The sequence below is a fragment of the Sedimentitalea nanhaiensis DSM 24252 genome (assembly GCF_000473225.1).
GTDB classification, from domain to species: Bacteria; Pseudomonadota; Alphaproteobacteria; order Rhodobacterales; family Rhodobacteraceae; genus Sedimentitalea; species Sedimentitalea nanhaiensis.
Genome location: NZ_KI421509.1, coordinates 3649487 through 3705483, shown reverse-complemented (window position 1 = coordinate 3705483; position 55997 = coordinate 3649487). Strand labels below are relative to the sequence as shown.

The 55997-nt window shown below is 60.4% G+C and carries 63 protein-coding genes and 1 pseudogene (2 of these 64 running past the window's edge); 27 read left to right on the top strand and 37 right to left on the bottom strand.

What is annotated here, in order from left to right; all coding sequences use genetic code 11:
• Positions 1–113: the 5' end (the start) of a heme lyase CcmF/NrfE family subunit gene (locus tag NANH_RS0120295; protein WP_008282980.1), read on the bottom strand. It extends 1879 nt beyond the left edge of the window; the window shows 113 of its 1992 coding nt (coding positions 1–113); its start codon is at positions 111–113; its stop codon lies off the left edge, out of view.
• A gap of 618 nt (positions 114–731) precedes the next feature.
• On the opposite strand from NANH_RS0120295, the gene NANH_RS0120290 reads away from it, so the two are divergent.
• The 13 genes from NANH_RS0120290 to NANH_RS0120230 are packed head-to-tail and all read left to right on the top strand — an operon-like array spanning position 732 to position 11305.
• On the top strand, positions 732–1298 hold the full coding sequence (locus NANH_RS0120290) for an SCO family protein (protein ID WP_027263706.1): 567 nt from the start codon (positions 732–734) through the stop codon (positions 1296–1298).
• 5 nt (positions 1299–1303) lie between these two features.
• Positions 1304–1726, top strand: coding sequence for a disulfide bond formation protein B (locus NANH_RS0120285; protein ID WP_027263705.1), 423 nt, complete (start codon positions 1304–1306; stop codon positions 1724–1726).
• Entirely contained in the window at positions 1723–2382 is a 660-nt protein-coding gene (locus NANH_RS0120280) for a DsbA family protein (RefSeq protein ID WP_027263704.1), read from the top strand. Before NANH_RS0120285 ends, NANH_RS0120280 begins: the two co-directional genes overlap by 4 nt.
• A gap of 28 nt (positions 2383–2410) precedes the next feature.
• Positions 2411–2878 carry a copper chaperone PCu(A)C gene (locus NANH_RS0120275; protein WP_027263703.1) on the top strand — a complete coding sequence of 156 codons (468 nt, stop codon included), beginning with the start codon at positions 2411–2413 and terminating at the stop codon, positions 2876–2878.
• The gene (locus NANH_RS0120270) at positions 2878–3504 is read left to right on the top strand and encodes an SCO family protein (protein WP_027263702.1); all 627 of its coding nucleotides are present in this window, start codon (positions 2878–2880) and stop codon (positions 3502–3504) included. The genes NANH_RS0120275 and NANH_RS0120270 overlap by 1 nt, the downstream gene beginning before the upstream one ends.
• Positions 3501–4874 carry a M23 family metallopeptidase gene (locus tag NANH_RS0120265; protein ID WP_027263701.1) on the top strand — a complete coding sequence of 458 codons (1374 nt, stop codon included), beginning with the start codon at positions 3501–3503 and terminating at the stop codon, positions 4872–4874. Before NANH_RS0120270 ends, NANH_RS0120265 begins: the two co-directional genes overlap by 4 nt.
• A 3-nt stretch (positions 4875–4877) precedes the next feature.
• Entirely contained in the window at positions 4878–5336 is a 459-nt protein-coding gene (locus tag NANH_RS0120260; RefSeq protein ID WP_027263700.1) for a DUF411 domain-containing protein, read from the top strand.
• A 22-nt stretch (positions 5337–5358) separates the two neighbouring features.
• Positions 5359–6144, top strand: coding sequence for a ZIP family metal transporter (locus NANH_RS0120255; protein WP_027263699.1), 786 nt, complete (start codon positions 5359–5361; stop codon positions 6142–6144).
• Positions 6125–6619, top strand: a complete 495-nt coding sequence (gene lspA, locus NANH_RS0120250) for a signal peptidase II (protein WP_081710492.1) — start codon at positions 6125–6127, stop codon at positions 6617–6619. Before NANH_RS0120255 ends, lspA (NANH_RS0120250) begins: the two co-directional genes overlap by 20 nt.
• Before the next feature lie 20 nt (positions 6620–6639).
• Complete coding sequence (lnt, locus tag NANH_RS0120245) at positions 6640–8187, top strand: apolipoprotein N-acyltransferase (protein WP_407694966.1); 1548 nt, start codon at positions 6640–6642, stop codon at positions 8185–8187.
• Positions 8187–8354 (top strand): hypothetical protein, encoded by a 168-nt coding sequence (locus tag NANH_RS28990; RefSeq protein ID WP_008282832.1) that lies wholly within the window; start codon positions 8187–8189, stop codon positions 8352–8354. Before lnt ends, NANH_RS28990 begins: the two co-directional genes overlap by 1 nt.
• A 24-nt stretch (positions 8355–8378) precedes the next feature.
• Complete coding sequence (locus NANH_RS0120235) at positions 8379–10316, top strand: penicillin acylase family protein (protein WP_027263696.1); 1938 nt, start codon at positions 8379–8381, stop codon at positions 10314–10316.
• Entirely contained in the window at positions 10313–11305 is a 993-nt protein-coding gene (locus NANH_RS0120230) for a cytochrome c oxidase assembly protein (RefSeq protein ID WP_027263695.1), read from the top strand. The genes NANH_RS0120235 and NANH_RS0120230 overlap by 4 nt, the downstream gene beginning before the upstream one ends.
• A 243-nt stretch (positions 11306–11548) precedes the next feature.
• On the opposite strand, the gene mntR is transcribed toward NANH_RS0120230, so the two are convergent.
• The gene (gene mntR / locus NANH_RS0120225; protein ID WP_009820125.1) at positions 11549–12019 is read right to left on the bottom strand and encodes a manganese-binding transcriptional regulator MntR; all 471 of its coding nucleotides are present in this window, start codon (positions 12017–12019) and stop codon (positions 11549–11551) included.
• A 94-nt stretch (positions 12020–12113) separates the two neighbouring features.
• Between mntR and NANH_RS0120220 the strand changes: the two genes are divergently transcribed.
• From NANH_RS0120220 to phnE, 4 genes are read left to right on the top strand one after another with little or no spacing between them, the layout of a single operon-like run.
• Positions 12114–13994, top strand: coding sequence for a cytochrome c peroxidase (locus tag NANH_RS0120220; protein WP_027263694.1), 1881 nt, complete (start codon positions 12114–12116; stop codon positions 13992–13994).
• Complete coding sequence (locus tag NANH_RS0120215) at positions 13994–14869, top strand: phosphate/phosphite/phosphonate ABC transporter substrate-binding protein (RefSeq protein ID WP_027263693.1); 876 nt, start codon at positions 13994–13996, stop codon at positions 14867–14869. Before NANH_RS0120220 ends, NANH_RS0120215 begins: the two co-directional genes overlap by 1 nt.
• Positions 14866–15648, top strand: a complete 783-nt coding sequence (locus NANH_RS0120210) for a phosphonate ABC transporter ATP-binding protein (RefSeq protein WP_008282839.1) — start codon at positions 14866–14868, stop codon at positions 15646–15648. The genes NANH_RS0120215 and NANH_RS0120210 overlap by 4 nt, the downstream gene beginning before the upstream one ends.
• Positions 15648–16406 (top strand): phosphonate ABC transporter, permease protein PhnE, encoded by a 759-nt coding sequence (phnE, locus tag NANH_RS0120205; RefSeq protein ID WP_008282840.1) that lies wholly within the window; start codon positions 15648–15650, stop codon positions 16404–16406. Before NANH_RS0120210 ends, phnE begins: the two co-directional genes overlap by 1 nt.
• Positions 16407–16409: 3 nt before the next feature.
• Here the strand turns inward: phnE and NANH_RS0120200 are convergent, their stop codons facing one another.
• Both NANH_RS0120200 and NANH_RS0120195 read right to left on the bottom strand, forming a co-directional pair.
• Positions 16410–16886: a L,D-transpeptidase family protein gene (locus tag NANH_RS0120200; RefSeq protein ID WP_008282841.1), complete on the bottom strand. Its 477-nt coding sequence runs from the start codon at positions 16884–16886 to the stop codon at positions 16410–16412.
• Positions 16887–16985: 99 nt separating this feature from the next.
• A complete protein-coding gene (locus NANH_RS0120195; protein ID WP_437438393.1) occupies positions 16986–19382 on the bottom strand; it encodes a heavy metal translocating P-type ATPase in 2397 nt (798 codons plus the stop codon).
• Positions 19383–19551: 169 nt separating this feature from the next.
• Between NANH_RS0120195 and NANH_RS0120185 the strand changes: the two genes are divergently transcribed.
• The gene (locus NANH_RS0120185) at positions 19552–19821 is read left to right on the top strand and encodes a hypothetical protein (RefSeq protein ID WP_005613342.1); all 270 of its coding nucleotides are present in this window, start codon (positions 19552–19554) and stop codon (positions 19819–19821) included.
• Between the two features lie 39 nt (positions 19822–19860).
• On the opposite strand, the gene NANH_RS0120180 is transcribed toward NANH_RS0120185, so the two are convergent.
• Positions 19861–20526, bottom strand: coding sequence for a L,D-transpeptidase (locus NANH_RS0120180; RefSeq protein ID WP_027263689.1), 666 nt, complete (start codon positions 20524–20526; stop codon positions 19861–19863).
• 435 nt (positions 20527–20961) lie between these two features.
• Complete coding sequence (locus NANH_RS0120175; protein ID WP_425442834.1) at positions 20962–21309, bottom strand: ArsR/SmtB family transcription factor; 348 nt, start codon at positions 21307–21309, stop codon at positions 20962–20964.
• Positions 21310–21368: 59 nt separating this feature from the next.
• On the opposite strand from NANH_RS0120175, the gene NANH_RS0120170 reads away from it, so the two are divergent.
• The 5 genes from NANH_RS0120170 (at position 21369) to NANH_RS0120150 (ending at position 26026) form a co-directional block, all read left to right on the top strand.
• Positions 21369–22223 carry a cation transporter gene (locus NANH_RS0120170; RefSeq protein ID WP_027263688.1) on the top strand — a complete coding sequence of 285 codons (855 nt, stop codon included), beginning with the start codon at positions 21369–21371 and terminating at the stop codon, positions 22221–22223.
• Entirely contained in the window at positions 22220–22729 is a 510-nt protein-coding gene (gene lspA / locus NANH_RS0120165; RefSeq protein ID WP_036050142.1) for a signal peptidase II, read from the top strand. Before NANH_RS0120170 ends, lspA (NANH_RS0120165) begins: the two co-directional genes overlap by 4 nt.
• Positions 22730–22766: 37 nt before the next feature.
• Complete coding sequence (locus NANH_RS0120160; protein ID WP_232279250.1) at positions 22767–23288, top strand: TRAP transporter small permease subunit; 522 nt, start codon at positions 22767–22769, stop codon at positions 23286–23288.
• A complete protein-coding gene (locus NANH_RS0120155) occupies positions 23278–24651 on the top strand; it encodes a TRAP transporter large permease (RefSeq protein WP_027263686.1) in 1374 nt (457 codons plus the stop codon). The genes NANH_RS0120160 and NANH_RS0120155 overlap by 11 nt, the downstream gene beginning before the upstream one ends.
• Before the next feature lie 268 nt (positions 24652–24919).
• Positions 24920–26026 carry a cytochrome P450 gene (locus tag NANH_RS0120150; protein WP_232367732.1) on the top strand — a complete coding sequence of 369 codons (1107 nt, stop codon included), beginning with the start codon at positions 24920–24922 and terminating at the stop codon, positions 26024–26026.
• Here NANH_RS0120150 and NANH_RS26710 read toward each other — a convergent pair.
• From NANH_RS26710 to NANH_RS26690, 19 genes are all read right to left on the bottom strand, one after another.
• Positions 26010–26756 (bottom strand): cation diffusion facilitator family transporter, encoded by a 747-nt coding sequence (locus NANH_RS26710; protein ID WP_005613351.1) that lies wholly within the window; start codon positions 26754–26756, stop codon positions 26010–26012. The two genes, NANH_RS0120150 and NANH_RS26710, sit on opposite strands and share 17 nt — an antisense overlap.
• 10 nt (positions 26757–26766) lie before the next feature.
• Positions 26767–27393, bottom strand: a complete 627-nt coding sequence (locus NANH_RS26705) for a class I SAM-dependent methyltransferase (protein WP_245601480.1) — start codon at positions 27391–27393, stop codon at positions 26767–26769.
• 6 nt (positions 27394–27399) lie between these two features.
• Positions 27400–28134: a cytochrome c biogenesis CcdA family protein gene (locus tag NANH_RS0120135; RefSeq protein WP_027263685.1), complete on the bottom strand. Its 735-nt coding sequence runs from the start codon at positions 28132–28134 to the stop codon at positions 27400–27402.
• Positions 28128–28628, bottom strand: a complete 501-nt coding sequence (locus tag NANH_RS0120130; RefSeq protein ID WP_027263684.1) for a hypothetical protein — start codon at positions 28626–28628, stop codon at positions 28128–28130. The genes NANH_RS0120135 and NANH_RS0120130 overlap by 7 nt, the downstream gene beginning before the upstream one ends.
• A 20-nt stretch (positions 28629–28648) precedes the next feature.
• Positions 28649–29206, bottom strand: a complete 558-nt coding sequence (locus NANH_RS0120125) for a thioredoxin domain-containing protein (RefSeq protein WP_027263683.1) — start codon at positions 29204–29206, stop codon at positions 28649–28651.
• A 5-nt stretch (positions 29207–29211) separates the two neighbouring features.
• The gene (locus tag NANH_RS0120120; RefSeq protein ID WP_009824510.1) at positions 29212–29646 is read right to left on the bottom strand and encodes a copper chaperone PCu(A)C; all 435 of its coding nucleotides are present in this window, start codon (positions 29644–29646) and stop codon (positions 29212–29214) included.
• 17 nt (positions 29647–29663) lie between these two features.
• Positions 29664–30200: an SCO family protein gene (locus tag NANH_RS0120115; protein WP_009824509.1), complete on the bottom strand. Its 537-nt coding sequence runs from the start codon at positions 30198–30200 to the stop codon at positions 29664–29666.
• A gap of 94 nt (positions 30201–30294) precedes the next feature.
• A complete protein-coding gene (locus tag NANH_RS0120110) occupies positions 30295–31050 on the bottom strand; it encodes a DsbA family protein (RefSeq protein ID WP_027263681.1) in 756 nt (251 codons plus the stop codon).
• A gap of 52 nt (positions 31051–31102) precedes the next feature.
• On the bottom strand, positions 31103–31384 hold the full coding sequence (locus tag NANH_RS0120105; RefSeq protein ID WP_027263680.1) for a hypothetical protein: 282 nt from the start codon (positions 31382–31384) through the stop codon (positions 31103–31105).
• A gap of 313 nt (positions 31385–31697) precedes the next feature.
• A complete protein-coding gene (locus NANH_RS0120095; protein WP_027263678.1) occupies positions 31698–32222 on the bottom strand; it encodes a TlpA family protein disulfide reductase in 525 nt (174 codons plus the stop codon).
• Positions 32219–32788, bottom strand: a complete 570-nt coding sequence (locus NANH_RS0120090; protein WP_027263677.1) for a DsbE family thiol:disulfide interchange protein — start codon at positions 32786–32788, stop codon at positions 32219–32221. Before NANH_RS0120090 ends, NANH_RS0120095 begins: the two co-directional genes overlap by 4 nt.
• The gene (locus tag NANH_RS0120085; protein ID WP_027263676.1) at positions 32785–33270 is read right to left on the bottom strand and encodes a c-type cytochrome; all 486 of its coding nucleotides are present in this window, start codon (positions 33268–33270) and stop codon (positions 32785–32787) included. Before NANH_RS0120085 ends, NANH_RS0120090 begins: the two co-directional genes overlap by 4 nt.
• A complete protein-coding gene (locus NANH_RS29610) occupies positions 33267–33395 on the bottom strand; it encodes a hypothetical protein (protein ID WP_268951259.1) in 129 nt (42 codons plus the stop codon). Before NANH_RS29610 ends, NANH_RS0120085 begins: the two co-directional genes overlap by 4 nt.
• 4 nt (positions 33396–33399) lie before the next feature.
• A complete protein-coding gene (locus tag NANH_RS0120075) occupies positions 33400–33897 on the bottom strand; it encodes a DUF411 domain-containing protein (RefSeq protein WP_027263675.1) in 498 nt (165 codons plus the stop codon).
• An 11-nt stretch (positions 33898–33908) separates the two neighbouring features.
• A complete protein-coding gene (locus NANH_RS26700; RefSeq protein WP_027263674.1) occupies positions 33909–34841 on the bottom strand; it encodes a beta propeller repeat protein in 933 nt (310 codons plus the stop codon).
• 20 nt (positions 34842–34861) lie between these two features.
• Complete coding sequence (locus NANH_RS0120065; RefSeq protein WP_245601478.1) at positions 34862–36247, bottom strand: multicopper oxidase family protein; 1386 nt, start codon at positions 36245–36247, stop codon at positions 34862–34864.
• A gap of 207 nt (positions 36248–36454) precedes the next feature.
• Entirely contained in the window at positions 36455–36796 is a 342-nt protein-coding gene (locus NANH_RS0120060; protein ID WP_027263672.1) for a hypothetical protein, read from the bottom strand.
• 9 nt (positions 36797–36805) lie between these two features.
• Positions 36806–37243 (bottom strand): Cu(I)-responsive transcriptional regulator, encoded by a 438-nt coding sequence (gene cueR, locus NANH_RS0120055; RefSeq protein ID WP_005666896.1) that lies wholly within the window; start codon positions 37241–37243, stop codon positions 36806–36808.
• Between the two features lie 88 nt (positions 37244–37331).
• Positions 37332–39818: a vitamin K epoxide reductase family protein gene (locus NANH_RS26690; RefSeq protein WP_245601477.1), complete on the bottom strand. Its 2487-nt coding sequence runs from the start codon at positions 39816–39818 to the stop codon at positions 37332–37334.
• Between the two features lie 401 nt (positions 39819–40219).
• Between NANH_RS26690 and NANH_RS26680 the strand changes: the two genes are divergently transcribed.
• Positions 40220–42535 (top strand): heavy metal translocating P-type ATPase, encoded by a 2316-nt coding sequence (locus NANH_RS26680; protein ID WP_074920683.1) that lies wholly within the window; start codon positions 40220–40222, stop codon positions 42533–42535.
• A gap of 132 nt (positions 42536–42667) precedes the next feature.
• Here the strand turns inward: NANH_RS26680 and NANH_RS0120035 are convergent, their stop codons facing one another.
• Genes NANH_RS0120035 through NANH_RS0120010 form a run of 6 tightly spaced genes read right to left on the bottom strand, consistent with a single transcriptional unit; the run spans position 42668 to position 47105 of the window.
• Entirely contained in the window at positions 42668–43000 is a 333-nt protein-coding gene (locus NANH_RS0120035; protein ID WP_322786813.1) for a hypothetical protein, read from the bottom strand.
• 31 nt (positions 43001–43031) lie between these two features.
• Positions 43032–44483, bottom strand: coding sequence for a mercury(II) reductase (merA, locus tag NANH_RS0120030; protein ID WP_027263670.1), 1452 nt, complete (start codon positions 44481–44483; stop codon positions 43032–43034).
• A 59-nt stretch (positions 44484–44542) separates the two neighbouring features.
• Positions 44543–45892 carry a dihydrolipoyl dehydrogenase family protein gene (locus NANH_RS0120025; RefSeq protein WP_027263669.1) on the bottom strand — a complete coding sequence of 450 codons (1350 nt, stop codon included), beginning with the start codon at positions 45890–45892 and terminating at the stop codon, positions 44543–44545.
• Positions 45893–45931: 39 nt separating this feature from the next.
• Positions 45932–46342 (bottom strand): mercury resistance system transport protein MerF, encoded by a 411-nt coding sequence (gene merF / locus NANH_RS27570; protein ID WP_027263668.1) that lies wholly within the window; start codon positions 46340–46342, stop codon positions 45932–45934.
• Positions 46343–46379: 37 nt separating this feature from the next.
• Entirely contained in the window at positions 46380–46685 is a 306-nt protein-coding gene (locus NANH_RS0120015; protein ID WP_027263667.1) for a heavy-metal-associated domain-containing protein, read from the bottom strand.
• Between the two features lie 12 nt (positions 46686–46697).
• On the bottom strand, positions 46698–47105 hold the full coding sequence (locus NANH_RS0120010) for a mercuric transporter MerT family protein (RefSeq protein ID WP_027263666.1): 408 nt from the start codon (positions 47103–47105) through the stop codon (positions 46698–46700).
• 96 nt (positions 47106–47201) lie between these two features.
• Between NANH_RS0120010 and NANH_RS0120005 the strand changes: the two genes are divergently transcribed.
• A complete protein-coding gene (locus NANH_RS0120005; RefSeq protein WP_036051002.1) occupies positions 47202–47603 on the top strand; it encodes a MerR family transcriptional regulator in 402 nt (133 codons plus the stop codon).
• Positions 47604–47672: 69 nt separating this feature from the next.
• On the opposite strand, the gene NANH_RS26670 is transcribed toward NANH_RS0120005, so the two are convergent.
• On the bottom strand, positions 47673–48038 hold the full coding sequence (locus tag NANH_RS26670; protein WP_175543423.1) for a hypothetical protein: 366 nt from the start codon (positions 48036–48038) through the stop codon (positions 47673–47675).
• Positions 48039–48235: 197 nt separating this feature from the next.
• Between NANH_RS26670 and NANH_RS0119990 the strand changes: the two genes are divergently transcribed.
• Complete coding sequence (locus tag NANH_RS0119990) at positions 48236–49852, top strand: ISL3 family transposase (protein ID WP_073038202.1); 1617 nt, start codon at positions 48236–48238, stop codon at positions 49850–49852.
• Between the two features lie 27 nt (positions 49853–49879).
• Positions 49880–50062, top strand: a pseudogene (locus NANH_RS28100) (ABC transporter substrate-binding protein); the annotation flags it as partial.
• A 237-nt stretch (positions 50063–50299) separates the two neighbouring features.
• Here NANH_RS28100 and NANH_RS0119980 read toward each other — a convergent pair.
• From NANH_RS0119980 to NANH_RS26665, 5 genes are all read right to left on the bottom strand, one after another.
• Complete coding sequence (locus tag NANH_RS0119980; protein WP_027263663.1) at positions 50300–53383, bottom strand: efflux RND transporter permease subunit; 3084 nt, start codon at positions 53381–53383, stop codon at positions 50300–50302.
• A gap of 32 nt (positions 53384–53415) precedes the next feature.
• Complete coding sequence (locus NANH_RS0119975) at positions 53416–54564, bottom strand: efflux RND transporter periplasmic adaptor subunit (RefSeq protein ID WP_027263662.1); 1149 nt, start codon at positions 54562–54564, stop codon at positions 53416–53418.
• Entirely contained in the window at positions 54551–55105 is a 555-nt protein-coding gene (locus tag NANH_RS0119970) for a TetR/AcrR family transcriptional regulator (RefSeq protein WP_245601476.1), read from the bottom strand. The genes NANH_RS0119975 and NANH_RS0119970 overlap by 14 nt, the downstream gene beginning before the upstream one ends.
• Positions 55106–55247: 142 nt before the next feature.
• Entirely contained in the window at positions 55248–55844 is a 597-nt protein-coding gene (locus NANH_RS0119965) for a TetR/AcrR family transcriptional regulator (RefSeq protein WP_051372651.1), read from the bottom strand.
• 92 nt (positions 55845–55936) lie between these two features.
• Positions 55937–55997, bottom strand: the final stretch of a protein-coding gene (locus tag NANH_RS26665) for a winged helix-turn-helix transcriptional regulator (RefSeq protein WP_074920833.1). It continues 311 nt past the right edge of the window; 61 of the gene's 372 nt are visible here — the last part of the coding sequence; its start codon lies beyond the right edge, outside the window; the stop codon is at positions 55937–55939.

The window sequence follows — 55997 nt, the reverse complement described above, 5'->3', positions numbered from 1 at the left end:
CTTTCCATCCAAAGCACGCGTCCCGTGCTTGCTCCGACAATTGGCAAGATGCTTTGAACAATCGCGACGGCAAGCGCGAGGGTAAGGGCGAATTGTCCGATCTCAGGTGTCATTTTGCGTCCTCCTGAGTAGCGCTTCTGCATCCGAGCCGGACAAGGTTTCCGCATCGGGATAGTTCAGCATGTTCATCGTCCATTCTAGTGAGATCATATCGCGACATTCTCCACTTTCCGCCTGTGTTCGCTTCTGTGAATCGCAACCGAGTTGGGGTTGGGCGGAAAACCGAATGGGATGAAGTTCTTTGCGCGTGCATGCCGTGAGCAGGATCCGACAGTTGATTCGCGTCCTTTGTAGTTCCTGCAGTCGCTGTAGGTTCAAGCGTTATTTTAGACTGATACCTTAAAAAATGACCCATGCTTGCAGTGCATCTGCGTAGCAGCTTTGTATCTGCAGGCCCGGTTTCCGCAGGCGTCGGATTTAGCGGAAATTGCCGTTGCCTTCCCTTGATGGCCACCTGCAGGGTCAGACGAAGCAGCGAAACATTGAGTGACGGCAGGTTTTGAAGCGCTGAATAGAGAGCATTAGCTTCACAGGTGCGTGACGTGCTGCCGCAGGGCAAGAATCACGCTTGAACCTACAGTAGCTAGAGGGTGTAAGCGCTCTGAAAATATAGAATCAAATTCGGGCGGAGCGGCGTGAAGCTTTCAGGTCTTCAGAAAGTGCTATGGGTTTTGGCGGGCGTGGCGGCGCTCGTTTTCATCTGGCTGTTACTGTGGGCGGACTATGGCGCCGATATTACCCAAGCCGAGAATGAACCACCTTTCCTTGCGCAGTTCGAACTGACGGACCATCGCGGCATGGTCCAAACAGACGAAGATTTCGCAGGGCGCTGGATGCTGGTCTTCTTTGGTTTCACCAATTGCCCCGACGTCTGTCCTACAACACTGTCCGAAGTCGCGGCCGTGATGGAGGGCTTGGGCGACGAGGCGGCAAAGGTCCAGCCGATTTTTATAACGATTGATCCGGAGCGGGATACGCCGACAGCACTTGCCGGGTATGTGCCCCTGTTCGACGCAGGGATCATCGGGCTGACCGGCACGCCGGAGCAGATCGCCGCAACATCCGAGACCTTCCCAATTTTCTTTGAGAGGATCGAAGAGGCCAGCGCGCCGGATGGCTATACAATGGGGCACACATCGCACCTGTTCCTTTTTGATCCGCAGGCGGGCTTCGCCGATTCCTGGCCCTACGGCACACCCGCCGAAGAGATCCTTGCGGATCTGAGAGAGAGGATCTGATCGTCATGACCCGACTTTCCGGAGAAACGGCCCTTGTTCTTGCTTGGATCATTGCGCTTATCTCATCGCTTGCCGTGCTCTTTATTGGCGAGGTTCTTGGTCAAACGCCTTGCGTCCTTTGCTGGTTCCAGCGCGCCTTCATGTTCCCCCTGGCTGTCGTTCTTGGGCTCGGGCTGTGGTGGCAAGATCCCCGCGTGGGGCGCTATGGCGTTGCGCTGGCGCTTGGGGGGGCGGCGGTGGCGTTGTATCACATCGGCCTCTATGTCGGGCTGATCCCCGAGGCGATCCAGCCCTGCACGGCGACCGGCCCCTCTTGTACCGACGACAACCAGGTGGTCTTCGGCATTCCGATTCCGCTGATGGCGCTTGTCGCCTTCACGATGATCGGGGTGCTGTCGGCCATTTCACTGAAGGAAAAACAAACATGAATCGACGCGGTCTCGTTCTATCCGTTCTGGCTGTTGGTACCGCAGGTTTTGGCGGCTCGGCCTGGTATGCCACCCGCCCCCAACCCATTGCAGAGGCAGTCCCTGTCGCGCCTGACGTGAACGATGTGCTGATCCGGCCCTATTCCCCGATCCTCGGCCCCGAAACGGCACCTGTCACGATTGTCGAGTTTTTCGATCCAGCTTGCGAGGCCTGCCGCGCCTTCTATCCCGTGGTCAAGGATATCATGGCTGAGCACGGTGATGCGGTCCGTGTCGTCATTCGATACACTGCCTTTCACGGGGAAGCTTCGGTGGAAGCGATCCGTGTTCTCGAAGCTGCGCGGATGCAGGATGTGTTCGAACCCGTGCTGGAAGCTGTCTTGCGCGAGCAGCCACGATGGGCGTCCCATGGCACTCCGGCACCGGGTTTGATCCTTGAGATTGCCGCAAGCGGTGGTCTGGATGTCGAAGCTGCTCGGACACAGATGCTGGCCCCTGGTGTCGTGGCGGTGCTCAATCAGGACCGCGCTGATGTCGAAGCGGTAGGCGTGCGACAAACGCCCACGTTCTTCGTCAACGCCAAGCCATTAGACCCGTTCGGTGAGGCCGAACTGCGGCGACTGGTGGCTGCGGAAGTTGCGGCCAGCCAAAGTTGATGCTCGGCCAGATACAGGAGAATTCTTCATGACAAAACTAACTTACATCAATGGTTTGCCCCTTGTCTTGCTACTCTCGGGCATGTCGACTCCAGCATTTGCCGGTTCGGAGGATGTGGTCGTCGAAAACGCGTGGTCCCGTGCTTCAATCGGGGTCAACCGCCCTGGTGCCGCCTATATGACCGTGCGCAACACCGGTGAAGACACGATCACGCTGACCGGGCTTACAACACCACTGGCCGTGATGCCCCAGATCCATGAGACGAAAACCAACGCAGACGGCGTCAGTTCTATGGCGCCTGCTGACGAAATCACGATTGAACCGGGCCAAAGCGTAGCATTGGAACCGGGCGGACTGCACGCCATGCTCATGAAGCTGCAAAACCCGATGATCGAAGGCGAGACCTTCCCACTGACACTGACGTTCTCGGACGGTGGTGAAGTGACTGTTGAGGTCCCAATTCTGGGGATCGCCGCGCGCGGGCCGGAGAGCTGATGCAGCGTCGGCATGTGGTCCAATACGGTGCAGCCGGTGTAGGCGCTGTCGCTCTGATGCTCGGGGTCGGCTGGTGGCGGGTAGACGGTCCCGGCGCACCAAAACCGGCCGGCCAAAGGCCTCTCCCCCTGTCGGCGATGGATTTCCGACTGACCGATCACGAAGGCAATAAAGTGGGCCCAGAAACCCTGATTGGACGCCCGACCATGGTGTTTTTCGGGTTCACCTACTGCCCGGAAGTCTGCCCCACGACGTTATCGGATATCTCAGGTTGGCTTGAAGATCTCGGGGACGACGCCGCGCGGATGAACGTGGTCTTCATCACAGTCGATCCGGAGCGGGACACGGCCGAGGCCATGGCCGAATATGTCGGCTATTTTCATCCGGCCATTCGCGGCTGGACGGGACCGGAAGACCAGATTTCCCGCGCTGTAGAAGCATTTCGTGCCTCGTATGAGCGCGTTCCGACCGAAGGCGGCGACTATACAATGAACCATACGGCAAGCGTATTCCTGTTCGATGCCAAGGGTGAACTCGTCACCATGATTGACTATCACGAGCCAAGAGAATTCGCAGTGCCGAAGATCCGGCGTGCACTGACAGAAGACGTAGAGGGGGCAACATGAATATTAGAATTGTTTTGGCGAGCGCTGTGGTCGCAGGCGCTTTTTCGGTGACCGCCATCGCCATATCTGGCGTTCTTTCCAAAGAGCCAGTGCCTCCTGCGATTGCTGAAGCCACCCTCTGGACTCCCGATCCGCTCTCGATGCCTCAGATCGCCGACTACGATGTGACACCGCCCGCTGCATTTCACGCCGACAATGCTAGCCCAATGCGACCTCTGCCGCTCTTGCAATCCGTCTTCGCAGAAACCGCCTTGCCCGAGATTGAACCGCCTTTGATCACCTGGTCGCGTGAGATCGCGTCGGGCGAGACGCTGGATGCGGTCCTGGCGAACGCGGGTATCGCTGCGCCTGCGCGTGCCGAAATCGCGCTCGCGCTTGGTGCAGAATATGACCTGCGCCGATTGCGCCCGGGCCATGAGATCACTGTGATCTCAAAGATGGACGGAAATCCGAGCCGCGTGGAACTGGCGGTTGACGATGGGGTGCGGATCGAAACGGTCTTTGGTCAGGAACTTGTCACACGCGTGTTGGAGCCAGACCCTGAAATGGTGACGTTCGCGGGCGAGGCAGTGATCGAAAGCTCTGTCTTCGCGGCATTGGACAAGGCGGGCATCCCTGCTCGCTTTGCGGTCGACATGGCGCAGATGCTGGGCGGCACAGTGGATTTTCGACGCGAACTTTCCGGTGGCGAGACGATGCGTCTTCTTTGGCGCGAAGCGCGCGACGGAAACGAGAGGATCGGTCAGCCCGAACTCGCCTTTGCCGCACTGGACCTTGGTGAAACGGTCTACGAGATGGTCTGGCCGGATGACGGCAGCGGTAAAGCGACGATCTATGTCGATGGAGAGGTCCTGCGTGTCTTTGCCCAACCGGTGGAAGGAGCGCGACTGAGTTCCGTCTTTGGCCGGCGCACACACCCGGTCTATGGGAATGTGCGCATGCACACCGGCGTCGACTTTGCTGCGGCCCGCGGTACGCCTGTAAAAGCGACAGCGCCCGGACGCGTGAGCTTCATCGGACGTCGTGGTGGATATGGCCGGGTGGTGGAGATAGCGCATGGCTCCGACACCCTGACACGATACGCACATCTCAGCGAGGTGCCGGACACACTCGAACAAGGGCAGCGCGTGATGGCCGGAGACATGATCGGTCGCGTCGGTGCAACCGGCACCGCGACCGGCCCAAATCTGCATTATGAGGTTCTGGTCGATGGTCGCCCGACGGATCCTCTCTCAGACGACCGACTGGCAGAGGCGGCCGAGCGGGATGCGGATGACACGGCCGCACTTGAGCGATTGGCTGAGGCACGCACGCTACTGGCCGAGAGGCTCACCAGCGAATTTGTGCAAACAACAACCGAAAGGCTATAATCCATGAAACGACTGGCTCCCGCCCTTGCAGTCACGCTGGCCTTGTTTCCCGCGGCGCAAGTTGTCGCCGATGCGATCCAGATTGACGTCCGGAAGACAAACGGCTGCGGCTGTTGTCTGTCCTGGATGAAGCACCTCGAGGAAAGCGGATTCGCGCCGACAGGCGAGGACATGTTCGGGGGATCTCTTGTGCGCTTCAAACTCGACAATGGCGTGCCTCAGCGCATGGTCTCCTGCCATACGGCTTTGGTCGACGGCTACGTGATCGAAGGTCATGTACCGTCATCAGACATTCAGCGTTTGTTGGACGAGCGTCCAGATGCAGTGGGGCTGGCGGTGCCGGGAATGCCCTATGGCTCGCCGGGCATGGGACCGGAGGATGATCGTGAGGCTTATGACGTGTTCCTGATCCGCGGCGATGGATCGACCGAGATCTTTAGCAGCTATTCGGCCGCTGATTGACGTATCGGCGAGACCTCAGCGCTTGGAACCCTTCTCCTCAATTACCCTTGGCTTTCTTGGAAGCCTGGCCGCCGGATCGCTGACCGCGGTCGGGGCGATCCCCGTTCTTTTCGGGCGCATCCCCTCGCGGGCTACGCGCGATCTGCTGCTTGGCTTCGCAGCGGGTGTCATGCTCGCGGCCTCGTTTTTCTCGCTGATCATCCCGGCTCTCGACGCAGCTGAAGGACAGTTCGACAACGGTGCTCTGCCGGCGGCCATCGTTTGTGTCGCGATTCTGCTTGGCATGGGCGCGGTCGCTCTGATGAACGAACGGCTGCCGCATGAGCATTTCAAGACGGGGCGGGAAGGCCCAAACTCTGCTTCGCTGCGCCGCGTCTGGCTCTTCATCATTGCAATCACGATCCACAATTTCCCCGAAGGACTCGCCGTTGGTGTCGGGTTCGGGGCTGACGGTCTGTCTGGTGGCTTGCCGCTTGCGATTGGCATTGGGCTGCAAAACGCTCCCGAGGGTCTCGCCGTAGCGGTCTCATTGCTTGGTGAGGGGTATTCCAGGCGCCGTGCGTGGGGGATTGCCGCCCTGACAGGTCTTGTCGAGCCGGTAGGTGGGCTTCTTGGGGCTGGGATCATCAGCATCTCGCAGCCGCTGTTGCCATGGGGACTCGCCTTCGCCGCCGGGGCGATGCTCTACGTCATCAGCCACGAAATCATTCCCGAAACCCACCGTTCAGGCCATCAAAACAGGGCGACACTCGGTCTCGCGGTTGGCCTCGTGATCATGTTGTTCCTCGATGTATGGCTGGGAGGATGAGATGAAACTGACCCATTTCCAAGGTTTCATAGCGGCTGGAGTTGCTTTTCTTGTCGATCAGGTGACAAAAGCAATTGTCGTCGCCAACGCGGCAGATTTGAGCGCTGGAATTCCGGTCTTTCCCGGTTTCAATCTTATCTATCTGCGCAACGATGGCGTGACGTTCGGACTGCTTGGTGGAGCGCCATGGTGGAGCCTTACGGCGTTGGCCCTAGCTGTCTGCGGCTGGTTAACAGTCATGTTGGTACGCACTGCCAACCCGGTTGAGGCTATCGCCTATGGCGCGATTATCGGTGGCGCGCTCGGCAACGTCCTCGATCGCATCCGGTTTCGAGGTGTGACGGACTTCCTCGATTTCTATGCCGGATCCACACATTGGCCCGCCTTCAACATGGCGGATGTTTTCGTGGTCGGCGGCGTGGGCCTACTGCTCGTAGCCCCTTGGTTGAGCGCCAAGTTTCAGACTGGCACATGATGACGGGCTTGCGACCACTGATGGGTTGTGGCCGTTACGTTCCCCTGCGATCAGGGATTAGCTTTGCAGCGGGCGGTTTGACGGTTTTAGCCCTTCCACCATTCTCATGGCTCATCGTTGTTCCGGTCGCCTTCTCAGCACTCTTTCTCGTGCTCCGGCAGGTTCCGACAGCGCCTGCCTTCTTCATCGGCTGGGTCTTCGGAATGGGCCAGTTTGGGTTTGGAGTTTCCTGGATCGCCGAGAGCTTCTACGTCGATTCTGAACGTTTCGGTGCCCTTGCGATCCCGGCAGTCGCGGGACTGTCCGCCGGACTTGCGATTTTTCCGGCTATTGTGGCGATGTTATTTGCCACCATCATGCAGCGCCGTGCTGTCGGCGGCGTTATGGCAGGTCTTCTGCTTGCAACCTGCTGGGTTGCCGCAGAATGGCTGCGTGGTCATGTCCTGACGGGGTTTCCCTGGAACCTTGCCGCTTATGCCCTTGTCGAACATGCTGCCCTGCGCCAACCCGCCGCCTGGGTCGGAAGCTATGGGCTAAGTTTTCTCACGGTCTTTATCGGGCTGTTGCCCGGTGTGTTGATTGTGGCGGCACCGAACCGACGCGTGCCTGTTCTCGTGCTCTTTGCCGTTGCGGTGATGGGCCTCTGGGGTGGCGGCGCGTTGCGTTTAGGGACAAATTTGCCGACGACGGACATCGCTTTACGCATCGTCCAAGGCAATGTGCCGCAAGTCGAGAAATGGGCACCGGGAAGCCGCGAGCGAACGCTCGAAAAATATCTGGGCCTGTCTGCGCAACCTGGACGCTTCGACCTGCTGCTGTGGCCGGAAACGGCCTTTCCTGGTTTTCTGGACGAGGACGCCTTGGCGCGCAGGCGGTTATCGACGGTTTTGCCAGACGGCAGGATCCTTTTGACAGGTGTGCCTGACCGCGTAGAGGGCGATGGGGGAACCCGATATTTCAACACGGTTCAGGCCTATGACGGCAGCGGCGAAATTCTGACGGGGTATGCAAAACATCATCTTGTTCCGTTCGGGGAATATGTGCCCCTGAAAGGCTGGCTGCCCATTGAACGACTGACCGAAGGTTTGGGCGATTTCACACCAGGACCAGGGCCACGCACGCTGGCGATCCCGGGTGCGCCTCTGGTCGCGGTGGCGATCTGTTACGAAATCATTTTTCCGGGCCAGGTAGTCGATGACCTTTTTCGCCCCGACTGGATTTTCAACGCCACAAATGATGCCTGGTTCGGCACAAGCATCGGACCCGAGCAGCACCTCGCCTCCGCGCGCATGCGCGCGGTCGAAGAAGGGCTTCCTGTAGTCCGGGCGGCCAACACCGGGATTTCCGCGATCATCGACGCCAAGGGAGAGATCATCGCGCGCCTCGAGACCGGACAAACTGGAGTCATAGATGCCAGCCTGCCGACAGCGCTTGCGCCCACACCTTACGCACGTTTCGGTGATTGGACATCGCTGGCGCTCATCTGTGCGGTCTGGGCTCTAGCCTTTACCGTCGGATTGGTCAGACGACGTTTCAATTCAGAAAAATCAAAATCGGAGGAATCGTGATGCTGGTGCTCGCAGGCTTTGTCGGAGGGGCGCTCTGGGGTGGCTATCTGGCGCAACGGCGGAAAGGGAACCGCCTGGATATACTTCAATACGCGACAAGCTTCGGTATTGCTTTCGGCCTGCTCGCTTTTTTCGCCTCGGTGATCCTCTTGCGCATCACGTCTTGAGATTACTTTGGCACCGGCAACGAATTGAAACGACTATTCAACATATTACTGTACTTGCTCCTGGCGGTTTTTGCATCAGGACTGGCCGTATCCGGTGTCGTCTACTTTCTTTTGCGCGCCTCCGTCCCCGACTATGACGAGGACTTCAGAGTTGCGGGAATCGAAGGTCCAGTCGATATTCTGCGAGATGCTGCGGCCATACCGCACATTTCTGCAGACTCCGCTGCGGACGCCTATTTCGCGCTTGGTTTCGTTCACGCGCAGGACAGGCTTGGCCAGTTATTGAGGGCAAGGCGGGCAGTGCAAGCCTTGTTGCCACTTGACCAGACGATCGAAGTCGACCCTTCGACAGCCCAAGCGCTCGACGCATATGCCGCAGGTGTCAACGCGTGGCTTGGTCTGGTGTCCGAAGGCGGGCGCGGCAGAGGCTCACCCGATCTGTTGATCGCGGATGAGAGAATGATCGCAGCCTGGAGACCCGTCGATAGTCTCAGACTTGCCCAAGCGTTTCTGAACGATCTTCATCCCGAGAGACGCCAGAGTGACCTGTCCGGCTTGTCAGATCTACCGATCCCGTCGGATCGACCTCTTTTGCCCGAGCTGTTTGTGACCTCGCCCGAGGTCGGCCTCGATGCTTGGGCGTTGTCTGGCGACAGAACAGCTACCGGAGCACCAATTCTCGCCGCTGATATACGTGGCCTCTTATCGCTGCCTTCTGAATGGTACCTAGCGGATATTCAACTCCCGACTGGAGCCGCGATTGGGGCTACAATGCCGGGTGTGCCCTTCATTGTCGTCGGTCGCAGCGAACGCGTCGCTTGGGCGTTCCGATCTGTGTCACTGAAAACCCTTAAAGAGCCAGTGAGTTCCACCGCTGCGAAGGCCGGCAGTTTTCTGATGATGCTTGACCGTCTGGCGCGGTCCGCCGATGTGAACGATGCTATGGACGCAAGCATGAACCTGGCACCAGCCGGATTGGAGATTCTTGCGATCGACCGAGAAACCCTTGCTCGCTGGCCTGACAGGGAGGTCGAAACGCCTTTATCGTTTCGAGACGCCCGTCTGGCAGCTCTTGATGTGCGGCAACCGATATTCTCGGTCGAGGGCGCGATTGCGGCGCAGCGCGACACGGTCAGCACTGCCGCGCGGGCGCTTCTTCCTATAATGGCAAAAGAGCTCTGGTTCGTGGGTTCCGCAGGCGCTCTCGAAGAGAACCGCGCAGATGAGCTTCGCGGCGATATTCTGGGTCAACTTGCCCAATGGAATGGCGACATGGATCGCTTTTCACCGGAACCGCTCGTGTTCTGGGCCTGGGCGCGCGCGTTGCAAAAACGGATACTTCAGGATGAATTTCCATCCGCGACAACGGTCTGGGCCAGGCCAAATGCCGATATCCTATTTGCGGTGCTTTCAGATCGCGGAGGGAGCGCAATCTGGTGCGACATCCGCCCGTCCACCCGCATCGAGACCTGCCAGGATCAGGTTCGTGCGGCCCTGGATGATGCCATCGGCTGGCTTGTCGACCGCTACGGACCCGATCCGTCAGATTGGGTCTGGGGCGAAGCACACGCTTTGAATATGGGGTGGGCGCCAATCCGATCGAGTGGGATCATCAGCGATCTGCTGTCTCTCGAAGCCCCATCTTCGGGCGATCCATACACACTGATTGCAACGCTGTTCTCTTCTGACAATGACCGCCCCTTCGCGGCCAGCGCGGGCACCAATTTTCAGGCGGTCATGTCGTTTTCGGAAGAAGCCGGATCCTATTTCATCGCGCCAGCCGGTCAGTCCGGCCACCCGCTCTCACGTTTCTATGAAAACCTTTTTTTCATGTGGATGCAGGGCAAATATCTCACGATGTCCACTGATCTGTCCTTGGCCCGGGGTGGTGCTGTGGGAACATCCCGACTTTCACCGGTATCCGTCGATACGCCGACAATACAAAATGACAGGAGCCGATGATCACCTACTTCCTCCTTTTCGACCCGTTTGGATATGCGATTTCGCCAGTGTCCCTTGTTTCCGTCAGCTTGGCTGCATGGGTCTACATGTGCGGCCTCGTGCGATCCGCTCGCATTCGCGGGACGGTGTCTATGTGGCGGCAAGCCCTGTTTCTCGCAGGCTTGACCTGCATTCTCGCGGCCACAAATGCGCCTCTGGCTTCGTTGGGGCATAGCCTCTTTTCGGTGCACCAAGTGGAGCACCTTCTCCTCCGCCTTGCAGGACCACTACTCTTCGCGGTCTCTCAGCCGTGGCGATTATTGCAAGCCGGTTTGAACAGACGGTGGCGTCGATACCTCGACGCTCTTGGAAAATCTTTTGCATTTCGGTTCTTGGCACATCCGGTAACCGCCACTGCCGCGCTCATCACGTCGCTCTTTATCTGGCAGATTCCAGTGCTTTACGGACTTGCTCAGCGCATCGCGGCGATCGAGGTGTTCGCCCATTTTGCGATGGTGCTGGCAGGGATTTGGTATTTCGGCATGCTCTTCGACCCGAGAGATCCCCCTGAGGGCGCGAGGCGCGGCGCAAGGCTGATCTCCGGTTTCGCGGTGATCGTTTCAAACATTTTTCTGGGTTCCTTGACGACACTCAAAGAGGTGAGCCTCTATGCTTCCTACCAAACGGCGGGAACCGGGTTTCTCGATCCCCTGTCCGACGAAACCATGGGTGGCTACACGATCTGGGTCCCGTCCTCGATGCTGATGATCGCCGCGATCATTCTGGTCATGAACGGGTGGAACGCGGCCGAGGTGCGTCGCTGGAATTCACGATACGAGTTGGTGCGAGGGTCAAACTCCGCGGCGCTCGAGTTTCCGGAAACGGCCGAAGAATTGCGTCTGAAAGTAGCAGAGCCAAACCGCGACATGGGCCGGACGCTCGCCATAGGTGCCTTGGTCATGTTCTTCATCGTCATGACGACGGTGGTGACAATTGTCTATGCGCTTTGAACAGAGGAGCAAATCAAAGGTTGTATCCACGTCTTTTCCCGCGATCGACATTTTCGCTGCACCGTCGTCGCAGTCAGGGATTTTGGGCACACTATTTCGGGCTGGTCAAGCTCAGAGGACACGAACGATTTTCTGCACTAAAGTTGACCATCAGAACAAATGCCAACCCACCAGCCTTTGACTGCTGACGCCGCCGCCTCCTGAGTCTTGCTTTGCTGAATTTCGCGAGAACTTGATGCTGCGCTACTTGCCGCTCTGAGATTGCAGGAGGGCGTGTTCGAAGGCCTCCAGCGTGGTCGTGCTGACGTGATGCTCGATCCCCTCCGCATCGCGTTCCGCAGTCTCTTCGTCGATTCCCAGGCTGAGGAGAAACGCGACGACGATCCTGTGTCGTCGGCGGCAGGCCTCGGCCAACTCCCGACCGGCATCCGTGAGGAATATGGCGCGATAAGGTTCCCGCCGCACCAGGCCAGCAGCTTTGAGCCGCGAGATGTTCTTGGTCACGGTCGGCGGCTTCACTCCAAACCGTTCGGCGATCTCCACCGGCCTCGCCTCACCGCGCGACTCGATCAATTCGGCGATCAGTTCAACGTAATCTTCCGCCATTTCGCTCTCATGTGCCTGACGCACGGTCGCGAACCCCTCAGCCTGTGCTTCGGGAGCCCTGTCGACAGTTTCGAACGGTTCATGTTCCTGTGATTGCAGCTTTGTCATACTTGGGACTTTGCAGGGAAACTGCAGGATTGACAACTTGTTTGCTTAGGGTAGATAAATTAGCCATGTCTAACTTTTGAATTCGGAGACTGCGGTGATTCAGAAATTCCTTGGAGCGTTCATTGCCGCACTCGCAAGCGCGCTCGTCCTGTCCGGACCTGTCGCTGCGACGCCTGCCAAGGAGGCTCCATGGCTTCCCGAGGCGGCGGCCTACCGGCTGACTCTCTTCCTCGGAAATCTCGAACCGCTGCCTTGGGATGACGTCGGGACCGCCTGGGCCGAACCCTACCGGGGTTCGGAATTCTCTGTCGGTGCACTAGCATGGCTGGACGGCAGCAGCGACATCGGACCCGCCCCCCTTCTGGACGCCATCACTCGCGAGGACCGCCAGGCGGTCTTCGCCGAGGCGACGCGGCTGATAGCGCGCAGGATCGACGAGGAACTGGACCGGGCAGTCATGGCCGACGACCCTGCACGTGCACAGCAGGCCGTGCGGACAGCTCGAGAACTCTATCGCGCATTCGCGGACGGTATCGCGGCTGCTGACCCCGACGCTTCGAGACGCATCGGCCTCGCCTGGCTGGAACTCAACAGCAGCACAGGTTCCGCTGGTGTTCTTGGTACTGGTGACACACCCGCGAATCGCGAAACCATGGAAGCCGCGCGCGGAGTCATCTCCGGCTATCTCGCCGAGAATTACCTCGTTGACGATTTCACGCCGCGCCGGACGCTGAGCGCGCTGCCGGAAACTTTTGTCCTGAGTGGCCGCACCATCGAGGTGCCGCCTAGCCTGCCGCCGGGGTCTGACATGTTCGATCAGGATCCGCTGCCGCGCCTCGTCCTCAATTTCGAGGAGCAGGGCATCGACGAGACCGACCTGCCTTTGGTGGCATATGGCGACATGTTGTTCGACAGCGCGCAAATCTTTGGCAATCCGGCGCAGGACCTCGGGGTCGCTTGTTCGACCTGTCACAACCGCTCGGACGTCAACCAGCGGCTTTTCATTCCGGGTGCGAGCCATCAGCCAGGCGCGATCGATGTCGATGGCGCCTTCTTCAATCCGATCTTCAATGACCGGCGCGATGATCCGATTGACATCCCCAGCCTCCGTGGCCTGCGTTTCACCGGGCCCTACGGCCGCGATGGCCGCTTCGCCTCCTTGCGTGATTTCACCCGCAACGTCATCGTCAACGAGTTCGGCGGCGATGAACCGACGCCCTTCATGCTGGATGCTCTGCTCGCCTACATGCTCGAATTCGACTTCCTGCCCAACTCCATGCTGACACCGGATGGTCAGCTGACCGAAGCCGCTCCCGAGGCCGCGCAGCGCGGCGAAGCGATCTTCAATACGCCCTTCGCGGCGCTCGGCGACCGTTCCTGCGCCAGCTGCCACGTCCCGGACACGAACTTCCTGGACCGGCAGGCCCATGATATCGGCTCGGTTGCGTCGGCCTACGATGGCGCCCGCACCGGTGCGATGGATACACCCACGCTGCTCGGCACGGCCTACACCGCACCCTATTTCCATGACGGATCTCTGCCGACGCTGGCCGCTGTCGTGGACTGGTTCGACGAATCGAAAGCGCTCGGGCTGACCGCGGCGGAGAGGGCTGACCTGACGGCCTATCTGGAGACCGTGGGCGCAGCGGATGAGCCCTATGAGGCATTCGACGCCGAGAACACCGCCTTCCGGCTGGCATTCTCCGAACTGACGACATTCGCCTCGACGCTCAATACGTTGCTGCCGCAGAGGGATGCGGAGCACATTCTGCTGCTGACCGACACCGTCGCCGCGGACCTTTCGGCGGACGCCAGCACAATGTCGAACTTGGCTGCGCGGCCCGAGGTCTACGCGTTGGCCGAGCGGCTGGCCGAGGTCGGTGCCGCCGTGCGCGGTGAAGACTGGGTGGCCGCCGAAGCCAGTTGGACCGCGTTCAAGTCCGAAGCCGACGCAATCGAAGAGAGGGCATTCTGATGGCAATCCATCTGAATCGCAGAACGATGTTGGCACTGGCCGGTGCGGGCGCAGTATCGCTCGCAACCCCGTTGGCCGCGCAGGACACTGCGTTGCGGCTGGCTTTCATCCCGCAGGAGAACCCCGAGAAGCTTCTGGGCGACATTGAAGCCATCACCGGCTGGCTGGCTAGTGAGATCGACGTCCCCGTCGAAGGGTTTGTTACCATCGACCATGCGGCAGCGGTCGAGGCGCTGCGCAATGGCGACGCGGATATCTCCTTCATGGGCGCCCTGCCTTTCGTCCTGGCCGAGGCCGAGATCGGTGCCGTGCCACTCCTGTCCGAGGTCTACCGCGACGCGCCGAGCTACACGGGTCGCATCTTCGTCCGGCGCGATAGTGGCATCGCAGGGCTTGCCGACCTGCGCGGGCGCGACATCGCCTTTGCCGATCCGATCTCGGAATCTGGTTATCTCTATCCGCTCGCCGAATTCGTCGAGGCTGGGCTGATCGACGGTCCGGGCGCGGCGGAGGCATTCTTCGGCCGCGTCTTCTTCGCAGGCGGCTATCAGCAGGCCATGCAGGCGATGGCCGAAGGTCTGGTCGACGCCGCGGGTGCCAGCCAGTATGCGGACCTGCTCCTGACGCCGCAGCAGCAGGCACAGGTGACATGGATCGCGGAAAGCCCGCCAATCCCGAGCCATGTCGTGATCGCGCGACCCGGGTTGGATGCCGAGGTGCAAGACCGCTTCACCAACGCGATGCTGCAGCTCAACGAACCTGAGAACCGCGACAAGCTGCGCTATCTCTACGGGCCGGACGGCTATGTCAGGGCCGACTCCGCCGCCTATGGCGGCGTGCGCGACATGGCACGGCGATATGGGCTCCTGGAATGAACATTGCGATCCGGATCGACGACCTGAACTTTGCCCATCCGGGCGGGAGTGTTCCGGCGCTGGAGCGGGTCTCGCTTACAATTTCGACCGGCGAAAGCGTCGCTTTGCTCGGCCCGTCCGGGGCAGGAAAAACAACGCTGCTGGCATTGCTCGACGGCAGGCTTCAGGGCTGGCGCGGGCGCGTTTCAGTCTTGGGTGCGCCGCTCGATCCCGACCAACCGCCGCCGCGCGCAAGCCGACCTGATACCGGTTTCGTGTTTCAGGAATTCGCCTTGGTCGAACGCTCCACGGTTCTGCGCAACGTGCTGAACGGCCGCCTAGGCCGGATGGCGCCCCTGCGCGCCCTGCTGGGGTCGCCAACGCCACATGATCTCGACATTGCGCGCACAGCCCTCACCGATTGCGGCATTGCCGATCTCGCCGAACGCCGGGTCGACAGTCTCAGCGGCGGCCAGCGGCAGCGCGTGGCCATTGCGCGGTGTCTCGCGCAGGAGCCACGGCTGATCCTCGCCGACGAGCCGGTGAGCAACCTCGACCCCACCCGCGCTGGGGAGGTCTTGGCGCTGCTGACCGGGGCGGCGCAAGCGCGCGGCGCAACGGCGCTGTTTTCCTCGCACCAGCCCGACCTGGCGCGGCGTTTCGCGCAGCGCATCATCGGCATGCGGGATGGGCGGATCGCCTTCGATGTACCGACCTCCGAGTTGAACGATGATGCGACAGCGGAGCTCTATCGGGAGGTTGAGCCAATCCCCGGTATCGGCCTCAGGGCGGTGTCCTGATGGCGTTCCGCGGGTTTGGCGGCTTTGCGACGAGCGGTCTGATCGCCGCCGCGATCGTGTGGTCCTTCGCGACGACCGATGTCGAGTTGTCGCGTCTCATGTCGGCCGGCCCGCGCATTGCCGATTTCCTCGGCCGGATGGTTCCGCCTGACCCGACGGTGATGGCCGAGATCAGGAAGGGCAGCGCGGAAACGCTGAGGATCGCGATCCTCGGCACCCTCGGTGCTGTGATCCTGTCCGTTCCCCTCGGCATCCTCGCCTCCGAAACGATGGTATCGCGTGCGGTGTTCCGACCGATCCGAACGCTGCTTGCCTTCATCCGGGCAATTCCGCTGATCCTCGTGGCCATGCTCATGGTGGGCGCTGTCGGGCTCGGGCCGCTGCCCGGCATCATCGCGGTCGCCTTTCATGCAACGGGGATGCTCGCCAAGTTCTATGCCGAGGCGATCGACGGCGTGCCCCGCGCGCCGATCGCCGCGCTGGAAAGCGCGGGCGCCGGGCCGCTCGTGCGGCTCAGACATGCGATCTGGCCGCAGATGGCGCCGGTCGTCGCCCGCGACACGATCTTCCGGTTCGAACTAAACCTGCGAGAGTCCCTGATCCTCGGCATAGTCGGCGCGGGCGGGATCGGCTTCTACATCCAGACCTACGTGCGTTCCTTCCAGTACGACAAGGCCGCCAGCGTCACGATTGCGGTCGTCGTCATGGTCATCGCCATCGAGGCGATCAACGTCACGCTGCGGCGCCGTTTCACCTGATCCTCAGGCATAGATGTCGATCGGGGTCCCGTCCCTGACCATGGCATAGATTTCCTCGATCTGGCGGTCCGTGACAGCGATGCAGCCTGCCGTCCAGTCGCGGACATTCATTGGGTCGATCCCCTTGCGCGGTCCGCCGTGGACGAAAATGTCACCACCCGGCGACTTTCCTTGCGCCTCCGCGAACGCGATGTCAGCCTCGTTGGGATAGGAAATGCCGATGGAGAGATGGAAGAGGCTGTCCGGGTTGCGCCGGTCAATCTCGTAGGAGCCTTCCGGCGTCCGTCCGTCCCCCTCGAACTGCTTGTGGCCCTCGGGCGCGAAGCCCAATCCGATGGGATAGGTCCGCAAGACGTCATCCGCCCCATCAAGAACCAGCAGTCGTTGTCCCTTGTACATGCGCAGCCGAGTCACTTCGGGTCCGTTGTACGACCGGAACTTGCTGGCACAGCCTGACAGGAAGGCGGCAAATCCGCCCATCAAAAAGGCGCGCCGTGGAAATCTGGTGTTTGTCACTGCTCGACGCCCCTTTTTGCGAGGTCTGTTGGTGCCAGAGGTTACTCTAACGAAGACGTCGGATCAATGACCGTGCGCCAGTGCTCCCTTCGCCATCTGCTCGCCCACCGGTTCACCGCCCGAAGGCCCGTCCTTGATCCGATGCCCGTTCAAAAGCCGCAGCGCATTGGCGACCACCAACAGGGATACGCCTACATCCGCAGCGATGGCGCCCCACATCGAGGCCATCCCGAACGCGGTCAGCCCGACGAACAGCGCCTTGGTTGCCAGCGATATACCGATATTCTGGTGGATAATCGTCATTGTCCGGCGAGAGTGAGCAATCAGCCACGGCACTCGAGCCAGATCGTCGGTCATCAGCGCGATATCGGCCGTCTCGATGGCCGCGTCCGAACCGACAGCCCCCATGGCGATGGCATAATGCGCCCGCGCCATCGCCGGTGCGTCGTTCACGCCGTCACCGATCATCGCCACCATGTCGTGGGTTGCCACCAGTTCCTCGATGGCCGTCACCTTGTCTTCTGGCAAGAGATCGGCACGCACCTCGTCAATGCCGACCTCGGCCGCCACTGCACGCGCGGTGCGCTCGTTATCGCCGGTCAGCATGACGATTGTCTTCACGCCCTGCGCGTGTAGGCGCGCCACGATGCCCTTTGCGTCGGGGCGGATGCGGTCGCGAAGCTCCAGTACGCCGGTCACGCCGGTCTCGTCACCCACGGCAACGAGGGTGCTCCCTGCCCCTTCGATCCGGTCCCGCAGATCCGCAGGAATTGAATTGCCGAACCCCTTCTCTTCGGCGAACCGATCCGAGCCGAGCCAGATCGCGCGCCCGTCGGCGCGTCCTTCCAGACCGCGCCCGGGCACGGTGCGGGTGTCCTCTGCGGCAGACACGGAAACACCATCGGCTTCGGCGCGCGCGAGGATGGCGCGTGCCAGCGGGTGCGAAGACCGCGCCTCCAGACTTGCTGCCAGCGTCATGAGATCGCGTGCGGAGGCGCCGCCCAGTGGATGAACTGCCGCCACCTCGGGCTCGCCCATGGTGATCGTCCCGGTCTTGTCCATCGCCAGTGCCGTGGTGCGGCCCGGTGCTTCGACATAGGCGCCGCCCTTGATCAGCACCCCCGCCCGCGCCGAAGCGGTGAGCGCTGCGACGATGGAAACCGGCGTAGAGATGACCAGCGCACAGGGGCAGGCAATGACCAGAAGCACCAGCGCGTTGTAGAACCAGTAGTCCCAGGCGCCGCCCAGCAGCAGCGGCGGCACGAGCGCGATGGCGATCGCCAGAGCCATCACAATGGGTGTGTAGATGCGCGCGAACTTCGCGACCCACTGCTCGACCGGCGCACGACGGGCATGGGCATCGCCCACCATGCGAATGATTTTCGCCAGCACCGTGTCCGAGGCGGCTTTGGTCGCCCGCACCGTCAGTGTGCCCTCGCCGTTGATAGTGCCGGCATAGACCTCGTCGCCGGGCTCCTTGGGCACCAGTGCGCTTTCGCCGGTAATAGGAGCCTGATCGACGGCCCCTGCCCCGTCCACGACTTCACCGTCGAGAGGGATCCGGTCGCCGCCGCGCACGATAAACCTTGCATTGACTGCCACGGCAGCGGCCGGAACGTCGGCTTCCGATCCGTCGTCGTAAAGAACCCGAGCCGTAGGCGGCGCGAGGTCGAGGAGAGATGAAACCGCGTTGCGTGCGCGACCGACACTCCAGCTCTCAAGATAGAGCGACAAAGAGAAGAAAAACGCGACCGTCGCGGCCTCGAAGAATTCGCCGAGCCCGATGGCTCCTGCAACGGCCACCACCATCAGTAGGTTCATGTCTGGTGAAAGTCGCCGCGCCGAAGACCATGCCTTGGGCGCAACCAGCCAGACCCCAAAGAGGATCGCGACGGCGAAGATCCCTGCTTCCGCCATAGGCATAGGCACCTCGCCATGCCCCGCAAAGAGCCCGAGCGCGCCGCCCATGCCGGTCTCGACAATGTGAAAAAGGAATCCCGCCGCCCAGAAGCCGCCGCTCAACGAGGTAAAGCGCTTCTGACGTGCCAGATGCGCGGCCTGATCCTCTGCTGCATTGTCGGCGTCCCACGGTTTTGCGCTCATGCCGGTACTCGCGACCAGTTGCGAAACCTCGTTGTCCGAAATCCTGTCTGCGGTATCCAGAATCGTCATCCGACCATTGATGACATCGAACGCCAGATGCTCAGTCCCGCCGACTTTTGGACCGACCACCCTATTCAGGATTGCCACCTCTTCGGCACAATCCAGACCGGAGACTTGAAAATTTCGTCCATTCGAGGGGATGGCTTGTGCCAATTCCGTGTTGGCTCCAGCACCGCAGCACGCAGCACCTTCTCCATGAGAGTGGGAAACTCCGCTCGCATGTTTGTGATCATCACCATGATCGTGACTGCAGTCAGAGCTGTGCTTGTGGTCGTGGCGGTGGCCATTGGAAGACATGGGATTGACCTCGGGATTCGTTCATTCCACATTGAAATAACCCCTACAGTAACTAGAGCTTCAAGAGCTAAAACAAAAATTTGGTCAAGTAAGGACACAGACCTGCGGAACCTTGAAACGCGCCGCTAAGTCTGAAGACGCGGCTGACCTGCCAAAGAGTGAGATAGATATGCTTCAAAAATATGCGGTGATCATGGTTGCAACATTGGCCCTGGCTGGCTGCGCGGTGCCTTCTAAGGAAGACAACGATCCATTCAGGATCGGCAATGTTCCAGAATCTGTCGCAGCCCTCGCTGCACCCGACCAGGATCTCATCACGGCACGGCTACGTCCCGAAGATAATTGCTATTGGTATGCCCATAGTGGGCCGGTGGAAACGACCTTGGTCCCGTTGCGATCGGCAGGCGGCAATCCCATCTGCGTCGCGCGCCAATCCTGATTGACGCGTCCAAGCGTCGGATTGACGGCGCGGCTTGGGTCAACTCTGCGGAGTCACGCTGTCCTCGGCCGAATATAGGAACGCCGTCGAGCCAATCTCCACATTCGGATACAGATCGTTTATGTGCGCCATGACCATCCGGACGCAACCGGAACTGGCTCGGCCGCCGATGCTTCGCGGCTGTGGTGTACCGTGGATGCGCAGATAGGTGTCTCGGTCCCCGACATAGAGATAAATCGCCCGTGACCCGAGCGCGTTCTCAGGTCCGGGTTCCATACCGTCAGCGATGTCGGCGTAGAGCTCCGGGTCGCGGTCAATCATGTTCTGTGTTGGCTGCCAATGCGGCCACCTGACCTTGCGCTTGATCGTGTAGACGCCTGGCTCATAAAGTTTGCCACGAGCAATCGCTACGCCATAGCGCATCGCCGTGCCGCCTTCCTCGATATGGTAAAGATAGCGCGCGACAGCATCGACATGGATGTCACCGGCCACAAGACCATCTTTAGTTATAACCCGCTGCGGCAGAAAGCGCGGGTGCAGGCCCCACGGGTTTGATGTGGCTGGGTTATAGCCCGGCGGTGTAATCTGTGCATCCCAAGCCGCCTTTTCCGCTTCAGTGGGCCAGGTGTCAGCGAGGAGCGGACTCGAGATAGACGCCGAGAACAATGCGGCAGTCGTCTGGATGAAGTGTCGTCTTGTCAGCATATAGATTGCTCCGTTCACGCATTGGACGGCAAACCGAACCTTACCCCGAACGCAGTGTTGTTCGCCCGGGAAAGAGTGAGGCGTTATTGGCAACTTGCTCCATGGTGCCGTTCTATGTCGGTGGCTTAACTCCTAAAGCTACTAGAGGTTCAAGAGAAATTTTGATGCCAGACGATCTCGGTAATACTTCGGGCCCGTTCGTTTCTTTATCAGTCTAAGCGCTGTCACGATCTGTGGGGTGAAACCAGGCTACTGCCACGATGCCGGGCCTCGTCTTGATCTTCGCTTCAATTGTGATCCTTAACTCGCTATGCCGAGCAGTTAAATTGAGCGCTTTCAATAATGGGTCTTTTCAACACGTTTGGCAGCAAGCCCCATATAAAATTTTGCCTCACGCGGAAGTGGTCGTGATGACGTGCATTGGGATATTATCGTTCACGCTTCGCGATAATTGTCACAAGCCCCAACACCTTCTGCGACCACATCAAGCAGGGCGTCTACATCATTTAAAAGAGCTGCTATGCGCGGACTGCTGATCCGGTAGCGAATGAAGCGCCCATCGCGGTCGCTGGCGACAAGTCCGCAATCCAGAAGGCATCGCAAATGATTTGACACGTTGGGCTGCGATAGCCCTGTGCGTTTGACGATCTCGTGAACAACCAACGGTCCTTCACACAGCACGCCCAGTATCGCCAGTCGGCTCGGGTCGGCAAGACCGCGAAAGAGCTTTGCCCTACGCTCGATGCCAGCGGCCGCAGCATTGCGGTCGGCGAAGACTTGCATCATATCACTCCTTGCTGATATGTTTGAACTTGATCCACTTTAGCAGGAGTATTGCACCGATGGCCAACACCGAAAGCACCGGATCGACAGCAGATACGCCGCCCCTCCGTTACCGGGTTTCCGGAATGGATTGCGCCAAGGATGCCGCCCAGATCGAGCGGGCGGCGCAGTCTGCGGGTGTCGCGCCCGACGCAGTGAAAGTATCAGCGGCGACCCATATCATGACTCTGAAAGTCCCTGAAGCAAGCCTGCCGGAGATTGAAAAAGCCGTTGAGACAACGGGATATGGGTTCGACCGCATCGAGAGCGACGAGGACCTTCAGCAAAGTGCGGCCCATCAGGACCCGGGCTACCGCCGCGCGCTCTGGATCGTCGTGATTCTAAATGTCGGTTACGGCGTTCTGGAAATGATTGGTGGGTTTATTGCCGGGTCACAGGCGGTGAAGGCCGACGCGCTGGATTTCATCGGCGATGGCGCGATCACCTTCCTCGGCCTGCTGGCCATCGGTTGGAGTCTTCTCTGGCGGGCGCGGTCGGCCCTGATCCAAGGCATCTTCCTTGCCCTGCTCGGTCTTGGCGTCTTTGGGACAACCATCATGCGGGCATTCGAGCCGACAACCCCAGACGCCACGCTGATGGGGCTTCTGGGCCTGATTGCTCTTGTGATCAATGTCATCTCCGTGCTGCCGTTGCTGCATTACCGGAAGGGGGACGCGAACATGCGTGCCGTCTGGCTGTTCTCGCGCAACGACGCCATTGGCAATGCGGCAGTCGTTGTCGCGGCCGGTCTGGTGGTTTGGCTGGGCAGCGCTTGGCCCGACCTCATTGTCGCCTTCGGCATCGCCGGGTTATTCCTGCATTCTTCCTGGTCGATCATCCGCGACGCGCGGTCCGATCTGAAGGCGGCGGCATGAACAACCGCGTTCTGGGTGGGCTCTGTGCGATTGCAGCTTTCGGTTTCGATCAGGGCACCAAGGCGCTTGCCCTGAACACCCCGGCGCTTGAACATGGGGTCGAGGTTCTGCCCTTTCTCAATCTCGTGCGGGTTTTGAACGATGGGGTCAGCTTCGGTATGCTCGGCGGGGTCGTACCCTGGTGGGGTCTGGTCGCACTTGCTGCCGTGGTCGTGGCATGGCTGCTGATCTGGCTGTGGAAGGCTCCGGACAGGCTGACAGGTGCGGCGCTCGGTCTGATCATCGGAGGCGCGCTTGGCAATATCCTTGATCGTCTGCGCTATCAGGCCGTCCCTGACTTTCTCGACTTCCATTACGGGTCATACCACTGGCCGTCCTTCAACTTGGCTGACGTGGCGATCTTTTGTGGGGCAGCATTGCTGTTCTGGGACAGCTTTCGCACCTCGAAAGTCAGGCCGGAAAATCGGGAACAAGACAATCGCAAGGGAGATGTCACGGGGGGATAACAGCTAACAGGCAAAGAACTTTGGGAGGGAATTCGGCTTGAGATTTTTGGATTGGATTGACCGTGGCATTCGCGGCATCGGCGTCGTGACTGCGTGGCTGACAGTTGTTTCGATTGCTGCTTATGGCGCGCTTCAGATGCTGGATCGCAAGCTACAACTTGGCGTGTCGAGCTATTTGCCGGACCTGTCCACGTCACTGCTGTTCATCCTAATTTTCTTGACCTTTGGGTATACCTATCTGCGCGACGGTCACGTGCGCGTTGATGTTCTTCGCAGACATTGGTCCGCCCGCCGCATTGCTTGGATCGAACTGATTGGCGGCCTTTTTGTCCTTCTGCCGCTCGCCGCCATCCTGACCTACTACGGATGGGACGGTTTGATGCGCACCACGAAATACGCGGAAACCCAGTTGTGGGCACAACGCATTGCCGGGGTCATCGGCCCCATCCTGCTGGCTCTTGCCGGGATGATCGTAGCCCTTCGCAACATCGCCTTTCTGACAGGGAGACGTGCGCAAGGTGCACCGGAACAAGCAAGCGGCCTGCACAATGGTGAATGAGGTCCTCACGGTTGCCATGCTTGTCGTGATGGCGATTGGGGTTTTCAGTGGTTTTCCGGTGGCGCTGGTGCTCGCGGGGACAGGCTTCTTGGGGTTTGTCGCTGCGGTTTGGGTGGGGATCACTGATTTTCAGCATCTGGGGCTGATCTACCTGCGGGCCCGTGGTGTACTGACCAATGAATCAGTCCAATTCACCAGCGTTCCAATGTTGATTTTTCTTGGCCTGATCCTGAATGCCAGCGGGATTGCCGAAACCATGTTTCGCTTGCTGGGGCGTCTTCTGACAGGCGTTCCCGGTCGCTACGCCATTGCGACTTTGCTGATCGGCCTCGTTCTTGCGCCCGCCGCCGGGGTGATCGGTGCTTCCGTCATAACTGTGGCGTTGGTGGCCTATGCCCCGATGATGGCGTCGGGCTACGCACCGCGAACCGCAGGAGGCGCTGTCGCAGCTTCTGGAGCATTGGGTGTCGTGTTCCCGCCAGCCGTGATGCTGTTCTTCATCTCGAACGTGTTCTATCTGCGCATCGGATTGATGTATGTGGCCCTCATCGTACCTGTGCTTCTGATGGTCATGGCCTTCGCGGTCTACTTTGCGGTCACGTTGAGAAAAACGGTCGAAATCCCGCTGGACACACCCAAGACCAATCTTGTGTCAGACCTCTTGTTTGTACTCGCGTCTGTCGCGGTCATCGCATCCATTCCGCTCAGCATCATTCTGGGCTTTGCGACACTAACAGAGGCGGCTGGAGTAGGGGTTTTTGGCGCGCTATTGGTCGCGCTGGCGCGAAAGCGCTTGTCTTTCTCATCGTTGAACTCTGTCACGGTGCAGACAAGCACGATGACGTCGATGGTCTTCTTCATCGTATTGGGCGCATCGGTATTCTCGCTCAGTTTCCACCTGGTCGGTGGACCGGACGTCATCTTCGAGTGGATATCCGCATTCGATCTCACCCGGTGGGAACTGTTGGCGATCCTCCTTGGCGTGATCATCATACTTGGGTTTGTTTTTGACTGGATCGAGGTGCTGCTGGTCTTTGTACCCGTACTGATGCCGATTATTTCAGATCTCGACTTCGCAGATCACGTCGGCTCTGCCTACTTTGCGCAGATCTGGATCGCTGGCCTGATTGCGTTGGCCTTGCAAACGTCCTTCCTGACGCCTCCCTTCGGCTATGCCCTGTTTTTTGCTAAGATGGCGGCACCGAAGGGTATCAACCTATCCGATATCTATCGCGGAGCGGTACCTCTTGTTGCCATTGAGATCGTATTGATCGTGGCGCTGATCTCGTTTCCTCAGCTTATCACTTGGCTCCCCGAAATGGCCCTTGGGGATGCGGATGCGCCGCAGCTGATCCAGCGGTGACAGATGTTATGGGCGCGGACGCCGTGCTTTCCTTCGGAGCGGCACTGCTGTTTCGGCACCGTGCCCGCCCCGCGAACGGCGAGGCAAAAAAGGCCAGAAAAAGAGAATAGAAACAGGAGGATAGCCGATGTCTAGCATGCCATCTGCAACAGGCTTTGACAGCACACTCGCCCTGCTGCGCAACCCGTATGGGTTCATTCGGCAAACTTGCCGCCATCTCGACGCAGACCTCTTCGAAACGCGCATTCTTCTTCACAAGACAATCTGCATGACTGGCGCTGCCGCGGCAGAAGCCTTCTATCGGGAAGAGCAGCTGATCCGCGAAGGCTCGATGCCAAGCCGCATACAAAAGACCCTATTGGGTGAAGGCGGCGTTCAGGGATTGGACGACGCTACCCACCAGCACCGCAAGAAGATGTTCATGTCGATGATGGGGACCGAGCATATAGCCGCGCTTCAGGGCATGTCACTTCACATGCTGGACAACTTTGCGCCGGACTGGGAGGCGAGGAACGAAGTCGTTTTTTACGACGAAGTGCGCGAAATGCTCACGAGAGCCGTTTGCGCCTGGTGTGGGGTTCCGATTCCCGAGGCGGAGGTGGCGACCCGAACGGCGCAGCTTACATCGCTTTTTCAGGACGCCGGTGCCATCGGCCCGAAACATTGGGCCGCGCGACTGGCGCGCCACCGCCTGGAAAAATGGGCAGCACGGATGATCCAACAGGTCCGCGATGGCGAGCTTCAGCCGACGCAGGAAAGCGCCCTTCATTTCATCGCGACATGGCGCGATCTCGACGGGGAGTTGTTGAACCCCAGGGTGGCCGCCGTAGAGTTGCTGAACGTCTTGCGTCCGACCGTGGCGGTGTCTGTATTCATCGTGCAGACGGCGCACGCCCTGTACAGGTACCCAGAATGGCAGGAGAAACTGCGGAACGACGAAGGACTGCTCGAACCCTTCGTTCAGGAGGTCCGCCGCCTCTATCCATTCTTTCCTGCGGTCGCGGCACGAGTCAAAAGTACTTTCGAGTGGCAAGGGTATCGCTTTCCCAAAGGACACCGGGTTCTGCTGGACCTCTATGGTACGAACACCGATCGGCGTTCATGGGATGCGCCACTTGAGTTTCGGCCCGAACGGTTTCGGGGCCGCGCCGAAAACCCCTACGACTTCATTCCACAGGGCGGCGGCAACCACTACACGAACCACCGCTGCCCGGGTGAATGGATCGCGATCAGTCAGATGAAGGCGTTTTGCAGGTATCTTGTGAACGACATCGACTACGATGTGCCGGATCAGGATTTGGAGCTTGACCCAGGAGAGCTGCCATCACTGCCCCAGAACCGGTTCATCATGCGCAACGTCAGGCGTCGGCAGTAGCTTCGGCCTCACCCGGCCCGACCGACCGCGCATCCTTCGTGGCCTCGAACGCCTCCCACGCAACGTAGGGCACGATCAGAAGCGCCGCGACCGGATCGGCCCACCACCAGCCCATCCATTGCGTCAGACCGATTCCGGCCAACACCACAATGGTCTGGTATTCGCAGATCATGGTATCCTTGGCATCGTATTTCAGGGCGGGTGAATCGAGCCGCTTGCCGTAGCGATACTTGCCCCAGGCCAATAGCGGATTGACCACTAAAGAGACAAACAGGATCGCGATCCCCCACCAATTGAAGCCCGGTGCCTCCTGCGAGATGAAGGCGGACACCGCCTCGTAGAGGATCGCGGCGACGACGATCCAGAAAGCACAGGCGACCACATAGAGCGCGACCTTCTTGCGATGCAGGACCGTGCGCTTGTCGCCACCGTCCTTCTCGGCCTTCAAGCGCCAGATCAGCGTCCCGGCTGAGGTGGCTTCGACCGTGCTGTCGAAACCCCAACTCACTAGTGCGGCGCTGCCGGTCAGAAGTCCAACGGTGACGGATACGACGACCTCGATCAGATTGTAGACAAGGCTGGCGATCTCGACGCGGATGCCGCGGGTCAGATTGGTTTGTCTATCATTTTTCTGCTTGCTCATGATGCGGTAACCCCTGATATATTCTATAAGTTCCCGCCGAGAGTTGGTTACCTTGTCATCAGTATCTCGCCATTTGGAAGCCGACATTGTTCTCCTTCTAAGCTGCCTCAATAAAGGCGAGCTTGCCCCTCATACATGAAAACAAAGGGTTTCGGACCTTTCGCGTAGCCGGTGTCGAGCCGCTCCATGCGGAAGCCGTTCTGTTCGACCAGAGTGTCTGTCTGGCGGTCAAGGTGACAGTTTCCGGCACAACGTTTCCAGGCAAGCGTGAGCCAGCGCTGCCAACGCTGGACGCTGGGTTCCGGCGCTGTTCCATGCTCGACGAAGCGGAAGACGCCGTCAGGTTTGAGAACGCGCTGGATCTCTCGGCCAGCACCTTCTCCGGTTCCGACACGCTGCAGAGCGTCCAGGTAGCAATCACGCAGTCAACGCTGCGATCTTCCAGCGGCAATGCTTCGGCCACGCCCTCGATCATCTCCGTTGTCGGTGTCAAGCCCTGAGAAGCCTCCGCGGCCTGATTAAGGAGTTCTGGTGAAGGGTCCACACCGACGATCTGATCCACGGCGTCGGGGTAGAGCGCGAGGTTCAGGCCCGAGCCGATCCCGATCTCCAGCACGCGCCCCTTCGCACCTGAGACTGCGCGCCTTCGGTAGGGAAGAAGCTGTTCCTGACCCATGGTGAGATGCGTGAGGCCCGGAAGGATGTGTTTTTCGTAGAACCGCATGAGCTGTTATCCTATTCGTCCAAGAACCGGAAACGCATCAAGCATCCAGTACGACAACGCGCTCAACTGTCCCGTCATCATCGCCACGCCCATGAGGATCATGACGACGCCCGCAATCTGGTGAAGGCGACGGCCGACCCGGCCGATGGCGCGGAGCCGGCCCGCGATCTGATCGGTGAAACCGGCAACGATCAGAAATGGTATCCCGAGGCCAGCGGAATAGACGGCAAGGAGCATGACGCCTTCGCCCATCGTGGCGCTGGCCGCGCTGGTTGTCAGGATCGCGCCAAGAATTGGGCCGATACACGGAGTCCAGCCGAAACCGAAGGCAAGCCCGAGGACATAGGACGCAGCGGGTTGGCCCCCGGGGATGTTGAGATTGAATCGGAAGTCGCGTTCCATGACCGAAACACGCGCGGCCCCGATCATGAAAAGCCCGAAGACAATGATGATGCCGCCCCCAACGAGGTTGAGTTCATACCGCCACTGAAGCAGGGCCTGACCCAATGCTGTCGCGGATGCGCCAAGCCCCATGAAAATGGTGGAGAAGCCGAGGACAAAACACAGGCTCAGCCAGACCGCGCGCGACGGGGAGGCCGCAGCCGCCCCGCCTTCAGCGGCTGTGCGCCCGGCCACGTAAGAGACATATCCTGGCACAAGAGGCAGCACGCAGGGAGACAGAAACGATATCGTACCGGCCAAGAGCGCGGCGGTGAGCCCCAGAAGCGAGATATCTACCATGAACCACGTTCACCCCTGAATAGCTTGCGCAAGGGCACTCTTGTGGCAGCCCAATATGCCAGGGTCGGGACGATGATCCATTGCAGCAGGGGCGTGAGACCGGCGTCGATGACGGGGACCACCGGCATGATGTCGCGATAGGCCCAGGCCGCCCGGATCACGATGTTCAACCACTCGCTGAAGATCGTGTAGGAGACGCCCAGGGCCACCGCCAGAAGCAGGACGCGCCCTGCGCGTTCCGACGGCCATGCGTGCACCCCGACAAGAAACAGGGCGAGCAGGAGCGTGCTCATGGCGATTAACAGATCTCCGCCGGTGCAGTGGACGACAGCGAACACAATTTCTCCCCAGGTGCCTTCGACCCAGATCGTGTAGAGCGGAATATGTGCCATTTCCCAGATCAGATGACCGACAGCGGTATAGACAATGTATCGGCGGATGACGGAGAGCCACCCGGTGTCGTTCATCTCAGTGGTTTCGGTATTCGCTGTCATGCCGGGGGTCCGTTCTTCGATTAATGTGCGTTTGTCAGGCCGTTGACGTACAGGATCATGTTGATGTGCCGGAAAGCGGAACCCGCAAAGACCCCGGAATGGCGGTTGCCGCGCGCGATAACATGCACAAGCGGAGCCTCGGGATCTGGCACAATCGCGCGATACTGATCGATCAGATTCTCCATCGGCTCTTCTGCGCGAGCAATGACCACGTTCTCGGCAATCGGTCCGGGAACCGGATCACTGGCGTCGGTCACCACAAGGAAGGTCACCATGTCCAGCATGGGAGATGCATTCACTCCGCCCCTCACCTTTTCAAGAAGTGCCTGCTGATCAGCACAGGGCAACCCGCAGTTGGACGGGACGAAACTAAGAACGACGACCTGATCGGAGAGGCTTTCCAAGTCCAACGGTTTTCCGTCAGCGTCGACCAGATTCAACGTCGGCAATTCGTTGAGGTCAACGGCAGTGAAAGCAGGTTCTTTTTGTGCCATCACCTCGTCAAGACGGTCGCCAGGATGATCTGCGTAGGCCGGGCGGCCCGCGACGAGGGCTATCAGCAGGAGTATGTTTTTCATGACTGTTACTCCTGCGGTCCCATTGCGCCCGGCCCGAGAACCGGGACGCTGATTTCCATTCGGGCACCCGATGCGAATGTCAGGATCAATGGCAAATCGGTGCCTTCTTCGAGTTTTTCCGACAGGCCCATCAGCATCAGATGCATGCTGCCGGGCGCGAGGGTCACTGGTTCTCCGGAGGGCAGGTCCAAGGCGACGACCTCAACCATTCGGCTAACATCATCGCCGCCGGTCTCGACGGCGTGAATGGTGACGTTTCCAGCGATCGGCGTCGTGATTGCGACCAGTTGATCACTTTGATTGCTCGTGAGCGTGAGATAGGCCGCAGCCGGACGCGAGGCGAGGATGCTCGCGCGGGCCCAACCGTCCGATATCGTTACATCGGCCGATGCGAAAAATGGCCAGAGAGTTAGCGCGGTTGCAAGTGTCGTAATTTTCATTTGGCAAGTTCCATTGTTTATAGCTTTTTGCGGATTTCCTGCGCCAGCGCCTCGGGCGGTTGGCCGCCTTCCTGATAGACCGCCTCAAATTCGCCACCGGGCCGCATGAGGTATATGTGCCCGGCATGCGCCATGAAATAACCGTCCGGCGCGCTGTCGTCCTCGGTCCGCTCGTACCATGTGCGGAAATTTCTGGTGGCCTCGGCAACCTGCGCTTCGGTTCCGGTCAGGCCGATCAGGCTCGGATGAAAGACTGATACATATTCCGCCATGACCGGCACTGTGTCGCGTTCCGGATCGACCGTGATGAAGATCGGCGCCACCTGGTCCGCATCTTTGCCGAGCAGGTCCAGCACGCTGGCCATATATGCCAGTGTCGTCGGGCAAACATCGGGGCAGTTGGTGAAACCGAAGAAAACAAGCTGCCAGCGGTCGGCGTAGTCAGCCTGTGTCACCTCTTGTCCGGTGTGATCTATCAGTGAAAATTCGGATCGAATATCCGCCTCACCCGAATAGCGGACGGCCTTCGATCGGTTGCCAAGATAGTTATCCAAAGCCCAAAAGATCGCTAGCCCAGCGAGCGCAACAGCTATCGTGCTCCACAATATGGATCTCAGGAGCCGCGATTTCGGAGGGGTTTCACCGGGTTCAATCGACATCTTCGGCCTCCGAAATCAGCGCCTGAAGATCGGCCTTTTCCAACAATCCAGGAAGAAGTGTTTCCCCGATCAGAAACGTCGGCGTGCCGGATATTCCAAGCTGCCGTGCGAGATCGTGAGACTTTGCGATATGGGCATCGACTTCAGGCGCGTCCATGTCTGCCTGCAACTGGTCGTAGTCCAGCCCCGCCTGCTCAGCGGCCCTTCTTATAAAGACGGTATTGGCGCGCGGATGTGCCATCAGCGCCTCGTGAAATGCTTCGAACTTGTTCTGTTTTATCGCCGCCAGCGACGCTCGAGCCGCCAGTTCGGAGTCGGGTCCGAGAATTGGCCATTCCCGCATGATGATGCGCAAGTCCGGGTTCTCCTCTATCAATTCGAAAAGGACCGGGGCCGCGCGTCGGCAATAGGGGCAGTTGTAGTCGAAGAATTCGACAAGCACGATGTCGCCCTCAGGATTGCCCATCACGCCGGTGTTTCCGTCCGCAAGCAGGAGGTCACCCACGCGCGCAATAGCAGCATGTTGTTCGGCCTCGGCTTGTGCCTGAGCCTCTTCCTCGAAGGCCAAGAGCGTATCCACTAGAACTTCCGGGTTCTCGCGGATCGTTTGCAGGATCAAGGCTTTGATGGCCTCTTGCTCAACCTGGTCGAGCGGCGTCGATTGCTGGGCCAGCGACGTCGTGGGCGCAGAGATCAGCGCCCAAAGCAAAACTCCAAGCATTTGGTGGGTAGTTTTGAATGTCATCTCGATTTTCCGCGCCTTCTCGCCGGGGGCATCAGCCCCCGGCGATGGCTGTTCAGCCCTTGTCGGTCGAAGGGGCGGTTTCATTCTTGGAGTTGTTCATTGCCTCCATCATCTCGGTGCAGGCCTCCATCATCGGGCCCATTTTCTGCATCATCTTCATCATGGGCATCATGCCGTCCATGCCGGACATATCGCCGTTCATCATGTTGCCGGCCATGCCGCTCTCACCGTCCATCATCTGGCCGGACAAACCGGTGTTGTCCTGGGCAACCACGCCGGTGGCCAAAAGTGTGGACACGGCAGTCGCCATGCTCAGGTTCTTGAAAAGTGTCATTAAGTTTCTCCTTCAGGTTTTCTAGAGCTTTTCGGGTTCAGTCCCTCGACAAGCTCGGCTCTGCGGCCGAGTTACTTTTTTCGCATGAGTTGGATTTGCACATCACGCAGACGCCAAGCCCGCACATCACGGCGCAGGGTGCCACGGCCAGGATCAGCGGCGCGGCTCCGATGGCCGTCACCCAGCCCCAATTCAAGTAAAGCCCGGCGCCAATGATCGCCATTGACGCAAGAATCAGACTTCGCCGTCCCAATTGCGGCCGCCACGGACGTGCCTCCGGCGTTTCGGTGTAAGGTGATGTTTCGGACATTGGCTATTCACTCCTTTCGTTGATGATGGTCTGGATTTGGGCCATGACTTCATGGCTGTCCCATTCGGCCGGCCCCACAAGTCGTCCGCGCTCGAAACCGTTGCGATCGATCAAGATCGTGGTGGGAAGGCCCAGTACACCGAATGCCAGCATCGCCCTTGTGCTGTCGGCGAGGTACATTCCCAGATGGCGAATGCCGATTTCCTCGTAGAAGCGGCGCACCACCTTCATTCCCGCGCGGTCGATGGACAGTGGCAGGACATGGAAATCGTCCCCGCCCAGCTTTTCCTGCAAAGCGTCGAGCGTTGGCATCTCTTCACGACAGGGAACACACCAGGTTGCCCAGATGTTCAGTAGGACCACCCTGCCCCGGAAATCCGCCAGCGTCAGATCGCGCCCCGCCCCGTCCACGAAGGGCGGCGACAACATCTCTCGCGGCTTTTCGTGAAGCGGCATCAATGGTCTAGCTTGAACCGGCCTTGCGACGCCAATCGCCGCCATGCCAGTCAACAATTCACGTCGTTTCATGATCCCGCTCCTTCCTGAAGACGCCGCACCACGGGAAGGATGTTTTCCTCCAGAGAGTTGCGGTTGAAGGGGCCGATATGCTTGTAGGCAATCCGGCCCTCGGCATCGATCACGAAGGTCTCGGGCAAGCCGTAGACGCCCCAATCGATGGACACGCGCCCGTTCCGGTCGGCGCCGATGCGGGTGTAAGGGTCACCAAGCTCATCGAGAAAGCCCAATGCCTCTTCGGGACGGTCCTTGTAGTTTATGCCGAAGATCGGGACTTCACCCTGCGCCGCCAGTTCGTTCAGCAACGGCATCTCTACCCGGCACGGCACGCACCAGGATGCCCAGACGTTCACGATAGACACCTGCCCTTTGAGGTCGGCGGTCGACAGACCGTCGGTTCGTCCCTCTATCGGCGGCAAGTCGAACTCAGGCACCGCCTTGCCAACAAGTGGGGAAGGAAGAGTGTCGTTGCCATTGAACAGGCCCCAATAAAAACCTGCGCCGATGAGGGCGAAGATCGCAACTGGCAGCACGGTGACAAGCCGACCCTTACGGCGATTGGCCTCGACCGCGCTCATAAATCACCCTTGTCGTTGACAGAGACTTCCGCCTGGAATTTGCGCTGTCGATCCGGCCAGGTGCTTTTGATGTAAGAGAGAACATCGGCAATCTCGTCGTCGGTCAGGATGCCTTCAAACGCCGGCATGTCGCTTTCATAACCGGGCACGACGGCACCGACGCCGCCCTTGGTTACGATAAAGAGGTTCCAGTCCGAATGGTGCCAGGTATGGCCGGTTTCGTCATGTGGCGGAGCGGGCATGCGCCCATTGTCTAGACGCCGCCGCCAATCGGGCTGCCCCTCCAGTTCGGCACCGTGACAGGATGCGCAATTCTCCGCATAGAGCGCCTGCCCTGCTGAGATGTCGGCTACAGTCACGGGTTCGCCGAGGAAGGAAAGCCCTTCCACCAAATCCTCGTCAGTTTCCGACTGCGCGAGGACGGCAAAGCCGATCGCGGATAGTGCGACGATGGCGGCACCGATTGTTGCGGCCCGCCTCATGTCGCACTCCTGAGGTATTTCACGAGTGCGACGAGGCTGAGCACCAGAAACGCAGCGACGAGCAGGAGCAATAGCCCTCCACCGAACATCATCACACCCATCATCGGGCCGTTCATCATGTCCATGCAGTTACTCATCGGAGTAAACGGCGATCCCGCCCTCGCCGAAGGCGTAGGTCTTGAGCGTACCGGTCTTTACTCTTGCCATGCCCGGTGCGTTCGCAGGCATGCCCGGCAAAGTAATGCCGGTGATGTCGGGCTTCTCCGCGACCAGCCTTTCCAGGATCTCCGAGGGCACCAGTCCACTGACAAAATAGCCTTCGATCTCGGCCAGATGACAGCCGAGCCCCTGTTCGGGAACGCCGACTTCGATCGAGCGCTTGTCGAATTCCCGATCGTCGATGCGTGTTACCGTATAACCGTTCTCTTCCAGGTAATCGGCGTAGGTGTCACAGCAGCCGCAGCCCGGGTCGCGCCAGATGGTGATCTGCTTCGTTCCGTCTGACACATCGGTACTTGCGTGACCGGTCGCATCATCGGTGCTTTGTGCCGAAGTCAGCGTCGTGAAAGTGAAGGTTCCGCCGACGCCAAGTGCAGCAAGCGAAGCCAGGAAAATTCTTCTGTTCATGGGGTTCTCCATCATGCGATCGCGAGCGCGATCCAGGTTGCGCCGCCATCGCGGCTGAGTTTCAGAGCGCCGTTAAGTATGGCGGCCACGTGATTTTCGTCCCTTGGGTGAAGCGCGATGGCCCTCCCCTGCCCTTCTGCCTTGTGCGTCCAGACCACGCCGCCGTCCTGCGACGCCCAGACCCCCGAGGGCAGTGCCGCGTAAAGCTTAGACGGTGCCGTCAGGGCACTGGCCAGCGACAGGACCGGTTCGTCCGCCGGCAGGGGTGCCTCGGCAGGCGGTGCGTCGCCCGCCGCCAGAGCGTCCATCGCATTGCCCGGCTGAACGTCCTGCCAGCGGCAGAAACAGTCCGGAACGCGGGTCAGGCCCTTCTCGGTTCCCGCATAGATCCATATGCCGCCCATTCCGGTATCGAGATCGACCGATACCAGCGTCAGCGGGTCGCGCTCGGCCGCGTCGAGCCAGGGCCGGTCCATGGCCAGGGCCCAGGTTGCGCCTGCATCCTCGCTCTTCCAGAGGCCGTCGCCGCGGATCGCGGCATAGATCATGTCGGGGTTTCCGGCGGCCACAGCCAGCGCCGTGACCTCACCGGAGGCAAGCCCGTCGCTTCGGGTAGTCCATGACGATCCGCCATCGCCGGACACGGCCACCCCTCCCCGCGCCAGTCCGGCAAGGAGACGTCCGGGACGCGCAGGATGCGTGGCGATCGAGGAGACCGGGGAAGGTGTCGGTCTCTCTTGCCAGCTGCGACCGCCGTCGAGGCTGGCCCTCAGTGTTGCGCCTGCGATCAGCAGCGTGTCGCCGTCGAAGGCGAGCGTTCGAATATCGGCCGCCCGGTCGGCCGCGCGCACCGCGCCGGGCAATACGAGCACTGCGGCTGCACCCATACCCAGTGCCAGGAAGTGGCGTCTGTCCGGCTCAAAATTCAAGGTACTGTTTGTCATATCTTGTCCTCCTCCGGAGCTCATGCGACGCGGATCACGCCCATCATTCCCGCAGCCTGGTGTTCGAGAATGTGGCAGTGGAACATCCAGTCGCCGAGGTTGTCGGCGACGAAGGCGATCTCGACCCGTTCGCGGGGCGCCATGAGCACCGTGTCCTGCCATTCCCGATGCGGCGTCGGCGCACCGTTTCGGCTGATTACGCGGAATGAGTGGCCGTGCAGATGAATCGGGTGATCAAAAGCGGTCGCGTTGGTCATTTCCAGAATGTGACTTGCGTCGCGTTTAAGCGTCAGGAACGGGTCGAGCACATGCCCCTCGGCGGCTTTTCCGTTGACGAACCAGATGCCGCGTCCGTCATGCATCATGCCCATCATCCCGCCGCCCATCATGCCTCCACGCGGCTCCAGGCCCATCTCCCGCTCCACCATCATGCCCATCATCCCGCCGGTGAACGTCACCTCATGACGCTGCGCAGAACTCAGGTCTGGTTCGGGAATAGGGTTGACTGGCAGTGTGATCGGCCAGTCCGGTGTAGCCTCGCGCAGGGCGGTATCAGCGTAGGTGAAATCGAGGACTCGAAAATCGTTCCCGCGATAGGCACGGTCTACAAGCTGGGCTTGCGCGCCGGGCTCACCGATGCAATCCAGGATTACGTCGGCGCGCATTGCGGGTCCAAGAACGACAAGACCGCCCGGCGGGTCATGTGGCGTGACGGGTTGGCCGTCGAGCGCGATGATGCGCGGTGTATGGTCCCCGAAATCGAGCGCGAAGATCCGGGCATTCGCGGCGTTAATCAGGCGGAGGCGGATCCGCTCCCCTGATGCCACCTCGAATGTCTCCGGCACAAGACCGTTGATCGTCACGGTGTTGCCGAGGCGGCCCGCGTGACTCACGTCATGGGCATTGCCGAAATCGTCAGAAATCGATGCGTCGTCGGTCAGTCGCCAGTCGTCCAGCACCCAGGTAACTTCGCGGTCGACACGAGGGGGATTGGCCTCCTCGACGATAAGGGGACCGTAGAGACCGCGCCCGACCTGCTCGAAGCTGCGCTGATGTGGGTGATACCAGAAGGTGCCGGCATCGACTGCATCGAATTCATAGACGAACTTGTCGCCCGGGGCGATCGGCACCTGTGTAAGGTGCGGCACCCCGTCCATTGCGTTCGGAAGCCGGATACCATGCCAATGCACGGTGGTTTCCTCTGCAAGGTCGTTGGTAACCTCGACCTGCAGGCGTTCGCCTTGCCGGATGCGGATCTCCGGGCCCGGTACCTTGCCGTTGTAGCACCAGGCCGCGGTGTCGGAATGTGGCTCAGGAACAATCCTTGTTCTTCCCTGTGCGGCCCGGAGCGAGAATTTCTGGGTGGCGGCTTCCGCCGCCCCCGGAAAAGGCAGAGTGGTGGACATGACACCCGCGAGCGACGACGCGACAAAGGCGCGGCGCGTCACGGTAGGTTTGCATTTCAAAGACATCGGTCTGGGGCTCTCTGATAATTCGGTCCTCCGCCGGAGCCAAAGCGGCAACTGCGGTTGGGGAATACCTGCAACGCGGAGCGGCATTGCTCCGGCGTCACGGCATGACACTGCGGCCGCGAAACCGCGGCGCGTGTCAGATCAGAGAAGGATTTTTGGAGGCTGTTTGGCAGGTGGGCTGGTCAGACCGCGAAGATCCCGCGCGATCGGCAGTCCATGAGCGCTCGAAACTGCAAGTGGACCAAGTTCCGCCGACGCTTCCACGACCGCGGCGGCGGCCGCTGAGTTGCAGACAAAATCACATGCGACGCCCAAGGTTCCCGCCGTATCGTCATCACATGCCTCGCAGCCGACACCTGCCATTTCAACTCCGGCTGCGATCATTTCAGATGCCATCCTGGCCGAACCGGCCGCATGCGCAACCGAGCTTACCGCGAAGGCGGCAAGGACGGCTATCATGATGAGGCGGGCGACAAAGTGCATGCGGCTAATTTACCAGTGTTCAGAGGGTTGTTCCAGCGGGATGTTTTCGCGTCTCCGGACGTCGGAACGCGTCAGATCATCCATTATCGGGCAGTCCGGACGATCATCGCCATGACACCGAACAACGAGATCACGAAGCGTCGCGCTCAGCGCCTGCAACTCCTCGATTTTTTGGTCCACCCGCGCGAGATGGCTTTGTGCGATCGCCTTGACGTCGGCGCTGGACCGCTCGCGGTCCTCGTACAATGACAACAGCGTGCGACATTCATCGATGCTGAAACCCAATGACCGCGCCCGGCCGAGAAACGCCAGCTTGTGCAGATCCTGAACAGCGAAATCGCGGTACCCGTTTTCACGCCGCGACGGTTGCACGAGTCCTATATCCTCGTAATACCGGATCGTTTTCGCCGGCAATCCGCTCTGTTCCGAAACATTTCCAATGTTCATGGCTGACAATCCTCTCCTTGAAACACTAGATAGGGCTTCCACCTACTGGAAGGTCAAGAACACTCGGATACTTTTTTGTGATTACCCTTCAAACAATAAACCTGTCCCAACTCCCATAGTGTTCCTCGCTGCGCTTCCCGCGCGGCAGGCTGAGCGCGATGAGAGCGATACCGGCGAGGATACCGACAAGGCTGCCTGACACCGTGCCTCCGTCCAGGGACCAGGGCGCGATGACGAGCCAGAGGCCGAAGAGGATGTTGAGGAACCGCAGAGGACGCGCGACCTCGGCCCAGGCGATGACCGCTGTAGTCAGGACCAGTGCGCCCAGCAGGTGATCGCTGTTCGCCATTGCCGCTTCGTTACCGAAGATTGCGCGCGACAGCATCAGGAAGGCCCCGATCCCAGCACTCAGCCCGAGTGTCCATGGAACGGTAACGCCCCGCGCGCTTTGTCGGAAAATCTGCATCGGTCGCGCGTCGAAACTCATTTCGCCCCCCGTTGTACCACCGGGCAGAGCATCGCCCCTGAAGAACGCGCGCCAGAACGGTCTGCCCCGGCGCGTATTCCAGACCATGAACTGGACCATCGCGACGATTTCATCGAGTGAGAATGGGATCATGATCAGCATGGCCAGCGCCGCCATCAGGCAGATCGTGCAATAGGTGCCGATGGTGATCGGCTGGATGATGATGAAATAAATGCTGACCACACCGAGCGGCCCGACGACGATGCCGAACAGTGCGACCATCCAGGGCATCGTGCGCCAGCGAAGGCGGCTGCCCATGACGCCCATCATGATTTCGAACATGTAACTCATCGCGCCAAGGCCGCCGTCGGCAATGGGCCAGGCTTTTGAGACATCGGAGGTGATGATGTATTCGGTGCCATTCAGCGCGACCGGCGATGAAAAGAACGGCTCCCACACGCCGTCTACATGGCCGAGCTGGTAGGCCGACAGGATGCGCGACAGGATGAAGCCCACGACACCGAGCGCGATGATCGGCAGGCGCTGGACGTATGTGGAAGGGCAATAAGTCCAGCCGGGCGGGATGTCGGTATCGTCCATCATCCCCTCACGCGACATCCCCGGCATCATCGGGATCAGGATCGTCAGTGCGATCACCAGCGCGCCGATCAGCGTGTCATTGGCATAGACGGCCGCGTTTGGCGTCCAGAACACCAGCGGCGCGGCCAGCAGCCAGACGCCCAGTGCTGCATTCGCCCATTGCGCCCAGCCGTTACCATGGCGCAGCGACAGGGCGGCAAAGACCATGATGGCAAGTCCGGTGAAGACATTGTTCCACGCGGTCAGCCAACTGCGCGTGGCGGCGGCCCACAGCCCGCGATCCTCCGTCACGCGCTGGACCGCCGCGCTGAATTCGGTCTGATCGAAGGTGCCGAAAACCGATGGCGCGGTAGCCAGCCACAGGCCGAGCGCCATGACCAGCCAATGCACCCAGAGCATCGAGAAATGCATCTGCCGCATATGCTCGTCGTGCTCGCGCCTGTTCTCCTTCGCTTCGGACTCGGTCGGTGCCTTCTCGGCAGCCTCTTCAGCCACGGCGTTCTCGACCTTGGCCGCCGAGACCCGCGCCGCGTTCAACCCGTTCGCTTCGTACCATTCGTAGGGATCGTCCTTCAGGCGCTGAAGGATGCCCGGCATGTCCTCGCGCAGGCTGTGCTGAGGAGCCCAGCCCAGAAGCTTCTTCGCGGCGGACAGGTCGAGTTCATAATGATCGCTGGAAATATCGACCATCCACGCCCGGATGAAAGCATCCTCGCCAAATACCTTGTTTTCCGTCCAGGCGCCGAGCTTGGCCAGTTGGGGCGGCACGTTCCACGTGATCCAGTCTTCGCCATGCAGTTCGCGTCCGATCAGTCGCTGCAATTCTCCGAACGGGATCGGGTCGGCCTCGCCCAGTAGCACCGGAAAAACGTCCGGCAGCTTGACGCGCCGATCAACGATACGTTCCACCGCGTCTAGAAAATCGTCGAGATGCAGGAACGCCTGCCCGCGCGACAGATCGCCAGGATAAACCTTGCCGCTGAATCGTCGTTCGTGAATGCGGGCGATCTGGTGGGTCAGAAAAGTCGACTGCCCGTTGTCATCGTAGATACCGGCGGGGCGCATCAGCACGAGTTTCTCGTCGCCCCTTACCTCGCGCAGTACCTTCTCCGTGCGCACCTTGGATGCGCGGTAAGGAAACCTGGGATCGAGAGGATGATCCTCGTCTATCGGCTCCCCCGGCTCGGTCGGCGCATGGGCAAGCATGGTGGAAGCGAAGACGAACTGTTCAAGCTCAAACCCCTGAAGACCCTTCATCAGCCGTTTTGAGCCTTCGACCGTAACGGCATCATACGCCGGATCATCCTCGCCGCTGAGATCGAAATAGCCCGCAAGGTGAATGCAGGCGGCAATCCTGTCGCCGTAAGCCAGCCGCACACGATCAAGCGCGGTATCGACACTTGCCTGATCGGTGATGTCGAAGCAGACGCACTCGGCCTGATGCGGCGGATGGGGCGGCGAATACCGGTCAAGTCCGACGACGCGGTAGCAACCGTGTAATCGCCGCACCGCCGCACCACCGCGGACCCGAGATACCCGCTCGACCCCGTGACAATGACGACTGGCTTGCTTTCATCCGCCATGGAGACACTCCGGCTTTCCGCTATGTGCGCAAGTATTTCACCAGCGCAATGATCGCGAGAACCAGCACCACGATGACAAGAAGCCAGACGATTCCCATGCCAAGCATCATGCCGCCACCCATCATTCCACCATCCATCATGATCTTATTCCTTCTTTCAGTTGCTACCGGTTCAACTAAGTCATTGGCATTTGGTTTCAATTTCCAGCGCTGGAAGGTTGGAGGCCGCGTCTGGGATCGAACATTTGAAAGGGTGCAGGCTTCTATTGACCTTCCAGCAACTAGAAGCATTAAGTGAATTGTCAGCAGCCTGCCGAAGGAACCTGACATGGACACTAAAAAAGCAGAAACACGCGAAGTCACTGATCCCGTCTGCGGGATGAAGGTCGATCACGCGACAGCCAAACACCGATCAACTCACGCGGGCGAAGAGTTTCTGTTCTGCTCGTCACGATGCAAGGACAAGTTCGACGCCGAGCCCGAGACGTATTTGGGTGCAGGGCCGGCGCCGGAGCCGATGCCCGAGGGAACGATTTTCACCTGCCCGATGCACCCCGAAATCGAGCAGGTCGGACCGGGTGACTGCCCGATCTGCGGGATGGCTTTGGAACCCAAGGGCGTGCCCACTGGTGACGAAGGCCCGAATCCCGAACTCGTTGATTTCACCCGCCGCTTCTGGATTGGCGGGGCGCTGACCATCCCCGTCGTCCTGCTCGCGATGGGCGGCTATGTCGGCATGCCCATTCGCGACTGGACGGGGGAAAGGCTTGCTCACTGGCTGGAGCTGATCCTGGCGACGCCGGTCATTCTCTGGGCCGGCTGGCCGTTTCTCGTGCGAGGCTGGAAGAGCTTCCGCACGCTGAACCTCAACATGTTCAGCCTGATCGCCATGGGCGTCATCGCGGCCTGGACCTTCAGCACCGTCGCGGTGATCGCACCAGGCCTTTTCCCTGCGGGCTTCCGCGACGACCAGGGCAATGTCGGCATCTATTTCGAGGCAGGGGCAGTGATTGTCGTGCTGGTTCTGCTCGGCCAAATCCTGGAGCTGCGCGCACGTGAGCGAACCGGCTCCGCCATTCGAGCTCTGCTCGACCTTGCCGCCAAGAGCGCCCGAATTATCCGTGCCGATGGAAGTGAGGAAGAAGTAGCGCTTGAGCATGTCCAGATCGGCGATCACATCCGGGTACGACCGGGCGAGAAAGTGCCGGTGGATGGCGAAGTGATCGACGGGCGGTCCTCTGTCGACGAGTCGATGCTCACCGGCGAACCCGTGCCGGTCGAAAAGGTGACAGGCGATACCGTTACTGGTGCCACGATCAACGGCACTGGCAGCATTATCATCGAAGCGAAACGCGTCGGTGAGGACACGATGCTCGCGCAGATCGTCGAGATGGTGGCAGCCGCACAAAGGTCGCGCGCGCCCATCCAGAAGCTCGCCGACGCAGTGGCAGGGCATTTCGTGCCGGCCGTGATCGCCGTGGCCATCGTTTCATTCATTGCCTGGTCGATCTGGGGGCCCTCCCCTGCCCTCGCCTATGGTCTCGTTTCCGCCATTGCGGTGCTCATCATCGCTTGTCCCTGTGCGCTCGGGCTCGCGACACCGATGTCGATCATGACGGCGACCGGACGCGGCGCTCAGGCGGGCGTCCTCATCAAGAATGCCGAAGCTCTGGAAGCGTTCGAGAAGGTCGACACCCTGATAGTCGACAAGACCGGCACATTGACCATGGGCAAGCCGGAGCTTGCCGCCGTCCTTCCCGAGGACGGCCATGACGAGGAAGAGGTCCTGCGGCTGGCCGCCAGCCTTGAACGCGGGTCGGAGCACCCCCTGGCCGAGGCCATTGTTCGCGGGGCCGAGGCGCGCGGGATAGACCTTGCCAGCGCGCATGACTTCGAGGCGGTCACCGGCATGGGGGTCAAGGGCAGCGTGGACGGTAAGTCCGTCGCTCTTGGGAACGCGCGAATGCTTGGTGAGCTTGGAATCGACGCGCCTGCCGCGAGCCAAGTTGCTAACGCCCGTCGCGACGAAGGAGAAACGGTGATGTTCGTCATCATCGACGGCGCCGTGGCGGGCCTTGTCAGTGTCGCCGATCCGGTCAAGGAAACGACGCCCGCCGCATTGAAGGCGCTGCACGAACTGGGCTTCCGGATTGTCATGGCGACAGGTGACAACGAACGCACGGCGCGTGCCGTCGCGTCACGGCTTGGCATCGATGATGTCCGGGCCGATGTCTTGCCCGAAGACAAGGCCCGCATCATCCGCGAGCTTCAGGCCGAGGGTCGCAAGGTCGCGATGGCTGGCGACGGCGTGAATGACGCGCCTGCCCTGGCACAGGCGGACGTCGGGATCGCAATGGGAACCGGTGCAGATGTGGCCATTGAGAGCGCCGGCTTCACGCTGTTGAAGGGCGATTTGAATGGACTTGTCCGCGCGCGGCGTCTTTCGCTGGCGACGATGCGAAACATCCGGCAGAACCTCTTCTTCGCGATGATCTACAACACGGCCGGCGTTCCGATCGCTGCGGGAATCCTGTATCCATTCTTCGGGTTATTGATCTCTCCGATGTTTGCAGCCGCTGCGATGAGCCTTTCTTCTGTTTCGGTAATTGGAAATGCTCTCAGGTTGCGGACGGTCCGGTTATGACCTGTATCAAGCTCAGTGGTCCAATAATCCATCGCGCGGATACAGCACTCTCCTGCCGATTGACCAAGTGTTCTACAAAATCGTAGGCGACGCCGACAGGGACGGTCAAAAGTCGTCGTTCCGCAAGGTCCATCAACGATACCTGCCCTCGCGCTCCGTGATGGCCGCGATAGCCCACGCGCCAATCCCGATCACCGCACCCAGCCACTTCCATCCCTGGCTTCTCAGGTCCACAAGGCCATACCCGTAAGCCAATACGGCCAGCGCCATCACAAAGAAAAACGGTCCGGTCCAGAAGCAATGCCGCCGCTTGCACCGGTGCGCGTTCCAAAGACAAGCTGCTCCCATCCAGATCAGCGCTATGACCCAGACCCAGGTCTTGACCGGATGCGGGACGCCGATCGCCAGGAGCATCGCGGCGATTGGCAAGCCCCAGCCGATCAGCCCCCCGGGAAGCGTCGACAAGAAGTCCGATCTATCGCCTGATGCCATGGTCTCACCCCGCGCAGCAGCTGAGCTTTGCTACATCCTTGTCAAAGGTTTGTGCGGCCAGTTTCAGTCCTTCAACCGTGGTCAGATATGGGAAGATCGTTTCGCCGAGCGCCCCTGCGGTCATACCGAACCTGAGGGTCATGGCAAGCGTCTGGATGGTCTCAGAGCCCTCGGGTGCTGCGATCTGACCGCCCAGCAGGCGGTCGGTCTTGACGTCGGCCACCAGCTTGATCACGCCGTGGGTATCGCGTGCAGCGGCGGCGCGCGGGACGTTGTCGAGCGTGATCACGCTGGTCTTGACGTCGTACCCCGCCGTCTTGGCCTCGGCCTCCGAAAGGCCGACGCCGGCCACTTGTGGGTCGGTAAACACGACCCACGGCATCGCCGCGTTGTCATAGCGCATCTGCTCCAATCCAAGGGCATTATTGATCGCCACCTTGGCACCATAGGCCGCCATGTAGACGAACTGGTCACGGTCAGTGACATCGCCCGCGGCCCAGACGCCGGCACGCGTGGTCGCCATGTCGGGGCCGACCATGACCGAGCCGCGCGCATCGGTCTCGATGCCAAGCTCTTCCAATCCAAGGTTCTCGGAATTGGCGATCCGACCGGTGGTCACAACCAGCCGTTCGGCGGTCAGATCCTCGGTCTTGCCACCCCGTTCGACAGTCAGACTGACGCCGCCCGCAGCTTTCGCGACCGAGACGTAAGCAAGACCGGTCTCGACCGTGATGCCCTCGACCTTCAGCGCCTCCGTCAGCGCCTCGGTCACCTCCGGCTCGGCGCCTGGCAGAAGGCGTGAGCGGGTCACTAGCGTGACCTTCACACCCAGTCTCGAGGCCATTTGCGCCAGCTCGCAGCCGATATAGCCGCCGCCCAGAACGAGGATGCTTTCGGGCCGGTCGGGTAGAGTCAGCAGTCCCCAGGAATCCAACGCCTCCACGGCCTCGATCCCGTCAATTACAGGTATATGCGGGCGAGACCCGGCGGCAATCAGGACGCGCGGTGCGGATATCACCCGGCCTCCGACAGCGACGCCACCCTCGACCAGTCGCGCCGGGCCTTCCTCGATATAAGTGACGTTCTCATAGGCGGGCAGCAGGTCGATGTATTTCTTCTGCCGCATCTCCTCGACCAGATCGGCGGTGCCTTTCACCACGCCACCCCAGTCCACGGCATGGGCGCAAGGCGAGATGCCCGGAAACCGGGCAGCGGACGCGCCGCCATGGACCGCCTCGGCGGCGCGGATCATCGCCTTGGATGGCACGCAGCCAACGTTCACACAGGTGCCGCCGATGGTGCCGTGCCCGACAAGAGCCACGCGCTTTCCGGCCTCGGCTGCCGTGATCGAGGCAGAGAACCCGGCCGAGCCGGCTCCCACGACGATGAGGTCATATTGGTCGCCGCTCACCTCTTTCGATGAGCAGCAATCCTTTTTCTTGACGGTCTGGTCCATGTCTTCTTCCTTGGCCTGCGACCGGACATCGCGACGGTCGCCCGGCCAAAATTCTGAAATTACACCATCGACCCGATGTCGGAGGCATAGCTCGGATAGGCGAAGATCATCGCCTTGATCTGGTTGGCGGTCTGCCCGGCACCCATGGCCATGGCGAAGAGATTGATCTGTTCCTCGGAGCCCGGTCCGATCAGATGCGCGCCGAGGATCTGCCCGCTGCCATGTTCGACAAGAACCTTGAATCCGGTATGTTTCGCGCCGACGCGCAGCGACGAATACCAGTCCCCGGTCTTTTCGAAATGGGTGTCGAACTTCAGCCCTTGTTCCCTGGCCACCGCTTCCGACAAGCCCACGGTGGCCACCATCGGCAGGGTGAAGACTACCGACGGGATCGGCGGATAATCCACGGTACGCTCGTCCTCTCCAGCCAGCAGGTTCTTGCCTGCCACACGCCCTTCGAAGGCGGACACCGGGGTCAGCTTGGGCCCACTGTCAGCGCAGTCGCCCGCGGCGAAGATCGCCGGATTGGTGGTGCGCATCGCGTCACTCACATTGATGCCGCGGCGCGAGTATTCGACGCCTGCGGCTTCGAGGTTCAGCCCGTCGATATTCGGCACCCGGCCTGTGCCATGCACCACCAGGTCGCAGGTCACGATTTCGGTGCCGTCGGCGCGTTCCACTGTGACGGTGAATTCATCGCCCTGTTTCTCGATCTTCGTGACCTTCGCCTTGGTGCGCAGGTCGATGCCAAGTTCCTCGGTGCCTTCGACCAGCATTTCGACCAGGTCGGGGTCGAAGTTGCCAAGGGGGCGATCCGCCATCTCCAGCACGGTCACTTCGCTGGACCCGGCGCGCCTGACGATATGTGCGAATTCCATCGCGATGAAGCCACCGCCGACAAAGGCGATGCGGTCAGGCCGGTCGGGGAGTTCAAGAAACTCGGTGCTGGTGGTCAGATGCTCTTCGCCGGGAATGTTCAGCGTCATCGGCCGCGCGCCGGTGGCGATGTGGAAATGCTTCGCCGTCAGGGTTTTGCCGTTCAACTCGATCGTATCGGAGCCGGTGAACCGTACCTCTCCGTGCAGGACGTCAATCCCCGCCTTCTCCATTCCGCCTTCGATGCGCGGCGGCATATCGTCGGTGAAGCTGCGCTTGAAGGCGATCATGTCGGGCCAGGTGACCGAAGGTTGCGCCTCCAGCCCCTTGCCTTCCATGTTTTCGGCCCATTCGACACCCTCGGTGACCGCGACCAGCATTTTCTTGGGGTCGCAGCCGCGCAGGGCGCAGGTGCCGCCATGGGGTTCGCTGTCGATGCTGGCGACGCTCCAGCCTGCGTCTGCGGCCATCCGGGCGACGCCAATACCAGCGGTGCCGCCGCCGATCACGATGAGGTCATACGTCTTGGTCATACCTGTTCATTTCTTTGTGTCAGTAATTCTTGACTTGGTTCATTGCTGACCGCCTTCCATGTTTTCCGCAGCAACCCGACCGGAGTTTCGGAGCCAGAGCGCATATCCCGCTACCGCCAAAGCGGCGGCAACCGAGATCCGCAGAGCAAAGCGGAACTCCAGCCAGAACAGCAGAGCCGAAAGAACAACGGCCAAGACGATGAGAGGGATTTTTGGATTGCGCCCGAGTTTTCCAGCCTCAAGCCAGAGGGCATACGCAACCACGCTCAGTGATGTGAAAAGCATCGGGAAAAGCGCGTAGTCGAGCCATCCGACAATGGCCGAAAGCCCCACCCCGGCGACGATCAGCACCAAGACCGGCGTAAAGCAACAGATCGCCACAAATACGCTGCCGATGAGGCCGCGCCGCAAAAGGGTCGTGGGTTCATTGTTATTGTTCATGTCTGTCATGCTGTCTCCAGCTCCGGGTGCGGGTCGGTGAATGCGATCAGGAATCGCCGGACTCGACGATGTCCGCCGGATAGCCGGTGGCGCGGATTGCTTCGACGATCATGCCCTGATCGGCGGCCTCGTCATCAAAGGCGACGATGTAGGTGCCGGTGCCGAATTCCTCTCCTTCCGTGAAGTCGATGATCTCGACCGAGGGAACGCCCCGCATGGCCGCCGCCACCGTGTAGGAGCAGGTCGGGCATGTCAGTTCGCCGACCCCGATATTGATGCGCTGTTCGGCGGCGCTGGCGGGGAAAGCCGCGAGGGTGCCAACGACCGCAAGGGCAAGATGGAGTGACTTCATGGGTTCGGCCTTTCAGTAGGACAGAAGGTATGGGGTGAGATAGGGAAAGATCATCGTGACGGTGACGATGGTGGTGGCAATCCAAAGAATGGATCGCATGAGTTTCCGGTTCATGGGACGCGCGCAGGTGCCATCCGCGCAGACTTTGGCCGGGATCGGACGGTAGGCCTTGTAAAATCCATAGCCGATGAAGGCGGCACTCAGCGCGAAGGTGATCCATTTGTACTGGTAGAGAACGCCCAGCTGCGCAATGAAAACGCCGGTAACGCCGAAGCTGACCAGCACCAGCGGCAGGATGCAGCATGAGGTCATGGCCAGCGCGCCAAGCGCGCCGAGCCAGGTTGTCGCCCATTCCTTTTTGTCGGCAGCCCCTGTTTCGTCCATTGCCGTCTGCCGGCCGGCGGATGTGGTTTCAGTCATGGTTCGAATCATCCTTGCCTCAGTGATGATCTCGATCTAGGGTCTGTAGCAGGTACAGGCTCAAGAGGGTTAAACGTGATAAATCATCACAGATCGGTGAAGGTCCTCAGGCGCGGAGATCTGGCCAGGCTGACCGGCTGCAATCTCGAGACCATTCGCTACTACGAGAACATCGGCGTCATGCCCGAGCCGCCGCGCTCCAGCAAAAACTATCGCGTCTACGATGATCGGCATGTCGCGCGCTTGCGCTTCATCATGCGCGCGCGCGAGCTTGGGTTCACGCTCGACGAAGTCCGCGATCTGCTCGCCTTGGTCGATGGCGGGGCCCAGACCTGCGGCGAGGTGCAGGGTCTGGCAAATTCGCATCTCGCCTCGATCCGCGCCAAGATCGACGATCTCAAACGCATCGAACGCGTGCTGTCTTCCACCGTAGCGCAATGCACCGGTGACGATGTCCCTGAATGCCCTGTGATCGACGCGCTGACGGAGGTGACCTGAAGGGCCATAGTTGAGGACGCCCACGCATGTCAGCCAAGCGTACAATGGTGCCAGCGCCGTTGTTTGCGATCATTCGTTCCCCGCGGAGTCCTGCGTGTTCGCCGCATTTTCGGGGACCAGATAGCGCGGCACGATCCACAGATAGGCGACCATGCCGAAGAGCTCGAAGAGCGACTGGAAAACGATGACCACGGCCGCCACGTTCCACTCCGGTCCGAGCGCCAGCACCAGCGGAAGTACGACGAAGGAGTTGCGGGTTCCGAGCGAGAAGATGACCGTTCGTCGCCCGCTAGTGGGCAATCTGGCCGCCCGCCCGGTCGCCGCACCCAGAAGTGCTGCGGCGACGAGGTAGGCGACGTAAACGCCCGCCACCTGCGCCAGAACCGGCAGCGCATCCCGTACCTCGTCGACTTGCGAGGCCGCGATCAGGAACACCACGACAGCCAGAAGCGGAACCGGCAGCCAGGCGAGGCGATTTACTATCGCGGCCCGCTCCGGGCGCGCCTCTGCCCAACGCTCCAGCAGGAAAGCCGCTGTGAGCGGCAGCAGGTGTCGCGTTGCCCTTTAATCGGTTCTGCCTCACTTTGTGTGGCGCAACTATCCTGAAACTGGAAAATTCAGGAGGTATAGTTGTGAGTTCGAAGAAGCACTGGTCGCCCGGGAGCGATGTTGCCGTTCAAAGCGTTGAGCGAAGTGAAAGAGGCGGGTGGATTGTATCTGGCGTCTTGGCTCCCAACGGCATTTGCCCAGACTGTGGATTGCATTCACGCCGACGTCACGGCTGGCGGCGTCGGCGGCTGCAGGATTATCCCGCGCATGGAGACGAGGTAACGGTTGATCTCGCAATTTGCCGTTGGCGATGTCAGGCACCCGCTTGCCCACGCCGGACATTCTCAGACCAAATCGCCTCGATTGCGCGTCCATTTGCACGTCGTACTTCGCGTGTCGGGGAGATTGTCACCCATCTTGGGCATGCGACCGGCGGACGGCCAGCCGAGCGGTTGTTGCATCGTTTGGGCCTTGGAGTCAGCGATGACACGGTGCTTAGGCAGCTGAAGAACCGTGCCCAAGACAGTGGCGAGTCGCCGACAGTCATCGGGATCGACGACTGGAGTTGGCGGAAATCGCAAACCTACGGCACGATCATTGTGGATCTGGAGCGTCGCGTGGTGATCGACATTCTTGAGGATCGAGATGTCGTCAGCTGCACCAACTGGCTGAAGCGACACCCCGAGGTGGAAGTGATCAGCAGAGATCGCTGCGGTCTCTACGCCCAGGCAGCACGGCAAGGGGCACCGCAGGCGAAGCAGGTCGCTGACCGGTTCCATATCGTACAAAACCTGCGGCAGGCCATCGAGGAGCAAATGAACCTTCACGGCCGTGCGACCGGCAGGGCGCTGCTGTCCGACGCCGACAACATCACCGCAGCCGGCAGCCTTCTGAAGTCACGCCTGGCGCATAGGACGTCTCGGGAAGAGATTTTCGCCACCATTCATGCGCTCCGAAATCAGGGGCTTTCATGCAGCGAGATCGGGCGGCGAACAGGGTTCCCGCGTCGCAGCATCGCGAAATGGCTGCAGTTCGAGACACCACCGGACCGCAGGCGGGCCGCTTTGAAGCCGACATCGCCGTGGTACTTTGAAGAGTTCCTGAGCCAAAGCTGGAAGGAGGGCATTCGAACTGGCAGCGCCCTGTTCCGTCTGATCCGAGAGCGCGGTTACGAGGGGAGTCAGTCGCATTTGCAGCGTCTGTTGGCGGGCTGGCGAAAAGCAGAACAGCAAGGGAGCGACTCCAAGGTAGAGCACGAAATCCTTAAGCCAGTCCGGGACCCGGAAACGGGGCACGCGATTTCCCCGGTCATCGCAGCCGCGCTGTGCATCAAACCCCGCGGAAAGCTCACCCCGGATCAAGCGCGGAAAGTCGACGCGCTCAAGGCCGGTTCTCCCGCCTTCGCAACGATGCGAAGTCTCGCCATGCGGTTCAACGGTATCCTGCGCAGCCGCCAAGCAGACCCGCTCCCAGCATGGATCGACAACGCGATCGAAACCGATCTGGCGCCCATCGTGCGCTTTGCCCGCACATTGAACCGGGACTTCGATGCAGTCAAAAACGCCATCGAGATGCCATGGAGCAACGGCCAAGCAGAAGGTCAGATCAATCGCCTGAAGACGCTCAAACGCGCCATGTACGGTCGAGCCGGTCCAGAATTGTTGCGGGCGAGAATGCTACCGTTCCGCCACACAGATTGAGGCAGAGCCCAATTAAGGGCTACGCGACAACTCGCCAATGAGGTGATCATCGAGACCGCCTGCGAAAACCCCGCCTCGGCCAAGGTCTATCTCAGCCAGCTCGAATATCTGGCCGATTACGCCAAATGGCGCGATGCGTCCGCCCCCTTCAATCTGGGTCGGTCGCCTAATGGGCCGGACATCGAAGCCATCCGCGCCTGCGCCAACTGATACACCGAGATCAACCGGAAGGCCCGCCATCCCTGGTGGGCCTTTTGCGTATACTGCGAACGGACCGCTTTGCGGCGACATTCTCTTTTCCGGGCGCAGCTGACCTTCGAACAAGCACGAAATGTTGATGGTCTAAGGAAAAGATCGCCCGCCTTCGCCACGATTTAGAAGCTGGCGTTAAGCTACAAGCGCATTTTGTTCAAGGGGCGGTTCTACCCACTTGAAGCGTGAATCACTTCAGCCAGAGGCTGTCCCGGTTTTCGAGTCGGCGCTTTCGTCTTTTGGTGGACGGATACGGAAAAGGAGTGCGTACAGCACCGGCACGGCGACAAGGGTCAGTACCGAGGCAAAGGCGAGGCCACCCATGATCGTGACCGCCATCGACGCAAAGAAGGCGTCCGGCAGGAGCGGGATCATGCCGAAGATCGTTGTGCCGGCGGCCAGCACGACAGGGCGCAGACGGCTGACAGAGCCGTCGATTACCGCCTTGTAATCCGGCACACCGTCCGCGCGCTGCACGTCGATCTCTTCGACCAGAACGATCGCGTTCTTCATCAGCATCCCCGAAAGCGACAAAAAGCCGAGCAGGGCCGTGAAAGTGAAAGGCAGGCCTGTGAAGAGCAGCCCGAGCACCATGCCTGTCACTGACATCGGCACGACAAGCCACAGGATGAGCGGCTGGCGAACCTTGTTGAACATCAGGATCGAGATCGTCAGCATGACAAGAAAGCTGAGGGGAAGCTGCTTGCCAAGGCTGGTCTGGGCGTCGGTGGAGCTTTCATACTGCCCGCCCCATTCCATGCTGTAGCCCTCGGGAGGCGGGAGGGCCTCGATCTCGGTGCGCACGCTTTTGAAGGCCTCATCCGCCGTGAGATCCCCCCGTGCGCCGCCAAGGGCGGTGATGGTGCGTTCACGGTTGCGCCGGTGAATGAGCGCCTCCACGAGGCGCGGCTCGAACCGTTCCACAAGGTTGGCCATGGGAACGTAGGCGCCAGCTCCATCGGACCAGGCCGACAGGTCACGAACGCGGTCGATTCCGTCGCGTTCGTTCGCAGGCAGCCGCAGGTGGATCGGGATGACCTCGTCGCCTTCGCGCAATTCACCGACTCGCAAGCCCGAGGTTCCGTAGCGGACGGTATCGGAGATCGCGCTGCGCGAGGTCCCGGCCAGCCGCATCCGCGACTCGTCAACGATCGGCTCGATCAGGATCTCGCGCTGCCGCCAATTGGTGCGTGAATTGGTGATTGTGCCTGCGGCCGCGTATATCCGGGTTGCATCATCGGCGAGTTGGCGCAGAATGACCGGATCGGCACCGGAGAAGCGGACCGCCACATCGGCACCGGAGGGCGGGCCGAAAACGAGTTCTTCGACCCGGACAAGCGCGTTGGGAAATGCGGCGGGCAGATCGCGGTTCAACCGATTGGCCATGGCCGGGATCGCCTCGGCGTCGGCCACCCGGACGATCAGCTGGCCATAGCTGGCATCCGCCTGCTCCGGGCTGTAGGTCAGCATGAAGCGGCTTGCGCCACGTCCCACCAGGGTCGTCACATCCGTCACGCCCTCCTCGGCCAGGAACATCTGTTCAAGTCGCCGCATTTCACGGTCGGTGACGTTGATGTCAGTGCCTTGCGGCATCTGGAATTCGACATAGAAGAGCGGGGTATTTGACGCCGGGAAAAAGGCCTGCTTGACCTGCCCGAAGGCCATCACCGACACAACTGTGATTCCCACGATTATAAGCACAACCAGCACACGGGCGCGCAGCACGAGCCAGAGCATCCCGCGATAGATCCCGTAGAACGCGCCCTTGTAGGGATCGTCCGAGGTGTTTTTTGGGGCCTTGAGCAGCAGCTTGCCGAGATAGGGCGTGACCGTGACGGCCAGAATCCAGCTCATCAGCAGCGAGATGGTGATCACCGCGAAAAGCGAGAACAGGAACTCGCCCGTGGCATCCGGCGACAGGCCGATCCCGGAAAATGCCATGATCCCGATCACGGTGGCCCCAAGCAGCGGAATGGACGTGGAACTTTCGGTCTCGGCGGCGGCTTTTTCCGCACTCTTTCCGCGCGCCATGCCGATTACCATCCCTTCGGTGATCACGATGGCGTTGTCCACCAGCATCCCCATCGCAATGATCAGGGCGCCAAGGCTGATCCGCTCCATTGCGATCCCGAACACCGACATGAAGAACAGTGTCACGAAAACCGTAAGCCCGAGGGTCGCGCCCACCACGAGACCCGCGCGCCAGCCCATTGTCAGTATAAGCGCCCCGACAACGATGGCAACCGACATCGCAAGGCTCAGAAGAAAGCTGGAGACGGCCTGATCAACGACGACGTGCTGTTCGTAGATCGGCGTGATCTCGACACCTTCGGGCAACTCAGCCTTCAACTTCTCAAGCCGAGCGGCAGCCGCCGCGCCAACCTCGACCACGTTTCGGTTTGTCAGCGCCGACACCCCGAGGGTGAAGGCCGCGGTGCCGTTCTGCCGGATGATCTGACTGGGCTGTTCCGCCTCGTCGCGGGCGACGCGGGCAATATCATGGATCGCGACCTGCCCGACCTCTCCGGCCGCGCCAAGCCGCAACTCCTCGATCCCTTCGGGGGTCACATAACCTGGCGGCACGGACAGTCCTATCCGGGCCGGCCCCTCGGTGATCTCGCCATTATCGAAGACGAGGTTCTCGTCGTTCAGCACGCTCAGAACCTGGTTGGGCGGAAGGCCCAGCTCTGTCAGGCGCGCGGATGGAATCGAGATCGTGATCACCTCTTCGGTGAGGCCCTGAACCTCGACCTTGGCGACACCGTCCACGGTCACTAGGCCCAGCCGCAATTTCGTGGCCAGATCCCGCTCTTCGCGCGGGCTCAGACCTTCGGTTTTCACCGCGTAGAACATGCCGTAAACGTCGCCGAAATCGTCGTTGACGATGGGCGCGCGCGCGCCTTCGGGAAGCTCCCCCTCCACGTCGCGGATGCGCAGGCGCATCTCGTCCCAGACTTGCGGAATCTCATCCGGGCCATATGTGCCCTCGATCTCCACGGTGATTTGCGCCATGCCCGGCATCGACTTGGATTCGACCCGGTCAAGCTGCTTCATCTGCTGCAGCGCGTTTTCGATGACGTCAGAGACCTCTTCCTCGACCTCGACTGCTGTCGCGCCGGGATACGGCACAAAGACGAGTGCGGTCTTGAGCGTGAAACTCGGGTCTTCAAGGCGGCCCACCGTGTTCAGTCCCCAATACCCGCCAAGAAGGCAAAAGAGAATGAGGAGCCAGACCGCGACGGGCCGCTGGATGCTTGCGCCTGAAATGCTGAATGCCATGGATCTGTTCGTGTCCTGTCAAGGGGGCGGGATCAGAGCCCCGAAACCGTCACGGTCTGATTGTCCCGAAGTCGCCACCACCCGCCGGAAACGATCAATTCATCGCCCTCCAGACCTTCGAGAACCACGATCTCGTTATCGACGGGCAGCCCCAAGCGGATCGTCTGGCGTGTGACCTGTCCCGACTGTTCGTCGTAGATCCAGACTGAAGGCTCGGTTCGGCTTGAGGTATCGATCGCCGAAACCGGGACCATGACGGACTGCGCACTGGCTTCGGCGGCTGCGTTTGAAAGACGCACCCTGGCCGTCATCCCGGGCAGAAGACGCGAATCGACATCGCCCGTGATTGCGAATTCCACATCATAGGTCTGCGCCGTGCTGTTCGCATCGGTTGCAAAGGACCGAAGCACGAGCGGTGCCGTGTAGCCAGGCACCGCCGGAAAACTCGCCACGAGATCGAAAGCGTCGGGCGCGCTTCGTGCGACGGCCGCCAGTTCTTCCGGCAGAGAAATCAGGATCCTTAACTCGCTGACGTCCTGAAGACGTGCCACCGATGCCGCCGAGGTGACGTTGACATAATCTTCTATGAATGTGCGTGCCACGATCGCGTCGAAAGGCGCGACGATCTGCGTCTGGGAGAGGCGTCGCTCGGCCTCGCGCAGCGCAACTTCCGCCTGCGCGTATTCGGCGCGGGCGGTTTCAAGCCGGGATTCCGCAGCAACGCCCCGTTCGGCAAGACTCGCTGCGCGGTTGATCTCGGACTCAGCAAGGACGAAGGCCGCCCGCGCCCGATCCACGGCGAGTTCGAAATCGACCGGATCGAGCGCCGCGATCAGATCGCCCTTGCTGATCTTGTCACCCGGTTCCACCTCAAGGCGCAGGACCTGTCCGGACACCTGAAACGCGATGTCCACGGTGCGGGCCGGCACGACCCGTCCGGCAACGGTGCGACCGCGCGTAACGGTCCGGCGCGTTGCTCGGGTCACCTCGACCACGACCTCCTTGTCGGACGCGCCCGCCTGGCTTGTTTCGGCACCAGGTTCAGTCGACTCCTGGCCTGTCTGGGCCAGCACTTCGCCCAAGGACACAGGAAGAAAGGACACCATCAGGAGTGCCGCCCCCGCCACAGCAATAACCGCAGCGATCCCCTTCCAGCTTTTGTCTTTTTTACTTGAGATCATCGATCAGGGCCCTCAATCGTTCGATGACGCGTTCTCTGGTGTCCGCACCGCCATCCGGTAGCTTCAACAGCTTCTGGAAACGCAGCCCCTGGATTGCCCAAAAGGCCACCATGGCACCCGGCGCGTCTTGTGTATCGGACAGGATACGCCCGAGGTCGTCGGTCAATTCCGCCCGCAGCGGATCGAGCAGTTGCGGATCTGATGCAGCGGTCGCGAGGATCGCCATCGACAGGTCACCATCCACCTCTTCCGACTGTAGAACCGTTTCGAGATGGCCCCGGAGCGTGCGTGCGGGGTGCCGCTCGGGCACGCTCTCGAGCAATTCGCGGTGCCCGGCCAGCATCTGCGCCAACAAGCCAGACAGCAGCGCTTTCTTGGTCGGGTAATTGTAAAGCAAGCCGCCCTTGCTCAGGCCGGCCTCCTTCGCGACCGCCTCGATCGTGATCCTGCCCGCGCCCTCACGGGTGGCAATCGCACGCGCCGCTGAAAGTATCCTCCGCGAGGCGTTTCTGCATTCTGAAGGGGGCATGGGCTTGCTCAAACTATACCGTCCGGTCGGTTTATGTTACGTGGGAGTTAGTCTGTGGGTCGGTCCGGGTCAAGAATTCAATCTCATCTGATCCGGCACGGCGCTCGATAGCGCCCGCAGAAGTACGAGAAGGCAATCCATTGACCACGCCACTTCAAGAGGCATCGCGTCCGCCATATGCCCCCAAAAACGCATCAACCGCCCGTCTTGAGTGCTCAGACACATCGATAGGCTGATCGACGGCCAGCAATTGCGGCATGATAACGCCAGATACAGAGAGATGAATAAATTGAGCAGAGGCGTTTTGGACGTTTTTCACGTCCAGTGATTTCGTCTCATGCAAATTTCTGAGTATTTGCGCGACGATCCTGATGGCACGCCTCGGGCCTGCGTTCATGTATATTTCACCTGCCTCCGGCAGAACCGAAACCGCGCCGATGCAAACGCGCAGGAGGCGCATATAGTCATCATCCATGACCAACCCGATCATCCGCCGAGAGAGTTCTTCCAGCATGCTCCGCGCATCATTCTGGCTTGTAAGCGGACGGCAGATTTCCTCTGAAAGGCTGTCGCACTCGGATTGCAAGACGCTCAAAAAGAGTTTGTCCTTGCTTGGAAAATGCGCATAGAGGGTTGCCTTCGACACCTTGGCTTCTTCGGCAATCGCATCGACGCTGGCACCTTCAAAACCGCACTTCAGGAATACCTCTCTGGCTCCTTTCAGCACATCGGCCACTTTACTTTCCCGCATGGCGATCACCTGATTCCAAAACGTGATATCGAATGCACGGCGCAACCTGTCTGACCGCGCTCACAGGCAGAAGCCGGGTGGCGCAGCCTAACTCACAAACGCGAGTTTGGTGAAGCGGCCCCGCCCAAGTCATCACCTTCAAATACCCCCTCG

Coding starts and splice junctions, on each gene's coding strand:
- NANH_RS0120285 (WP_027263705.1), top strand. CDS start 1,304: ATGACCCGACTTTCCGGAGAAACGGCCCTTGTTCTTGCTTGGATCATT.
- NANH_RS0120280 (WP_027263704.1), top strand. CDS start 1,723: ATGAATCGACGCGGTCTCGTTCTATCCGTTCTGGCTGTTGGTACCGCA.
- NANH_RS0120275 (WP_027263703.1), top strand. CDS start 2,411: ATGACAAAACTAACTTACATCAATGGTTTGCCCCTTGTCTTGCTACTC.
- NANH_RS0120270 (WP_027263702.1), top strand. CDS start 2,878: ATGCAGCGTCGGCATGTGGTCCAATACGGTGCAGCCGGTGTAGGCGCT.
- NANH_RS0120265 (WP_027263701.1), top strand. CDS start 3,501: ATGAATATTAGAATTGTTTTGGCGAGCGCTGTGGTCGCAGGCGCTTTT.
- NANH_RS0120260 (WP_027263700.1), top strand. CDS start 4,878: ATGAAACGACTGGCTCCCGCCCTTGCAGTCACGCTGGCCTTGTTTCCC.
- lspA (WP_081710492.1), top strand. CDS start 6,125: ATGTATGGCTGGGAGGATGAGATGAAACTGACCCATTTCCAAGGTTTC.
- lnt (WP_407694966.1), top strand. CDS start 6,640: ATGGGTTGTGGCCGTTACGTTCCCCTGCGATCAGGGATTAGCTTTGCA.
- NANH_RS28990 (WP_008282832.1), top strand. CDS start 8,187: ATGCTGGTGCTCGCAGGCTTTGTCGGAGGGGCGCTCTGGGGTGGCTAT.
- NANH_RS0120230 (WP_027263695.1), top strand. CDS start 10,313: ATGATCACCTACTTCCTCCTTTTCGACCCGTTTGGATATGCGATTTCG.
- mntR (WP_009820125.1), bottom strand. CDS start 12,019: ATGACAAAGCTGCAATCACAGGAACATGAACCGTTCGAAACTGTCGAC.
- NANH_RS0120215 (WP_027263693.1), top strand. CDS start 13,994: ATGGCAATCCATCTGAATCGCAGAACGATGTTGGCACTGGCCGGTGCG.
- NANH_RS0120210 (WP_008282839.1), top strand. CDS start 14,866: ATGAACATTGCGATCCGGATCGACGACCTGAACTTTGCCCATCCGGGC.
- phnE (WP_008282840.1), top strand. CDS start 15,648: ATGGCGTTCCGCGGGTTTGGCGGCTTTGCGACGAGCGGTCTGATCGCC.
- NANH_RS0120200 (WP_008282841.1), bottom strand. CDS start 16,886: ATGGGCGGATTTGCCGCCTTCCTGTCAGGCTGTGCCAGCAAGTTCCGG.
- NANH_RS0120195 (WP_437438393.1), bottom strand. CDS start 19,382: ATGTCTTCCAATGGCCACCGCCACGACCACAAGCACAGCTCTGACTGC.
- NANH_RS0120185 (WP_005613342.1), top strand. CDS start 19,552: ATGCTTCAAAAATATGCGGTGATCATGGTTGCAACATTGGCCCTGGCT.
- NANH_RS0120180 (WP_027263689.1), bottom strand. CDS start 20,526: ATGCTGACAAGACGACACTTCATCCAGACGACTGCCGCATTGTTCTCG.
- NANH_RS0120175 (WP_425442834.1), bottom strand. CDS start 21,309: ATGCAAGTCTTCGCCGACCGCAATGCTGCGGCCGCTGGCATCGAGCGT.
- NANH_RS0120170 (WP_027263688.1), top strand. CDS start 21,369: ATGGCCAACACCGAAAGCACCGGATCGACAGCAGATACGCCGCCCCTC.
- lspA (WP_036050142.1), top strand. CDS start 22,220: ATGAACAACCGCGTTCTGGGTGGGCTCTGTGCGATTGCAGCTTTCGGT.
- NANH_RS0120155 (WP_027263686.1), top strand. CDS start 23,278: ATGGTGAATGAGGTCCTCACGGTTGCCATGCTTGTCGTGATGGCGATT.
- NANH_RS0120150 (WP_232367732.1), top strand. CDS start 24,920: ATGACTGGCGCTGCCGCGGCAGAAGCCTTCTATCGGGAAGAGCAGCTG.
- NANH_RS26710 (WP_005613351.1), bottom strand. CDS start 26,756: ATGTCGGCTTCCAAATGGCGAGATACTGATGACAAGGTAACCAACTCT.
- NANH_RS26705 (WP_245601480.1), bottom strand. CDS start 27,393: ATGCGGTTCTACGAAAAACACATCCTTCCGGGCCTCACGCATCTCACC.
- NANH_RS0120135 (WP_027263685.1), bottom strand. CDS start 28,134: ATGGTAGATATCTCGCTTCTGGGGCTCACCGCCGCGCTCTTGGCCGGT.
- NANH_RS0120130 (WP_027263684.1), bottom strand. CDS start 28,628: ATGACAGCGAATACCGAAACCACTGAGATGAACGACACCGGGTGGCTC.
- NANH_RS0120125 (WP_027263683.1), bottom strand. CDS start 29,206: ATGAAAAACATACTCCTGCTGATAGCCCTCGTCGCGGGCCGCCCGGCC.
- NANH_RS0120120 (WP_009824510.1), bottom strand. CDS start 29,646: ATGAAAATTACGACACTTGCAACCGCGCTAACTCTCTGGCCATTTTTC.
- NANH_RS0120110 (WP_027263681.1), bottom strand. CDS start 31,050: ATGACATTCAAAACTACCCACCAAATGCTTGGAGTTTTGCTTTGGGCG.
- NANH_RS0120105 (WP_027263680.1), bottom strand. CDS start 31,384: ATGACACTTTTCAAGAACCTGAGCATGGCGACTGCCGTGTCCACACTT.
- NANH_RS0120095 (WP_027263678.1), bottom strand. CDS start 32,222: ATGAAACGACGTGAATTGTTGACTGGCATGGCGGCGATTGGCGTCGCA.
- NANH_RS0120090 (WP_027263677.1), bottom strand. CDS start 32,788: ATGAGCGCGGTCGAGGCCAATCGCCGTAAGGGTCGGCTTGTCACCGTG.
- NANH_RS0120085 (WP_027263676.1), bottom strand. CDS start 33,270: ATGAGGCGGGCCGCAACAATCGGTGCCGCCATCGTCGCACTATCCGCG.
- NANH_RS29610 (WP_268951259.1), bottom strand. CDS start 33,395: ATGGACATGATGAACGGCCCGATGATGGGTGTGATGATGTTCGGTGGA.
- NANH_RS0120075 (WP_027263675.1), bottom strand. CDS start 33,897: ATGAACAGAAGAATTTTCCTGGCTTCGCTTGCTGCACTTGGCGTCGGC.
- NANH_RS26700 (WP_027263674.1), bottom strand. CDS start 34,841: ATGACAAACAGTACCTTGAATTTTGAGCCGGACAGACGCCACTTCCTG.
- NANH_RS0120065 (WP_245601478.1), bottom strand. CDS start 36,247: ATGTCCACCACTCTGCCTTTTCCGGGGGCGGCGGAAGCCGCCACCCAG.
- NANH_RS0120060 (WP_027263672.1), bottom strand. CDS start 36,796: ATGCACTTTGTCGCCCGCCTCATCATGATAGCCGTCCTTGCCGCCTTC.
- cueR (WP_005666896.1), bottom strand. CDS start 37,243: ATGAACATTGGAAATGTTTCGGAACAGAGCGGATTGCCGGCGAAAACG.
- NANH_RS26680 (WP_074920683.1), top strand. CDS start 40,220: ATGGACACTAAAAAAGCAGAAACACGCGAAGTCACTGATCCCGTCTGC.
- merA (WP_027263670.1), bottom strand. CDS start 44,483: ATGGACCAGACCGTCAAGAAAAAGGATTGCTGCTCATCGAAAGAGGTG.
- NANH_RS0120025 (WP_027263669.1), bottom strand. CDS start 45,892: ATGACCAAGACGTATGACCTCATCGTGATCGGCGGCGGCACCGCTGGT.
- merF (WP_027263668.1), bottom strand. CDS start 46,342: ATGACAGACATGAACAATAACAATGAACCCACGACCCTTTTGCGGCGC.
- NANH_RS0120015 (WP_027263667.1), bottom strand. CDS start 46,685: ATGAAGTCACTCCATCTTGCCCTTGCGGTCGTTGGCACCCTCGCGGCT.
- NANH_RS0120010 (WP_027263666.1), bottom strand. CDS start 47,105: ATGACTGAAACCACATCCGCCGGCCGGCAGACGGCAATGGACGAAACA.
- NANH_RS0119980 (WP_027263663.1), bottom strand. CDS start 53,383: ATGGCATTCAGCATTTCAGGCGCAAGCATCCAGCGGCCCGTCGCGGTC.
- NANH_RS0119975 (WP_027263662.1), bottom strand. CDS start 54,564: ATGATCTCAAGTAAAAAAGACAAAAGCTGGAAGGGGATCGCTGCGGTT.
- NANH_RS0119965 (WP_051372651.1), bottom strand. CDS start 55,844: ATGCGGGAAAGTAAAGTGGCCGATGTGCTGAAAGGAGCCAGAGAGGTA.